This window comes from Pontibacter sp. CAU 1760, from assembly GCF_054482735.1.
In genome coordinates this window covers 401323-458993 of the sequence record NZ_JBTLRL010000001.1, presented here as the reverse complement: position 1 = coordinate 458993, position 57671 = coordinate 401323, and the positions used below count along the sequence as shown (strand labels likewise).

The following is a 57671-nucleotide window of genomic DNA, read 5'->3' as shown; positions in this document are numbered from 1 at the left end:
CCGTTCCTGTTGCCAGCCCTGCTGCTGATCTGGTTCCTGGTAGTGCACCTGCGTTTGTTCTAACAGACAGATTGTTATATAAAACAGAACGGCCAGGCTTCTTAAAGCCTGGCCGTTCTGTTTTATATAACAATTTTTTTTTTTTGCTTACAGCTTGCTTGCCTGCTGGCGCATCATGAAGTCTGCCAGCACCAGGGCGGCCATGGCATCTACGATCGGCACAGCGCGTGGCAGTACACAAGGGTCGTGGCGGCCTTTGCCTTTCAGGGTAATGTCCTCGCCGGCGTCGTTAATGGTTTGCTGCTCCTGCAGGATAGTGGCCACAGGCTTGAAGGCTACGTTAAAGTAAATGTCTTGCCCATTGCTAATGCCGCCCTGAATACCGCCTGAGTAGTTGGTACGGGTGCGGATGTTACCCTCCTCATCAGTGTAAAACTCATCGTTATGCTCAGAGCCGCGCATCCGCACGCCTTCAAAGCCGCTGCCATACTCAAAGCCCTTCACCGCATTGATGCTCAGCATGGCCTTTCCGAGTTCTGCATGCAGCTTGTCGAACACCGGCTCGCCTAAGCCTGCCGGCACTCCCTGCACCACGCAGCTCACCACACCGCCAATCGTATCGAGGCTATCCCGGGCATCTTCAATCAAGCCTATCATACGGGCGGCAGTACCGCCGTCCGGGCAACGCACAATGTTAGCGTCAATCTGGCTCAAGTCCAGCTCGTTATAGGGCTTGTTCAGCTTGATCTTGCCAACCTGCGACACATAGGACTTGATAGTGATCCCGTACTTAGCCAGCATTTTGGCTGCCAGGGCCCCTGCTGCCACCCGTGCCACCGTTTCGCGGGCCGAGCTGCGGCCGCCGCCCCGATAGTCGCGGGTGCCGTATTTGGCGGTATAGGTATAATCCGCGTGCGAGGGACGGAACGCGTGCTGAATGTGGCTGTAATCGTGGCTGTGCTGGTCTTTATTGTTTACAACCATGGCAATGGGCGTGCCCTGGGTTTTATCTTCAAACACACCCGACAGGATGGTTACTTTGTCCTCCTCCTGCCGGGGCGTCGTGATTTTGGACTGTCCCGGGCGGCGGCGATCCAATGCATGCTGAATCTCGGCGACGTCTATTGCTACCCCTGCCGGACAGCCATCTACAATCACGCCTACGGCCGCCCCATGCGACTCCCCAAAAGTTGTAATCCGGAAAAGCTTTCCGTATGTATTGCTCATATGTTATTTCTTTATGAAAACGAACGCCGCCACAGCCAACAGCACCAGCACAATGATATTAGTGCTTCGCTTGATGCCGTCCAGAAAATGCAGGCTGACCAGCGTGTTGTCTTCGTTTTCGATGATATTATAAAAAGAACCCAAATCTTTAGAAAGCACAAGGCCACTCGCCTCGTGTTGCCCGGTTACCTGCACATATAGTGCAGGGCGCAGCGTATCGTAAGCGGCTGTCTTAGGGTTAAAGTAAATCCACTGCAGTGCCTCGCTCATACTATAGCGGCCCGGCTCGCGGGGCAGCACCGCATAGGCAAACGACTTAGCGCCCACTATTCTGCCCGAGCGCTTGGTAATATCCTGGCGCACATCTGGAGGGTAAAACTCCAGGCCTGGCGGTGCTTCAGGCACAGGGGGCGTAATGGCCGCCAGGTTGCCCTCCCCTTCTAACTCGAAAAGATAAGTAAAACTCTTATTCACAGCCACTTTTTTCTTTGATACCCGCTCATTTAACCGGTAATTCCCAACCGGCACCACATCCCGGAGCGGGTGCGGCGGCAGTTCCTTTACCGTTACCACGCGCTCCCTGGAGTAAAATGTTTTATACCCCTCCTGCCGGTCTTGCGCCAATAGGCTGGGGTTTTTAGCCACTTTGTATTTGATCATCTGCAGTTTGAGCTGCGGAAAACGCAGCGGTTCCAGATTGAGCGGGAAAAGCACGGACTCATACAGTTTAAAACGCAGGTATGGCTCGTCTTGCACTGTTACGTTCTCAGGTGTGATCTCCGTGTAATCAAATGCTTCCTCCCAGGTGTGTGGCTGCTTCAGCTCACGCAGTAGACCAATAATCTGGTTATTAAAGTCGTAAAAGTCGAGCAGGGGCTGGTCGGCCTCTGCCAGGTAAAAATAGAGCACTACGTTAACGCCCTCGCCCACAAACACCTCACTTTTGTTGGTATAAACTGTCAGGAAGGCGTTGTCTTCCTTGTCCACAAACTCCTGCGTCTCTTCACCCGCCAGCTCATTCTCGTCAGTAGTGATAAGGTTGGGTTGGTTAGGGCTTTGGGCAACACTGGCCTGCGGGGGCACCACCTCTATCTCCATCCCCGGCGATTGCACTGTTTGTCCGTTCACCTTCATCGAGAAAGGCCGAAGCGTAAACTCGCCTTCCTCAAGCGGAGCGTAGTTTTGTGTGATGGTGAGAATGGTGGTGGTATTGCCCCCCGTGATAATAGTTTTGGTGGAGGAATACTTATTGCTCTTTTTGAAACCCTCTATCTCGGGAAATGGGGTATAATCTTTCAGCTGCTGGTTTTGCAGCTTGATCGATACGGTATAGTACTGGTTAAGCGGCACTGGCCCCTTGCGCAACTCTAGGCTTATCTGCTGCGCCCATGCAGGTACCGCTACAGCAAAGCATATAAACAGGAGGAGTAAAAACCGCATAATTACTTGTCGCTAAATGCAAAGGGTGCGCTTTGTGCAAAAACAAATATAAGAAATAAAATAGCCTTTGCCGACCTCACGGCTCAACCCCCGGCGCATACTGCGCGCTTCTGGCCACAGTATATCCAAATCAGTACAATTTAACGCATCGAAAAAGGCCTTACCCGACTATATTATTACCTGTAGCAACATTTATTTTTCAGGCGCATGACCTTTTCTGATATCAATCTGCTGCCTGTAAAAACACACGCCATCAGCTAAAAACACGCTATATATAAAATATAAGTTTTAATAGTAAATGGAAATCGCTGCTCTGATTGAGCCTTAAATAATTTTTTTTGAGTAGACCGGTAAATCCAAGTTTCAGCCTGCACCGTACTTCAAATACAATTTAACAGGTAACGGCACCTTGGATGATTTTCGCTGAGGGAAAGCCAACCTTGAAGCTTATAACTATCTAAAAAGTAAAATTATGACTAAACCGACCAAGCCTGAAGAGAAAGAAGGAGGGCTAATGAAATCCTTCACTAATCCCATGCAGCGCCGTACGTTCTTCCGATATGCTGGTGCTACTGCAGCCGCAACCACACTTATCCTGACTACTTCTTGCGATGATGACGATGACATCACACCGCCATCCAACGAAGAAGTGGACCTTGGCTCCGAAGATGTTGGTATCCTGAATTATGCTTATGCCCTGGAGCAGTTAGAAGCTGCGTTTTATACCGCAGTGGTAGCCAACTCGGCATCTGTACTGTCTTCCAGTGAAATGACCATCATGCAAGACCTGAAAGCACACGAAATAGCGCACCGCGAACTGTTCAAGACGGCACTCGGAAGCAACGCCATCCCTAGCCTTGAGGTAGATTTCAGCTCCATTAACTTCAACAGCAAGACCAGCGTGCTTGAGACAGCCAAAACGTTTGAAGATTTGGGCGTAGCAGCTTACAACGGCGCTGGTAAATTATTATCAGACACTGGCGTGGGTTTAGATTACCTGTTACTTGCGGGTAAGATTGTTTCGGTGGAGGCACGCCATGCTGCAGCTATTCATGATATGATCAGCAATAATGCCAGAGCATATGGCAAAGCGCTAATAGACAGTAATGGCCTGGATAGAGCCATGTCGCCTACTGAAGTGTTAACCGCAGCATCTGGCTTTATCGCAACAAAAATCAATTTCAGCAACCTTCCCAAATAAGAAATAAGACATGAATATATTTAAGATTATAAAAGATATAGAGAAAGTTGACAGCGAAGTGTATGATCGGCTTTCATCCCGACGTCAGGCTTTCAGCAGCTTCGGAAGCTTTGGTAAGAAAGTAGCACTCTCAGCTGTGCCGATTGCCATGGGTACCATGTTCAAGAAAGCCTACGGACAGTCTACTACCGGCATTGTGGATGTGCTAAATTATGCTTTGACACTAGAGTACCTGGAGTCGGAGTTTTATCAGCAGGGTTTGGATGCTAACGGCGCCATTGCAGCCGAGAACAGAGCCTTCTTTACCGATGTGCGCGACCATGAAGTGGCACACGTAAACCTGCTAAAAGGTGTGATTGAAAGCCTTAATGCAACGCCAGTGAGCAAGCCTACCTTCGACTTCTCTGCAGGTGGCGCCTTCCCTACCTGGAACTCAGACCCGGCAACTTTCCTGACGCTTGCCCAGGCTTTTGAGGATACAGGTGTAAGAGCCTATAAAGGACAAGCCGCTAATTTGGTAAGCAATAACAATGTTCTGACAGCAGCCTTGCAGATTCACGCCGTTGAAGCACGCCATGCAGCCATCGTGCGCAGAATCAGAGGCCTGAAAGGCTGGATTACAGGCGGGCCAGAAGGGCAGCAGGTTCCGACAGCAGCGGCAGGAGTTTATGAGGGAGAAAACCAGACGACACAGGCAGGTGTGGATGTACCGGCTATATCCAGCATCTCAGCGGCTAATGTATCGGAGGCCTTTGATGAGCCGCTTTCTATGAGCCAGGTACTTAATATTGCTTCGCTCTTTATCGCTTAGCACCAAGTATCAACATTCCTGATGATCCCTTCCTGAAAGCAGCTTTTAAGCCGCTTTCAGGAAGGGATTTTTTTGTGATAAATAAGCACAAAGACAATAGCTCTGATGAAGTAATACTTAGCCTGAATTGATTAGGCAATTATCAATCAGGCACTTACAGACATATAAAAAGGCTAATATTATCGCTAACCGCTTACTTTACAATAGGTTACAATACAGTATCGTAAATATCCAAAAAAAACTTGTAAGTGACTACTTACTTCAATAACTTTGTGACGTATATGTGATATACCATTAACCTTTAAACCTGTATCATAAAAAGATGCTAGAGTACATTAAGACAATTTTATTGAAAGTAAGCTTCGATAAAATGCTGTTTGAGAAAGAGTTACGTAAAGCCTTCAAAGTATTGGCTTCAGAAGAATTAAAACTACTAAAACAATGGTGCTACGACCAGTTTTCTGGCGTATACCTTGCCATCCTTAACAAAGTGTTTTTAAGAGCACGAGCATAGAACAATCGGTTACGCTGGCTTCCGCTCCACAAATTGGATATTGCGCACCAAGCCAGCGTAACCGGTTCTTTTTACAGCAGACTTTTTAAACAGCTGCGAAAACACCTCTTGTGTGAGTTCCCGCCAATCGTTCGGTTTCATATCCAGTAGATGCGGATGAGGCGCAAAGGCAGGCTCGCGGTGAGGTTTGCTGAACCGGTTCCAAGGGCACACGTCCTGGCATATGTCGCAACCAAACACCCAGTTCCCGAATTTCCCTTCCATCTCCTGCGGCAACTGGTCTTTCAATTCTATTGTGAAATAAGAAATACATTTGCTGCCATCCACCACGTATGGCGCTGTAATGGCATTTGTCGGGCAGGCATCCAAACAACGGGTACACGAACCGCAATAATCCTTTATAGGGCCATCCGGTTCCAGTTCCAGGTCAATGATTAACTCAGCGATGAAGTAGAAACTACCTACTTGCGGCGTGATCAGGTTACTGTTTTTGCCTATCCAGCCCAAACCACTTTTCTTGGCCCAAGCCTTGTCGAGCACCGGGGCAGAATCCACGAAACAGCGCCCACCTACCTCTCCTATTTCCTCGTTGATATGGTGAAGCAGTTCCTTCAGCTTGTCTTTAATTACAAAGTGGTAATCCGTGCCGTAGGCGTATTTCGAGATTTTATACGTTCCCTCTTCCGGCTGTGTCTCCTCTGGAAAGTAGTTGAGCAGTAGCGACACGACCGACTTTGCCCCGTCCACTAGCAGGCGCGGGTCCAGGCGCTTGTCAAAGTGGTTCTCCATGTAATGCATCTGCCCGTGCATATTCTGGTTTAGCCAGCGTTCCAGGCGCGGGGCCTCCTCCTCCAGAAAATCTGCTTTCGAGACGCCGCAATACATGAAACCCAGGTCTTTGGCTTTTTGCTTAATCAGGAATGTATACTTCTCTTTGTTCAATGCTGTACTCAATGCCGTTGTTTATACTATAACAGAAACAAAAGTAAGTCAAAATAAATCCAGGCGCAGGTTCTAATGGTTTTATGTGATGCCGAACCAGGCAAAAGCACTTCTCCTGAAAGCTATAGCACTTAAAGCAAAAGCCCATAGTCCATAAAGAACAGGCGTATCTTAAAACTGAAAAGCATTTAAAAGGCAAACTCACTTAAGTGATAGATTCGGACACTTGCGACAGATAGGTTTGTCATAATGCCTCTATCATAAAACAAGAGAGCAGGCGGTTAGGCCTGCTCTCTTGTAAACGTCATCACAAACAATTATTGACTCCCAGTCTGGTCGAAAAGGCTGCCGGGTGAAACCTGCTGCGGTGGCACTTTGCCTAAGTGCCTGTAAGCTGCTTCCGTTGCCTCGCGGCCGCGGGCTGTGCGCTTTATATACCCCTCCTGTATCAGGAAAGGCTCGTATACTTCCTCTATCGTTTCTGCTTCCTCACCGCAGGCAGTTGCAATGGTGGACAGGCCTACCGGTCCGCCTTTATACTTGTCGATGATGGTCAGCAGGATACGCTTGTCCATATCGTCGAGGCCGTTATGGTCTACATCCAAGGCATGCAGGGCAAACTTGGCAATATCTACCGTGATGGTGCCGTCTCCCTTTACCTGGGCAAAATCGCGGGTGCGGCGCAGCAGGTTGTTGGCGATACGGGGTGTACCCCGGCTACGGCGGGCAATCTCAAAAGCAGCATCCGCGTGAATAGGCGCTCCTAACAGCATAGAAGATCGCTTTACAATAGAGGTTAGCAATTCAGAATCATAGTACTCCAGGCGGCTGTTGATGCTAAAGCGTGCCCGCAAGGGTGCTGTCAGCAAACCAGAGCGCGTAGTTGCCCCAATCAACGTGAACGGGTTCAGGCTGATTTGCACAGAACGCGCATTCGGCCCTGAATCCAGCATGATGTCGATCTTGTAATCCTCCATGGCCGAGTACAGGTACTCTTCCACAATTGGGTTAAGACGGTGGATCTCATCAATGAATAACACATCGTTGGGCTCCAAATTCGTTAACAAACCTGCCAGGTCGCTCGGTTTATCCAATACCGGCCCGGAGGTCATTTTTATACCGGCATCCAGTTCCGCGGCAATAATATGCGACAGCGTGGTTTTACCCAATCCCGGAGGGCCATGCAACAGCACGTGGTCCAGTGCCTCGCCTCTGCGCCGGGCTGCCAGCACAAAAATCTTCAGGTTCTCTACCACCTTCGCCTGACCTGTGAAGTCACTAAAGCTTAGGGGGCGAAGTGCCTTGTCTATATCACGTTCCGCTGGCGTAAGGTGCTCCTTTTCGCCAGTGAGATAATCTTCTCTCATAACATTAAACCTTCTTCAAAAAAACGAGCTTCCGCTGCTCCTAAAGGTAACAGTTTCGGCTTTTGTTTCGCTCCATATCTACCCACGAAGTTAACGAATTTTGCTAATTATTTTACACAAATCACCATTAAATCTAATATAATTAGCAACCCCTGGCAATGACTTTTAGAACCCCTGCGGAAGGCACAGCTCCTGTAAGCGGCTGTGGGGAACATAAAAAAGGCAGCTACTCGCGCAGCTGCCTCTCTAAGTTTTTACGCCACCTAATTAAAAAGCAACGCATCACGGTCAACTATTACTTAAACGCCTGTATGCCTGTAATGTCCGCACCTGTGATAAGCAGGTGGATGTCGTGGGTGCCCTCGTAGGTGATGACAGACTCCAGATTCATCATGTGGCGCATGATCGGGTACTCGCCCGTGATGCCCATACCCCCATGGATCTGGCGTGCCTCGCGCGCGATGTGCAGGGCCATGTCCACGTTGTTGCGTTTCGCCATCGAGATTTGCTGCGTAGTGGCCTTGCCTTCGTTCATCAGGGTGCCGAGCCGCCAGGTCAACAACTGCGCTTTCGTAATTTCTGTCAGCATCTCGGCCAGCTTCTTTTGGGTGAGCTGAAAGCCGCCAATGGGTTTGTCGAACTGGACGCGCTCCAGGCTATACTTTAAAGCTGACTCGTAGCAGTCGATGGCGGCACCGACCACACCCCAGGAAATGCCATAACGGGCAGAGTCGAGGCAGCCTAGCGGGCCTTTCAAGCCATCAATGTTTGGCAGCAGGTTCTCCTTTGGCACTTTCACGTTGTCAAACACCAGTTCGCCGGTGCAGCTGGCCCGCAGGCTCCACTTGTTGTGTATCTCAGGTGTGGTAAATCCTTCCATCCCACGCTCTACGATCAACCCTTTGATACGGCCTTCCTCATTCTTAGCCCATACCACCGCCACCTGGCATTCCGGGGAGTTGGAGATCCACATTTTGGCGCCGTTCAGCAGGTAGTGGTCGCCCATGTCCTTGATGTTGGTCACCATGCCGCCTGGGTTCGAGCCGAAGTCAGGCTCTGTCAGTCCGAAGCAGCCCAGCCACTCGCCACTGGCTAATTTGGGCAGGTATTTCTTGCGCTGCTCCTCCGAGCCATACTTATAGATAGGGTACATAACCAGTGAGCCTTGCACCGATGCTGTAGAGCGCATGCCTGAGTCGCCGCGCTCGATTTCCTGCATGATGATACCATAACTGATATAATCCAGGCCGCCGCCGCCATACTCCGTCGGGATGGTCGGGCCGAATGCGCCTACCTCACCAAACTTTTTCACAATCTCTGAGGGGAAGTGCGCCTCTTGCGCCCATTGCTCGATGTTTGGCGAGATTTCCCGCTTCACGAAATCGCGCATCGTCTGCCGGATCAGCAGGTGCTCCTCGGTCAGCAGCTCATCAATGTTAAAGTAGTCAGGGGCTCCGGTGGATTCGTAGGTCATCGTTTTATGCTTGTGTGTTAGTAGTAGTAGTTAGAGTAGTTTATACGTGCCGCACGGCAGTGTTTCAGTTCTATTAAAGCAATTTAGCAAATTCGCCGGCAATCCATAAAAAAAGCCCCACCGGTTGATGGGGCTTTGATCATCTGTCAGCTGACAGCTTACTTAGAACTTCAGGCCAACAGACAACAGGTAGTTGCGTGTTGCCTGCGGATAGTAAAAGTTCTCGGTGATTTGCTCGCCGTAGATGTAGCTGAAAGTATAGCCGTTGGCCGCATACTGCTCGTTGAACACGTTGTTCAATAGTAGCCCCAGTTCCAGTTCTTTCAGCAGGTTTTTGAAGCCCAGGTTATAGCGGAAGCGTAGGTCGCCTACCTGGTAGGCAGGGATAATGCGGCTTTCATTCTCGGTGTTATCAAGGTATTGCTTGCTCACGGTCTTGTAGATAAAGGCCGCTTTCAACCCTTTCAGCAGCTGCACCTCCAGTTGGTTGGTCGTTACCCAGTCCGGGGAGAAGGCGATTCTGGTATCAGCATAGCGGTTGAGCACTTGGTCACCATTTCCATAATCGTCGATGTATTCATTCAACGCGCCAATTCTGCTGTTGCTGTAGGCCAGGTTAGCGTTCAGGGTAGCAAAATCACCCAACTGCAATGCTCCGGCAAGTTCTATCCCCTGGCGGTAGCTGTTGTCGATGTTCGTACGGGTATACGCGCCCACGTCGTTGATCTGGCCGGTCAGCACCAGTTGGTTTGTGTAGTCCATCAGGTACAGGTTCGCCTCTACGTTCGCCGTCAGGGGCATACCTGCCATCTGTGCCGGCCCAAACTGACCGCGGTAACCGGCCTCTACGTTGTGCAACGTCTCGTGCTTCGGGCGGCTACTGGGGGTAGACTCCGTGAAGTCGTCGCGCACCGGCTCGCGGTTACCCACGGCGTAAGAGGCGTACAGCTGGTGTGTTGGCTGCAGGCTGTAGGTTATACCTGCCTTCGGGTTCCAGAAGGTATAAGCTGCCTCCTGCGTAATGTTATCGCCATCATTGTCAAAGCCCAAGAACTCATAGCCCACCTTCCGAAGCTGCAAATCGCCGAACACGCTTAGCTTGTCCGTGAGGCTATAGGTTGCCTTGGCGAAGATGTTGAAGTCGGTCTTGTCGGCGTCGTTGTCATAATAGCGGTCGCGGATGTCGGAGTCAGAGGCATAGCGTGCCCAGATGATCTCCCCGAAATGACTGCCCGTATAGCGGTTCCAGGCACCACCCAACGTGGCATTCAGGCGGCTGCCCGGTGCATACTGCAAGGCATAAGTGGCCCCGTAAAAATCGTTATCGAGCCAGCGGCGTCGGATCAAATCTGTGCTTGACACCGTTTCATCGCCGATCACTACGTCAGCCAGGCCGTAGTCCGCCAGGTCATCATCCGCCCGGAATTGCTCGTAATAGCCACGGCCATAGGTATAGTGCAACGCACCTGAAAAGCTCAGTCCCGGCATAAAGTCGTGCGCCAGGTGCAACTGGTAGTGGTCCTGCTGGTAATTATCGGTTTCGTTATCGTAGGTATAATAGTTGTAGCGGCGACCGGAAGACAGCAGGTTCTCTTTGTCGGCCCCATCAATGTAATTCCGGTCGATGTAGGCTTGCAGATCGGCCGCATTGCCGTATACCAGCGCTTCAGGGGTGCCATACCATGCCTGGTAGGTCTGCTCTTTGCCCGAGAAAGTGATGAACTTCACGGAAGTTTTATCGCCATAGTACCCTCCCGAGAAATAGAAGGACTTCAGGTCTGAGGAAGCCCGGTCCACGTAGCCATCGGAGGTAATGCGCGACAAGCGACCATCAAAGGCAAATTTCCCGTTGAGCAGGCCCGTGCCGAAGCGCACGTTGTTGCGCCAAGTGTCAAAAGAGCCGTAGGTATGATCGGTTTCGGCATAAGCCTCACGGCGCACCTGCTCCGTCTGGATGTTGAGGCTCGCCCCAAAGGCACCCGCCCCGTTGGTAGAAGTACCTACCCCACGCTGCACCTGTATGTCCTGCACCGAAGAGGCAAAGTCCGGCATATTCACAAAGAACACGCCATGGCTCTCCGAATCGTTGATCGGGATGCCGTTTACCGTTACGTTAATGCGGGTAATATCAGAGCCCCGTATCCGGATACCGGTATAGCCCACGCCTGCGCCGGCATCGGAGTTTACGACCACCGACGGCACCTGCTCGAGCAGGTAAGGCAGGTCCTGCCCGAAATTGCGGGACTCGATTTCCTCCTGGCTAACGTTGGTGAAAGTGGTACCGGTACGCTCGTCGGCACGGGTGGCCTGCACCACCACCTCACTGGTTTGAAGCGCCTGTTGCTGCAGCGCCACCGTTACCGGGTTTTGCTGTGGCAGGGCCACTTTTATGCGTTTCTGCTCATACCCCAGGTAGCTAATTTTAAGGCTATACGTGCCTGCGGGTAAGCTCTGAAAGGCAAACTCTCCGTTCGCGGCTGCGGCAACACCTGTGCCTGTGCGCTCCAACACAACGGTGGCCCCGGCCAGTGCCTCGCCTTTGGCCGCACTGGTTACGCGCCCGCTCAGCTGGTACTGGGCTACTAGCTGCAAAGGCAGCAAAAAGGCAGCGATTGCAGTAAATAACTTAAACATGGTAATGGAATAAAAATTGGTGAAACAGACAGGAAGCCAGGGGTTAGCCGCCTGTATTTAATGTTTACCGTTATTCCCTTCGCCGGCATTACCCGGATCAGGTTCAATGGGTATAATCTCAGCCCGTAGTATTCAGGCACCCCTTAACTGCCACAAAGGTACGAGCCTTTTTTTGCTTAACAAAGAAACTGCCGGCAAGCGCTGTTATACGTTAAGCCTTAAGGGCCCTCCACCTACTCAAAATTTGCATTTACAGATAACCCCTAAGGCCAAAAGTACGTTGTAAAAAAATAGGAAGACGGCTTAAGCCCCTGCTATTCAGGGTGGCAAAATTGCCTCCGCAGACACCGACAAAATTGCATTTAACTTATATCGCGATGATGATCAGCATTATATATACAGTAGCCCTGCTAACCATACTGGCCTACTATGCTTTCGCCCCACGCAAGAGATTTAACCGACCACCCTCTACCGATAACGACGATGACGGAGGAGAGCCGCTAGGAGATGATTTACCGGATCTGGATCTTCCGCCTGGCATCTCACTGCCGATTAATGATTTTGAGCCAAAGTATGATTTCAGGAACATTACAGTGCCAAAGTTCCCGGAGCCATCCCTGCATTGATTTACTAGCAGTATACCTGCAAAAACAGCAGCGGCCCCCTGGTATGGATCCATACCAGGGGGCCGCTGCTGTTTTTGGCGAACCTGTTTACTTAGTACACCGCAATCGAGAAGGTGCGATCAAACACCTGCCCTGGGCTAAGTTCGTTTATACCTTCCTTGTCCTTCAATTCATCAGACGTACCGACACTGCTGGCAAGGCCACACCAAGGCTCTATGCACACAAAAGGCGACGGGCCTGGTTTAGACCAAATGCCCAGGTATGGAAAGCCTTCGTAACTGATCTCCAGTTTGCGCGGGTTGGTATGGCTAGCCAGCGTTACCTTCTCAGAATTCAGGCGCTTTAGCACAATGGCATCATGGTCGAAGTAGTGGTGCTGCAGGGACAGGGTATCACTATTTTCCAGCACCCGCTCCGTTTCGCCATTCAGCAACCCCTGCTCGTTTAGCAGGTATCGGCTTGTGGTCTCTTGTTTCTCAAACACCAAATAATAGTCTTCGTAACGCTCGTTGGGGTATAGCGGCACGTTGAAGCCGGGGTGTGCACCAACCGAGAAATACATCCTATCGTGATCGGTATTAGTCACCTGGTATGTGATTTCCAATTTGTTAGCAAGCAGCCGGTAGGCGATCAGAAACCTGAACTTGAAAGGGTATTGCGCCAGCGACTCCTCCGACTCTGTGAGCTCAAACACCAGCTTCTCGCGGTGTTCGTCCACTAGCTTAAACTCCTGCCGACGGGCAAAGCCATGCCGCAGCATTTTATACCTCTTGCCGTCATGGGTGTACTGCTGCTCCGGCAATTCACCTACAATCGGGAAAAGGTTTGGCGCGTGGCCCGTCCAGATGGAAGGGTCAGCTTGCCAGATCAGCTCCAGCTCCTCATCCTTCTTCACGAAGTGTTGAAGCTCAGCTCCCAGGCTTTCCACGCCCACTTTATACTGATCGTTTTCTAAGAAATGTAGCATTGGTTTATTTTTCAGATGATTGATGAGTTTGGAGCAGAGCAGCCACATGCTGTTGGGCCAGGCGAAAACGCTCCTCCTGCTGCCCGTGTATCTCAACAAATGGCACCGACAGCGCCTCCAGTTCCCGCTTATACCAGTCATAAAAGAACTGGCGCAAATACGGATGCTCCCGCTGCGGGTCCGGCTCCCAGGGCAAATCAACGCCCATCAACAGGCAAAGGTTGTAGTTCTGCTGCTTTAGTTTGTCTACGATCCAGGCAGGGCAATGGCCAAACGCATGCTCGCTCCAGATCTTGAGCACCAGCAGGTCGGTATCCGAAAAAAGGATGCCCCTTGCCTGTTGCTGCTTTTCCTGCTCCAGCGCCAGTTGGCCCCGCGCAATGGCTTCAATATCCATGAGGGTATACGGCCTGCCCAAGTTACCCACATAGGCGCGGGCAAACTCCGGCACCCACACGGTTTGGTGGTGGCGGGCCAGTTGTTCGGCCAACGTAGATTTACCCGTAGACTCCGGCCCTGTAATCGCGATTTTCAACATAGGGCAAAGGTCGTGATTTCAGCTATAGGAAACATTGAAATATTCGGGCAACAAAAAGCACGGGGTACCGGAAGCAGACCTCCGGCACCCCGTGCTCATACTAGCAGCCTCCTTGCTGCTTATTCTTTTTTGAGTAACAGTTTAACAGTCTTTCCTCCGGAATCGCTTACCATACGGGCAATGTAAAGGCCCTCAGGCAAGCCAGCTCCGTCTACCTCCACTTGGTTCAGCTCGCCCGCTTTGGCCACACCGGCTTTCAGCTGCCGCACGATGCTGCCTTTCGTGTCGTAGAGGCTGATTGAATAAGCCTCATCTTTTGCTAGCTTGAATGCAATGGTCGCCTTGTCTGAGAATGGTGTTGGATAAGCGGTCAGTTGGTTACCCTCTAAGGCTTTGAGTAGATTAGAGGTTTGACTTACGCCATTTAACTCAGCCCTTCCAAGCGGGCAATTCTGCTCATTTGCATTAGCCAGCCGGTCTTTTACAGAGGAATTGTTGGAAGCGAATGCACGTTTAACCATCCGTTTTATTGTGCGGGTACTATATTCATAGTTTATATCCCTATCCGTGCACGCATTCAGCAGGGCTGCCACCGCATGGCGAGCAAGTGCACCCCACTCACCTTTTGCGATTTTCATCTCTGGAGACAGCGCCTGAAGCAGCGTAAGACTACTAGGCAGACCTTTGTAGGTACTTCCATCTGCCACATAAATATTGAAAACCTCAAAGAATTTATCATCACGGTCGTACCCGCAGCCCCAGTTGCCAAAATGGTGCTCCTGCTTCCAGTAGCCGGGTGTGCAACCCTCCAGCGGCAGGCAAGGCCTCGTGCCGCCTAACTTAGTACTGATAATGCGATCGCCGTAGAGGTTGGTTGGGCTCAGCTGCTCTATCACGCAACCATAAACCAACTCCACCTGGAAGTAGCAATCCGGAATCTCTATTTCCAGGCAAATTCTTTCATTACCGGTCGAGTACACTGTTTGATAATCAAACAGGACTTGCTGCGACACGGTATTGATATCGAAAACGGGGCCTGGTGCTTTGTAACTCACCAGCGTGTAAGTGCCAGCGCCTGCTGGAGTCTTAAAGCATATCTTTACTTTGTCCCCCTGCTGCACGCCGTTTAAAATATTACCGATTGCTCCGTTGTAGCTCGTCCCATTTAACTTAACATACCTTAAGTCGCCCCTATTCTCAACGCACGGGTTGCCCCCGGTTGCGCTGGAAGTACCATGCAGGAAGAGGAGCAGTAAACCGGAGACAATGATGAAGCGCCATAGCGCAAAGCTTCGCTTGTGAAGCAGCATAGCTGCCTCACTTACATACATAGATGTTGTTCTCATAGATGTTGTGTTAAACTAAGTGTAAAAAAGATGATACATGGGTTTTATAGCATTTTAGCTAAGAAACATTAATATGTTCACAAGGCTGGGGTGGCAATTTGTGAGCTGAACAGCTGCACCGGAAGAGGATAGCATTTTACAAGCTTTTTATTAAGATGATACTTGAAGAGTGCAGATTAATATAATCCTATGCTATTACTAATCTTGAACCAGATCGACAGGGGCTAAGGAGTTATTTTATAAGTCTATTGCAACTAATAAAAACTTCACGAATTGAGGCAAAAACTGATTATTTATCTTTCGATTAATTAATTTTGGAATCTATAATACATTAAAAATCAGAAATGATGCTCCCTCCACGCATTTATATATACATTATATAATCCAAAAGGATTCGCAAATTTGTCAACTCTAATTTAATCCTTGCTAAACCACGGAATATTTAGGTAAACGCAAACAAGCACGATGAAATATAAATATTTAAAAATCAAATATAACTAACTACTGTTTTGAATTTTTAACCCACATGATAATATTTAAACACACTTAAAAAAAACACAAAAGATGCATTTAGATAATTATCTTAGAAAAAATGAGAGAAGAACAGATCGAGCACAAAATATCTCTCCTATCAAAGAGAAAGACAAGAAAGGAGTACCAGAAATATTTCCGGCACTCCCTAGGATTGGATTGGATTGATACCTTAAAAGGCTACTGCTTCTTAAGCAGCTTAATGGTTTTGGAGCCAGCCCCATTTACAAAACGAACCAGGTACATGCCTTCCGGAAGGTTGTTTCCGTTAACTTCGATCTTGTTCATCTCCCCTTCTTTTGCTGTGCCAGCTTTTAATTGGCGTATCAGGGTGCCTTTCAAGTCATACAGGTTTACCACGTAATCGCCTGTTTTCTCAGCAGTAAACTCAACGGTTGCCCTGTCATAGAAAGGAACAGGGTAGGCGGTCATCGTCTTGGTTTCTATCGCGCGAGTGCCTTGCAGTGACTGGACAGAGGATTGGGTTCCTAAAGCGGCTTTTGCTGCATCGCCACAAGCTCTAGCATCTGAAGTACATTCTCCAATACTGGCTACTATGCTGTAACCCGAACCAGCTTCCAAATTTTCGAAAATTGCAGTACCGCTTGTGTAGTTGATTACACGGTTTGCATAACCTACCCTACTAAGAGTATATGTAGTGCCAGCAACTGGATTAGTAATTTGTACTTTAAAGTAAATCTCGTCACATTTTGGCGCAATGTAGTCAACCTCGGGACCTACTACCTGCTCATTCACCACCAGTTGTACTTCATCACCAACGCTTTCGCAACCTGTTGTGGTATTCTTCACATAGATGGTGCCGTTGTAAGTACCCGCAGCAAGCGAACCTGTGCCGCTGATGGTGATAGAAGGCGTAGGCGGCAGGTCAGTTAAACCAATATCCGCAAGACCAGCTGTATTAGCAGCTGCGTCCCAGTCGATGCGATACTGATTGGCACCTCCGGTTATTCCATCATGGGTAAGGGAAGCACTGGGGGCACCAAAGCAAATAGCACCAATACTAGGAAATGCGATGGTTGGTTTGGCATTAACAGTCACCAGCAGAGATGCTCTTGGACCTTCGCAATTGTTAGTAGTTGAGCTCACATAGTAAGTGGTAGAACTGGCAGTAGCTGTGCTTGGAGTTGGCGCTGTAGCAGAACCTGTTCCACCTGTTGCGTCAGTATACCATTTTAAGTTAGAACCAGTGGCTGTTAGTGCGGAGGCAACATCGCCCACACAGTATACAACAGGCGCAGTTGTAGGGGCAGCGGGGCGATCATTAACTGTTATCGTCACAACACTATGCATGCTTTCGCATCCTCTGATTGACTGGGTTACATAGAAATTATGCACACCAGCCACTGCATTGTTTATTGTGGGGGTGTAGGTTGCTCCTTCGGTAGGAGTACCAGTGGGTTTACCTTCAGAATTTAAAGCAGTATACCATTTGAAAGTAGCGCCAGGCTGTCCTGTAGCTGTTAAGGAACTTATTGCGTCACCAGTGCAATAAGTAGCTCCACTTGCCGTAGGCCTGCCGACATTGATATCAAGGTTAATCTGAATAGGGTCTACAAAGTCAGTTAAGTTGGCTGATTCAGCTTGTGAAGACTTAGTCATCACAAAGGCTGAAGCAATACTACCTACACAGGGAGTAGAGGTTTCCCTATAGATTTGGGAGATATTGAATGTTACTTCGATAAAAGCATTAACAGGATAGGATGATCCTCCGAATGCGTCATATGGCACTCCGCTCAGCACACTCCCATTTGTAGACCCATAAGCTGAATTGGCTGGCAAATTAATAGGGTTCCATTTGTAAACACCCCCCACTAACTTCCATTCTTCCAGATATAAGTTAGGGTTGCTACCACCTCCGGTAAACTCTGCTGATACCTGTACATCACCGGGAGTGCGTCCCCCAGTTCCCGCAGGGGCTTCACTTAGAAACTTTCCGGTGTTTACTGGGTCCAGTGATAGTTTCGCCTGATGCAAGGCAATTGAAATAAAACTATTTCCATTCGTCGACTCCCGATCACCCGATACAGTAATCCATATATCTCCATCTGTCTGCCTGCCAATATGCATCAAGAGGTTGTTTATATCATTCTTGGCCGGACTTGGATTGCCATTGATCCAACTCATCAGATTGGGATTATCGTTTTTCTTTTGTCCCCCGGCAAAAACATTATCTCCTGAATTATATAAGTCCACTCTATGAAATGTAGCATCATCATCCAGAGGTGCTCCGCTAGCATTTAGGACCGCTTCTCCTGTTCCTGCTGCGGTAGGGTTTGGAAGCCAGTCTCCAGTACTTGAGGAAAAGGGTGCCGTTATGGGCGTTCTAGCTCTTAGATCTCCATCGATAGCAAAACCGTTTTGGGGAATAACAACTGGAGCAATTCCTTTCTGAACTGCCTGCCCGCTGGCCGTATTGCAAAAAGCAAGTAAAATAGTTAACATTCCCATGACATATCGCCATAGCCCCTGTAACTGCATCTGATGAACTTGCCCTGTCTGGCACGTGTAAAGTTTAAAATCTTTCATAAATGAAACATGTTAAATAATTTGTTAAATGGTTGGTTGGTCAGTAAACAATAGGCAAAACAGGGGCTGTCTCATGCTTTAAAGTACCATGAGATGTAGCCTGCAGGGCGCTATGCAGGGAGGCGAAAAGCAGCGTTTAAGCCACTCTAGCTATATGTAATTTCTGAAAATGGCCGTGGCCGGAGGAGGTGCCAGCGCATGGAGTAAAGTTTGTTGTGCATACTGTACAAATCTAACTATGAGCACTTACTTGCATAAGCAATCGACTATCCAAGCGTTATGCTTCCTGGATATCTTCTTCAAAACCTGAGTTTGGCCAAGCTGCGGTAAGAATGGTATGCTCAAAGGGTATTAGCACAACCGGACTAAGCGATAGTATAGGGATAATAGCGAATCATAAAACAAAACACCGATTTCATAACTTTGTAAATCAATCAGACACATATATCCCCTATAATTACAATTAATTATATAATAAAATCATCAAACAAACAGTCAAAATTTCCTAGTGCAATACAAGCCTATTGCTGTGCAGAGAAATCTACCTAGAGGAGCCAGCTAATATTTTAATTTTAATGCGATATTATGATATATATCTAATACACTTTAAGTTAATAATAGATATTCATGAAAATAAGATCTTATACAGTGTTATACTCTAACTTAGAAAAAATACACATTTTTTATGTTAAAACACTGTGTAAGAAGAAGTTCAGGCGGTAAATCGCTGAATTATAGAGGTTAGAATCAGATGCAAATAATTACTGTTCAAACACAAAGCGGCAGGTAGAATGCCTACCTGCCGCTTTGTGTTTGAACAGTAAGATTACGCTTAGTTACTTGAGAAACTGTAATCGTAAAAATTATATACTTCCACTACTTTTGGCCCTTGCTCGCCATGTTGCATCAATTGCACTTGCTTAGGGCTTTCATCCGGCGACTCATATCCCCACTTTAGCCGGTTTTCGAATTTTAACTCTTCGGGTAACTCTAGTTTGCGTTGTCTCATAAGCTATCTGGTATGGGTGCAACAATCAACTTCCAATCCGGAAGCATGGTAACGGTGTTAGTTCCCTTTGTACGTGAAGCATCCGACTTGGTATTTCACAATAAGACGAAAGAGTAGAATTATACCCCAGCCTGTGCTGCAACCTCGTGCCGCACCTCCAAATCTCTCTTCCAGTCGCGGTATCCTTTTATGCAGAGCAGCAAAAATATAAAGTACAGCACGCTAGTCAGGTAGAGCTCCTTGTAAAAGTACACTCCCACGTAGGCCACATCCACCACCAGCCATACCAGCCAGTTCTCGAGTTGCTTTTTGGCCATCATCCAATACCCGATCAGGCTAACAGCCGTGGTGGCCGCATCGGTGTAAGAGAGGTCAGCGTCTGTATAGTTGTCCAGGAAGTAACCCAGTCCCAGCGATAGCCCCAGGCCCAAGGCCAATAGTATGGCAAACTCTTTCCGGGACACGTGCCCTACTTTGCGCGTGGTGTGCCCCTTGCCCCCATACAGCCAGATATACCAGCCATAGATACTCGTGATGAAATAAAAAGCATTCAGCCCCATGTCGGCGTAAAGACGGGCATCGTAAAACACCAGCACGTACATCGACACGCTTATGATACCCACAGGCCAGGCCCAGATATTTTGCCTTGCGGCCAGCCACACGTTTACCACGCCGGTCAGCACCCCGACAATCTCGAACAGGTTCATAGCCCGTAAACTTTCCGATATGCTCTGCAGTATGTCCATTGCCGCAAGTTACACGCCCACTGCACAGCATGTAAACAAAAAGCTGCTTAAATTTGCCGCAAAGCGCAACAAGAAGGCCTCCGCCGCGCTACACCTATACCTTACCCATACCCTGCCATGGACGAGATTACTGCCATAGAACTAAAAGAGCGCCTGTCGCGCAGCACCCATATCCAACTGGTGGATGTGCGGGAACCCGAAGAGTTTGAACTTTGCAACCTCGGCGGCGAGCTTATTCCGCTTGGGGAGCTGGGCAAACAAGCCAGCCGCATCCGCCGCGATGTGCCCGTGGTGATGATCTGCCACCATGGTTTCCGGAGTGCGCAGGCCATCCATTACCTATCGCAGCGGCTCGGCTACGACAACCTGCTCAACCTGAAAGGCGGCATCCATGCCTGGGCCACCCAGGTAGACCCAGGTATGGCCACCTACTAAAGGCAGCTGGCTGCCAACTAAACTTTTTGTGCATGCTGGTGGTTAAAAAATAATTACTGAGGCACTTGCTGCGTATTGCAAAGTTTTTTTCGTAGTTTTACGCGGCAAATAACAACCCCTAAATTATTTGCCATGATCTCTGATCAGTCTAAGATTTTATTCGAGGCGCTCACCTATGATGACGTGCTTCTCCTTCCGGCTTACTCCGAGGTACTCCCTCACCAAACCGATACTTCTTCGCAGTTAACGCGCAACATCCGCATCAATATTCCGCTTGTTTCGGCAGCCATGGATACTGTTACGGAGGCTGACCTGGCCATTGCCATGGCGCAGGAAGGGGGGCTTGGCATTATTCATAAGAATATGTCTATCAAGAAGCAGGCCCAGCAGGTGCGCAAAGTAAAGCGCTCCGAAAGCGGCATGATCCTGGACCCGATCACGCTGAACGAGAGAGCTACCTTGGGCGACGCCGTGCAGATCATGACCGACAATAAGATCGGCGGTATCCCGATCGTAAACGACCTGGGCGTGCTGACGGGCATCATCACCAACCGCGACCTGCGCTTTGAGAAAGACCTGACCCAGGGCGTATCTTCCGTGATGACGACCCAGAACCTGATCACGGCTGCCAAAGGCACCGATATGGCGAAGGCAGAGGATATCCTGCAGGAGTACAAAATCGAGAAGCTACCGGTAGTGGACGAGGAAGGCAAACTGGTCGGGCTGATCACTTACAAAGACATTCTGAAGAAAAAAGACCGCCCATACGCCTGCAAGGATGAGTATGGCCGACTGCGCGTGGGGGCAGCCGTGGGTGTTACGCCTGATGTGCTGGACCGCGTGAAGGCGCTTGTTGATGCCGGTGTGGACGTAATCAGCGTAGACACGGCGCATGGCCACTCAAAAGGTGTGCTGGAAGCCGTTAGAAAGATTAAGGACGCTTTCCCGCAGGTAGATTTGATAGCCGGTAACATTGCCACGGCAGAGGGAGCCAAAGCACTGGCCGATGCCGGCGCCGATGCCGTAAAAGTGGGCGTTGGGCCAGGCTCTATTTGCACTACCCGCGTAATCGCCGGTATAGGCGTGCCGCAGCTTTCTGCCGTCATGGAGGCTGTCAGAGGTTTGGAAGGCACGGGCGTTCCGGTAGTGGCCGACGGTGGTATAAAGTTCTCTGGCGATGTGGTAAAGGCATTGGCCGGTGGTGCCAGCACCGTGATGATCGGTTCGTTGCTGGCGGGCACCGAAGAGGCGCCGGGCGAGATGATCATCTACGAAGGGCGTAAGTTCAAGACGTACCGCGGCATGGGGTCTGTGGAGGCGATGGAGGAAGGATCGAAAGACCGTTATTTCCAGAGCAACGAGAAAGACGCCAAGAAACTGGTGCCGGAGGGTATTGTAGGGCGTGTGCCTTATAAAGGACTCGTGCAGGAGGTGATCTACCAACTGGCAGGCGGTATCCGTGCCGGAATGGGGTACTGCGGCACTGCCCGCATCGAGGACTTGCAATACGCCAAAATGGTGAAGATAACAGGTGCAGGCCTCCGCGAAAGCCATCCGCACGATGTGCAGATTGTGCGCGAGGCGCCAAACTATAGCCGCTAAGGCAAACAAATAAGCCTCTGGGAGTGCAGGCATTCACAGCCAGGGCTTTCCGGAAGTGCAATGCTGCAGCAATGCAGCTAGGGATACGGGAACGGAAGAAGCGGCGTGCTGAAAAGCTAACATACTTCTTCCGTTTTACGTTATGCAGGTTGTTTTTTCAACTGCCAGAAGCAATTTGACCAAAGAGAAAAAAAATTATTACCTTTCACCAAAGTTTAAGTAGCTAAAAGCCATATCCTGTTGCAGGAAAACAAATCAGCGGAGTTCCGTTCTATGCTCTACAAGACGAATGCAAAATCTTTACTGGTTACTACTGCTGCCGTCAGCTGGGCTCTGCTGCTAGCAAACGTCCTGCTTTCTACCAAGAGCTTCCGGAAAGAGGGTGTCGCTCACCTTAACATGCCTTTTGTCAGCAACCTGCTGATTGTGGTGTTCATTGTTTCGGTATTCCTTTTCCAGCGCTTGAGCACCGAGACCCTGAAGGGGATGGATTTCATCGGTTACCTGTGGAACCTGTTCTCGAAGGCGGCCGTGGCGGCTTACCTGAGTGTGGCGCTGTTCCTGGCTTACCGCGTGCTCACGAATTATGCAGAGGTAGAGTCGCCCTTCTTCCTGCACCTGGTGTATCAGGTCAACTTTGGCTTGCTGGTTATTTTCCTGGCCAAGGCTTTTTATATATGGCGGCAACTGCTGCTTTACCATAAAAACAAGTTCCTGCAGATTGCCTGGGACTGGTTTGAGGTGCTGCTGGGCGCTACCCTGCTGCTCACCATCTTCAACTTCAATTATACCAGCTACATCTTTTTGCCGCTGCTGGCCCTGATGGGCTTCTACATCCTGTTTCTGTGCACCAACCTGAAGTGGGTTGCTTACCTCACCTTCAACAACAAAAGCCGCTCGCTGGTGTTGCTGGGGGCCATCCTGCTCAGCTGTTATATCTTCCTGCGCTTTTTCAGGGGTATGGCCGGCAGCACGGAACTGGTGATAGACTACTCCAAAGTAGGGTTCCTGCTGTTGGCGATGATGTTTGTGGGGTTCTATACCCTGGCGGCCTTCCTGGTGTCGCTGTTCAGCCTGCCTACCTCCAGTGTGTTCGAGCAGAAAAGCGAGGACCTGCTGAACTTCCAGCGCCTGAGCCAATCCATACAGCAGGGCCAGAGCGAGTCGCAGGTATACGACATGCTGTTTGAGAGCACCATCAAAGCGGCTGACGCGAGCGCGGCCTGGTTTGAGCGCGTGCGCAACGGCGAACCCCAGGTCTCGCACATGCTCAACGTGAAGCCTGAGCAGACGGAGCGCATCCGGCACCTGCTGCTGGCCTACAACATCCACAACATTGACTACATCAACAACAACCTGAACCGCAACCCTGGCTTCCGGGACCTGATGTTGCCCTGGAAGTCGCTCATTATCCTGCCTATCAAATCCAAAATGCACCTGCACGGCGTGCTTTACCTGCTAAAAGACATTGAGCAGGGTTTTGACCGGGAAACGGTGAACGTGCTACGCACCTTCACCAGCCAGACCATCCTCACCATCGAGAACCTGCGCCTCGTTTCGGAGTCGTTGCAGACGGAGCGTTACAAGGAGGAGCTGAAGATTGCCACGCAGGTGCAGGAAAGCCTGATCCCGAAAAACTTTCCGACCGACAGCTGGTTTGAGATTAGTACGCATGCGGTAGCCGCCAAAGAGGTAGGCGGGGATTTCTACGACTTTCTGCAGCTCAGCGAGTCGCGCATTGCCATCATCATCGGCGACGTGTCGGGCAAGGGTATCTCGGCGGCTTTCCACATGGCCCAGATGAAGGGCATTTTCCACGGCCTGATGCAGCAGGACATGGCCCCGAGCGAGTTCATGAAGCAGGCCAACAGCGCCCTGAGCCGCTGCCTTGAGCGGACATCCTTTATCACGTCGGCTTTGTATATTATAGATTATCGCATGAAAGGCTTCATGTTTGCACGAGCCGGCCACTGCCATACGTTGTATTACAACGCGATGATGGATGACGTGTTCTACTTCCAGACCGATGGTATGGGACTGGGCATTATCCGCGACAAAAGCTACGCCAACCACGTGCGGGAGATGTACTACGACTACAACCCGAGCGATGTGATGGTAATTTATACCGACGGCATTGTGGAGGCCCGCAACGCCGCCAACGACGAGTATGGAGAGGCGCGGTTGAAATATATGCTCCAGCAAACGTATCACCTGGAGGCAGAGGATATAAAGTACGCGATCATCAACGACCTGCAGGATTTTACAGGCCCCGACAACCTTTATGACGACCAGACCCTGCTCGTTATAAAATTCAAGCCTGTTGAACCTAACAAAAGTTAACCCGTAAAGTATGCCGATGAAAATAACACGTGAAATTAAAGACAGCGCCATCATCATCACGCTTGATGGCGAGCTCGATGCCAGCTCTTCGGTGCTGCTCGACGAAGAATTATCTGACCCTGAGATAATGGAGTTCAGCAAGATATTGGTAGACTGCGAGAACCTGCACTACATTTCCTCTGCCGGCCTTGGCGTTTTCATTTCGCATTTGCAGCGCTTCGAGGATGCCCATATCAAGCTCATCTTTTATAACATGCAAGACAAGGTGCGCAACGTATTTGAGATTTTGGGCCTTGACCTGCTCATGACGATTGTGTCGGATTACGAAGAAGCCAGCAGCATTGCAAATGAGTAACTCGATTCGGGTAAGTTGTTCAAAAAAAAACCTGAAGACCATACGTGACTTTGTCACGGAGTACCTGCATGCCCTTTCCTTAACAGATGTTCTTATGAACCAGATCGTGCTGGCCGTGGATGAGATATGCGCCAACCTCATCATCCACGCCAACCACGAGGATCCCCAGAAGCACATTACCCTGCGCATTACCAAGCAAAGGCAAAACATGCTTAAGTTCGAGATCTCGGACGAAGGAGTAGCGTTTAAGCGCGATAATTACAAAGAGCCGGATATCGAGGAGTATATCCGGCTTGGCAAGAAAGGCGGGGTGGGCATTGCGCTCGTCAACCGCATCATGGACAAAGTAGAGTTCATCAGCAACGGCTCCCAAAACACCTGCCTGCTTTACAAGAAAATCAAATAGAGCCGCTAACACACTTTGGCTGCACCTCGGCCGTTATCCGGAACGAAACCATTTGTTATCGGATCATGGTTATGCATTTTGACTTATCTGTCGAAAAAAATAACTAAAATTGCATTATCTGATTCTGATCAGCAACAGAAAGAGTTTGTCTCAAAAATAACCTATGCGCAGCAATCACCTACTTGTTGCGGCCGCAGCCCTGCTAATGGCCGCCTGCACCGCAACGAAGAAGAACGACCGTAACGAACCCGCCATCGCCACGCTGGGCACTCAGCCTGTATCCACTTCTGAGTTCCGGTACGTGTATGAGAAAAACAACAGCGGTAACGAGGACGCCTACACCCGCGAGAGCATTAACGACTACCTGAACCTGTATACCAACTTTAAGTTGAAGGTGATGGAGGCCGAAAACCGCGGACTGGACACCACCTCCGCGTTCAAGCGCGAACTGGACGGTTACAAGGAGCAGCTGGCGCAACCATACCTCACTGAGAAGAGCGTAACAGACCAACTGGTAAAGGAAGCGTATGAGCGCCTGAAGCAGGAGGTAAACGCATCTCACATTCTGATCAGCATGGCACCGGACGCCGCGCCTGAGGACACCCTGGCTGCCTACAACCGCATCTTGGACCTGCGCAAGCGCGCCCTGGCCGGAGAGGATTTCGGGAAGCTGGCGAAAGAGAACTCACAAGACCCGTCGGCCGCAGAAAATGGAGGCGAACTAGGCTATTTCACTGCCCTCCAGATGGTATACCCTTTCGAAGACGCTGCCTACAAAACGCCTGTTGGTGATGTATCCATGCCTGTGCGTACCCGCTTTGGCTACCACCTGCTAAAGGTGAATGACAGGCGCAACGCTTTAGGAGAGGTACAGGTGGCGCACATCATGGTGCGGGCAACTCCGGGCATGCCGCAAGCCGACTCGCTGGCAGCCAAGCAGCGGGTAGATGCGATTTACAAACGCGTGCAGCGCAATGAGGACTGGAACAAGCTAACCACAGAATTTTCAGAAGACGCTAACACAGCCAACAACGGCGGAGAGTTACCTTGGTTTGGCACCGGGCGCATGATCCCTGCCTTTGAGGAGGCTGCTTTTGGCCTGCAAAAATCCGGCGACGTATCTAAGCCCGTGCTCACGCCCTACGGGTGGCATATCATCAAACTGATTGACAAGCGCGGCCTGCCGGACTTCGAGGAAATGGAGCCGACACTCCGCAGCAAAATTTCCAAAGACTCCCGCTCTGAACTGAATAAGACGGCTTTCATCAAGCGCATCAGAACTGAGAACCAGTTTACGGAAAACACAGAGGCCAAAGACGCCGCCATCGCCAAAGCCACTGACGAACTGCTGCAGGGCAAATGGACAAACGACGAAAACGATAAAACAGCCCAGAAAACCTTGTTCACCATACAGGGCAAACCTTATACCGTAGGGAGCTTCTGGGAATACGCCGCCAAGAACCAGCAGCCACGCGCCACAGGCACTGCTACGCATGCCATGCGCCTGCTCTACGATGCCTATACCGAAAAGAGCCTGATGGAATTTGAGAAGGCCAACCTCGAGAACAAGCACCAGGACTACCGCATGCTGGTGAAAGAATACCACGACGGCATCCTGCTGTTCCAGTTGATGGACGAGAAGGTATGGTCGAAAGCGATTGAGGACTCTGTTGGGTTGAAGAACTACTTTGAGCAGAACCGGGAGAAGTACAAGTGGGGACCGCGTGTACAGGCCACCGTTATCAGCGCGGCCAACAAGCAGTTGCTGCAACAAGCGAGAGAGCAACTGGACACGCGCCGTTACCCGGTATCTTTTGCGCGCCTGACCGATATTTTGTTTGACCAGAACAAAGCCACGCTTACACAGGAGGGCACCGCCAAACTGAACGAGCTGGCGGAGCTACTGAAAGGCAACGAGAACCTGACACTGGATATTAACGGCCATACAGACACCCGCGAAGCCGCGGCTAACAAAAACCTCGCAGCCGAGCGCGCCGACAAGGCAAGTGCTTACCTCCAGGCGCAGGGCGTGCCCGCCAGGCAACTTGCTAAGCAAGGCATTGGCACGAAGCGCCAGGCAGGCCCTGACAACACCGAGACAGGCCGACGCCGCAACCGCCGCGTTTCCTTTACGCTGTATACCACCGAACTGAGTGCGCTGGCAGACAAGCTGAACAGCCAAAGCAACAACCCCCTGGGCGTGCAGATCACGGAGAAGAAGTTCCAGAAAGGCGAGAACAAAGCCCTGGATACCGTAGCTTGGGAGAAGGGCACTTATAACGTGCAGCAGAACGGCCGTGAGTACCTCATCCTTATCGAAGACGTGCTGGAGCCAGGGTATAAAGAACTAAACGAAGTGCGCGGACAGGCTATCTCGGACTATCAGAACTACCTGGAGCAGCAGTGGGTGAATGAGCTGCGGGAGAAATACCCGGTAAAGCTGCGGCAGGAAGAAGTAGAGAAACTGGTGCGGCAGTAAGGCCTAGCTTCCCTTTTTGAGGCGCCGGATAAAGCTGAAGTCAGAATAAAAGGGTAAATTGTGCGTTTTACCTGAGCGCAAGTATTCATACCAATTGCTAACACATTGAAAAACATATTTCATTACACCAAATTAGCCCTCGCGGCGATCATCATCCTTACTGTATGTAACACCGCCGCCTATGCCCAGGCCCCTGCGTTGCGCAAAGTGGATGGTATTGTGGCAAAGGTAGACAATCATGTCGTGCTACGCTCTGACGTGGAGTTTGGCTACCTGCAGTACCTGCAACAATCAAAGCAGCAGCCAAACGAAGACCTGAAATGCGAGATTTTCCGCTCCCTGCTGCAGGACAAGCTCCTGCTGGCCCGCGCCGAGATAGACTCTGTAGTGGTGGATGAGGCGCTGGTGGGCGACCAGCTAAACCGCCGCATCCAATACCTGGCGGGCCAGGTGGGTGGCGTAGAACGGCTGGAGCAGTACTACAACAAAAGCATCAACCAACTCAAAGATGATCTGCGCAAAACAGTGCGCGAGCAGATGATAATGGAAAAGATGCAACAGGAGATTTCGGGTAAGGTGTCCGTTACTCCCCGCGAGATCCGAAAGTACTTCAACAGCATCCCGGCCGACAGCCTTCCTTATTTCTCGAGTGAGGTAGAACTAGGCCAGATCGTGAAGTATGCCACCGTAAGCAAGACGCAGAAGCAGGCAGCCCGCGAGAAGCTGGAGGCGCTCCGGCAGCGTATTTTGGCAGGAGAGGATTTTGCGAAGTTGGCGACACAATACTCCCAGGACCCTGGCTCTGCGCAGGCAGGCGGCGAACTGGGTTTTTTCAAGAAGAAAGAGCTTGTTCCTGAGTACGAGGCAACAGCATTGCGCCTGGAGCCGGGTGGCATTTCCACTGTGATCGAGTCGCAGTTCGGTTTTCACCTGATTCAGCTGATCGAGCGCCGGGGGCAGGAGTTTAACACCCGCCACATCCTGATAAAGCCCGCCACAGCCACTGTGGATGTGGAAGAGTCAATCACGGCGCTAGACAGCATCCGAACCTTGATCCAGAACGACAGCCTAACGTTTGCCAAAGCTGCCAAGGAGTTCTCGGACGATAAGGCCACCAAAGACAATGGGGGTATGATGCTAAGCCCTGGCTCCGGCGATACATACATTGCCATGGACCAGGTAGATCCTTCTATTTTCTTTGTGATTGACACCATGGCCGTTGGTGAGATTTCCAGACCGATTCCGTATACCACGCCTGATGGCAAGGAAGCCGTGCGCATCATTTACCTGAAAGGGAAATCAAAGCCACACCTAGCGAACCTGAAAGACGATTATCAACGTATCTCGAATGCCGCCCTGGCTGAAAAGCGCAGCAAAGCCGTAGATAAATGGTTCCGCAAAAACATCGGCACCGTATTCATCGAAGTCGACCCGGAGTACAAGCAATGTGGGGGACTCGAACAACTAGTGCAATAATTCTTATATGAAGCAGTTCACCTCCGACAAAGAAGCAGCCGACGCGCTACACCACGTATACCAAGAGCTTACCTCCGAGATATCGAAAGTGATTGTAGGGCAGGAAGAAGTAGTGAGACTGGTTCTTACCGCTGTTTTTTGTCAGGGGCACTGTTTGCTGGTGGGCGTGCCTGGCCTGGCCAAGACGCTCCTCATCCATACCATCGCCTCTTCCCTGGACATGAGCTTCAACCGGGTGCAGTTTACGCCCGACCTGATGCCCTCTGACATTGTAGGCGCCGAGACGATGGACAATGACCGGAACTTCAAGTTCGTGACCGGCCCTGTGTTTGCCAACATCGTGCTGGCCGACGAGATTAACCGGACACCGCCGAAAACGCAGGCCGCCCTGCTGGAAGCCATGCAGGAACACTCCGTTACCGTTGCCGGGCACAAGTACAACCTGCCCCGCCCCTTCTTTGTGCTGGCCACCCAAAACCCGATTGAGCAGGAAGGCACCTACCCGTTGCCAGAGGCCCAGCTCGACCGCTTCATGTTTAACATCACCCTGGACTACCCGAGTTATGAGTCGGAGTTGCAGATTGTGAAGAACACGACAGGGGCAGCCAGTAGCACCTTGAATAAGATCCTGCATGCCGATGACATTATTGCCTTTCAGCAACTGGTGCGCCGCGTGCCGGTAGTAGACAACGTGGTGGAGTATGCCGTGAAACTGGTGCACAAAACGCGCCCGAACATGCCCATGGCATCGGCACAGGCTAACCAATACCTCGAGTGGGGCGCTGGCCCCCGCGCATCGCAGCACCTGATTGTGGGCGCTAAGTGCAACGCCATCCTGAACGGGAAGTACAGCCCCGACATCGAGGATGTGCAGGCCGTCGCCCTTCCGATACTGCGCCATCGCATCGTCCGTAACTTCAAAGCCGAGGCAGAAGGCGTTACCGTAGAGCAGATCATCCGCGAGCTGCTTTAATCTGTTGGCTGTTCCATACCCTCGGCTTGGTTAACCATTCCGGGGCAGCAATTGCATATCACTTAAATCAGTGTAATTTTGCAGCGCAACACATTCCTTACCATACCCAGTTGACATATGGAAGCGGCAGCTTTATTCTTGCGTTTTAAAGAAAACCTGGCCACCGTGGTGGGCGCGATCAACAGCCCACTGCAAATCGGCACTTTACCTTATAACACCTCTATCCCGCTCGAGATAAACCTACTGGCAGACGTACTGCGCCTGCACGGGCTGGATTTCAACTCTGATGCCGTGGGCACAAACCGGGCAGCGGCATTCCAGCAGTGGTACCTGCAGCACGAGGAGCAGGTAAACGAGGTGATGCACCGCATCCTGGAAGAAAAGAGGGCCTACATGAAAACAGCCACCGGGGTGGTGCTGCAGAAAGAAATGCTATACCGCAGGCTTGAGTTCTTTAAAGAGTCTGCCCATACCCTGGAGGTGATGATGATTCAGCAGCAACTGCATAGCCCAAAGCACTTTAACTACCCCTACCTGAACGCATAGCGGCCTTAAGGTTTAAATTATAGCAGAAGCCAGCATTACGCATCCCGTAGTGCTGGCTTTTTTTGTGGCTTGCCCGCTATTCTCCTATACTAAAACTAACATATACCTGCCCCGATTACGTATTAAAGAATAGACATTTATCGATAATTCACGCAACGCATGTCCCATGAACTTCCTATACACCCCGACCGCCCCTTACCAAGACCAGCTCGATACGGAGCACCTGCTTCTCCGGCCTTACCAGGAGGGCGATGAAAACGACTTTATGCGTCTGCTGCAGGAAAGCACCGATTACCTGACGCCGGCTTTTGCAGGCCGCCTTTCCCGTGTGCGGGTACCGGACGATGCCCGCACCCAAGTGCTGCAACTGCAGACAGACTGGGATAACCGCCGCGCGTTTGATTTTGGGGTATGGCACAAGAGAGACCAAGCCTACATCGGCAACATTGCCCTCAAGAACCTCGACCGCAGCATCCCGAAGGCTGAACTGGCCCTGTACTTCAGCAATTGGCCCCAAAGCAAAGCACTGGCTCAGGAAGGCTTGGTAGCCGCACTGCATTTTGCCTTCGAACAGCTGCAACTGAACAAGGTATACATGCGCTGCACCCTGGCAACCGAGCAAATGGGAGCACTGGCTACCGAGAACGGTTTTACCAGAGAAGGTTTGCTGCGTAGCGATTATCGCCAAGTGGGTTCCAACAAGCTACACGACATCAGCTACTACGGCATAACGCGCCCCGATTTCGAGAAGGAGCAGCGCCGCATCCATGCGGACGCCGAAGCAGCGGTATACGATGGCATTCGCAGCTAACAGGAAGGCAACGCTAATTTCCCGGCTTCGCTAGAAAAAACTCTGTATTGAAGGCCAGGTAAAAGCCGCTCGAGAACTCTACTTTCGCATCTTTCAGGTCCATTACCGGCTCTAAGCGCAGCAGCAAGTTGACATGCTCCATCAGTTCAAAGCTCCGGGATGCGCGCACTAAGAGCAGGCGGCGCTCGCGCTGCAGGTAATCTGGGTTTTTAACCGTAGTAGAGGCAGACTGATACAGTCTCCCGCCGAGTTCACTGATGTAGCCCTGGCCTTGCCAATAACTCAGCATGGCGTCCAGGTATTTGATGTCGGCACCTGCATTCAGGTACACGCCATACCCCTGCTGATAGGGCAACTGCGACTCACCGGAGAAATCCCTGAAGCCGACCAGGTAGTTTTTGGTATAAATCCGGTGCACCGCTCCCCTGCCTAATGTCTTTTCCAGGTCCAGGCCAACAGCGGCATGGGCTACCGTAGTTAGCGGCAAGGGGGAGGTATCTATCTGCCCGCCTTTGTGCTGCGCCGTGAACTGCAGCGGCAAGGTCAGGCGCAGGCTATCGCCGCCATACCTCCCTGGCCGCTCCAGCAGTAAAAGGCCCAGGGCAGCTCCCCCGTTAATTTTCTCCTGCTCGTTTTCACCGGCATACAGCATCGTGCGCCAGTCCAGCCAGGCATCCAGTTTTACGGCGTGCGTGTTCAGCTTGTACTGCAGGCCGTTCTCGAGGCGGTGGGTGATGATGCGCTCAAAGTCATAGAGCGGTTCGATGTAGCCGTGGTTGAGGTTGCCCTCCAGGGTGCCAAAAAGCAAGGCCCACCTATCGCGTTGCAGTTTGATGGTAAAAGTGGGTGCGATGTCCCGGTACCGTGAGCTGTCGAAGTCCTTCCACACCAGCGCACCTGCTTCTACCCGGAGAAAGGAGGAAGGATAATAGATGAGCTTTGGCTGCAGGTGATAGCCGAACAGGGTATAGCCATCCGCAATTTTGTTGAAATACTCGTTATTCTTGAAAAACCCAAAGGTATAGACACCCAGTTTCACTTCCCCAGCATCCTCCGCTCTAACAGGTATGGGCTGTAGCAGGGCTGCGTTATTTACCTGCGCCTGGGATCTGAGGCAGGCAAAGAATAAAGCAAGTAGCAGGTATAGCTTAGAGAGGCTCATGGAGCGGTATACTATTAATATGGAGGAACTCACCTGCAGGTACGGCGATCCTTTTCTTTAGGCGTAAAATCGGTTTTGAAGAATGGAGACATACTAGATACCCCCATGTGAGGTTGTAGGCAAATCAGCTATACTGCCAGGGTGATTACGCTAATATAATTAGCAATTAGCGTTTACACTTTAATTATACTGCTGCCTTGCCCCCATAACTACTTCCTGTACTAGTATGCTGTTTAACAGCATCAAGCAAAATAAACAATTAAGAAATACCTGATAAATAAGTGGTAACTATGGCACAAAAGCAGTTCCTGTTTTGTTAAGAACAGACCGCAGCACACAACTAAATAAATTAGCAAAAATCACCACTTGTTTGTTGGAAGTTGGCTGCTAAAGTAGTAATTTCACCTTCAATATAAAGCTAAATAAACTAAACACATGAGTGTAAGCAACGAAAAACTTAAGGCGCTACAGCTAACCATGGATAAGCTTGACAAGACTTACGGCAAAGGCACCGTAATGCGTTTGAGCGACAACAAGGTAGAAGACATACCTGCCATATCCACTGGCTCGCTAGGGCTTGATATAGCGTTGGGAATTGGTGGTTTGCCACGTGGCCGTGTGGTAGAGATCTATGGTCCGGAATCATCAGGTAAAACGACCCTGACCATGCACTGTATAGCCGAAGCACAACGCAAAGGCGGCTTGGCAGCGTTTATTGATGCAGAGCACGCATTTGACAAGACATACGCCCAGAAGCTTGGCATTGATATAGACAACTTGTTAATCTCACAGCCGGACAACGGTGAGCAGGCACTGGAAATCGCAGATCACCTGATTCGCTCAGGCGCTATAGATATTATCGTGATTGACTCTGTGGCTGCCCTGGTGCCGAAAGGCGAACTGGAAGGCGACATGGGTGACAGCAAAATGGGTCTGCAGGCACGTTTGATGTCGCAGGCACTCCGTAAGCTAACGGGTACGATCAACAAAACAGGCTGTACGTGTATCTTCATTAACCAGCTGCGCGAGAAGATCGGTGTGATGTTTGGTAACCCGGAGACAACTACTGGTGGTAACGCCCTTAAATTCTACGCTTCTGTGCGCCTGGACATCCGCCGTATTGGCCAGATTAAGGAAAGCGCGGACAACATTACGGGTAACCGTACCCGTGTGAAGGTGGTGAAGAACAAGGTGGCGCCTCCATTTAAAGTAGTAGAGTTCGACATTATGTATGGCGAGGGTATCTCTAAAGTAGGCGAGATCCTTGACCTTGGTGTAGACCTGGGCATTGTGCAGAAGTCTGGTTCATGGTTCTCTTACGATGGCAACAAGCTTGGCCAGGGACGAGATGGCGTGAAGCAGATCCTGCTGGACAATCCGGAACTAATGGAAGAGATCGAAGGAAAGATCAGAGCCATCGTGAAAGGCGAGCCTGAGAAAGTAGCCGCTGCGCTGGATGATTCGGCTGCCGCTGCTGCAGAAACCGAATGAACATTATTCCCAAAACTTAATTAACTTGAAAGGCGCTATAAAACTATAGCGCCTTTTTATTTTATATTGGAATTGATCTGCCACACAAATATGTTTAACTAAATGCCAAACACTTGGTAATTGGTACAAAAGTTGAACATAGCAAAACAGAAATCAATTGACACCGACATAGCACCATGAAGAAGTTTTTCCCCGGACTCCTTGTACTCACGCTCATTATTGCTGGCTTTGCCATAAAAGACAGTATGCGCACTGTTTCCAACGAAAGCTTTTCCACAGGGGAAACTTTGAAATATAAGGTACACTATGGCCCTGTAACTGCTGCAGAAGCTGTGATTGACATTGCCCCTTCCTTGCATAAGGTAAATGACAGAGCATGCTACCGCGCTACCGTCACGGGCAAGACCAACAGCTCGTTCGATTTTTTTATCCGGATCCGTGACACGTGGCAATCTTACATCGATACCGCTGCCATTGTGCCGCAACGCTCTTTCCGCAGCATCGAGGAGGGCAGTTACCGCAAGCGCGAAACAGTAGATTTCGACCATTACCGAAACACGGCCTATGTAGAGAAGAAAAAGAAGAACAGGTCGAAGGAGTCAGAGAAGTACAAAGTGCCGGACAATGTGCAGGATATCGTGAGTGGCTTTTACTACCTCCGCACCCTGAATTATAATAACATGCGTGTCGGCGATAAAATAAACGTGATCGGTTTCTTCGACGAGGAGAACTTTAACATGCAGGTAACTTACAAGGGCCGCGAAGTGGTAAGCACCAAAGCCGGGGACATCAAAGCCATCAAGCTGGTGCCTAAAATGCCGGACAACAAAATGTTCCGCGGGGAAAACGCCATTACGGTATACCTTTCAGACGACAAAAACAAGATACCGGTACTGATTCAGGCCGAGATGTTTGTGGGTACCGTCAAAGTGAATCTCTACGAGTATAGTAACCTCAAACACAAATCAACTGTTTTAGCGCAGAATTAAGAAAGCCGGCCACTGTGCCGGCTTTCTTGGCTTTAGGGCGATTTTCAAACTGCTTATGTTAACAAAACATTATGAATTCGATAACTAATGTTAAATGCAGCAAGGAATAATATCTTTACACAGGCATACAGGAAATCGTGAGGCGCACGCAGCGCTAGACCCGTGCTACCTGCTGCCTTATCTGCAACTTAAACGTAGCGTATCGTGCAAATAGCGACTAAGTACAAAGTGTTAGTAGTGGACGATGACCCGGACATCGTGGAGATGCTGCTATATAACCTGACACGCGAAGGGTATGAAGTAGCGCAGGCCAGCAATGGCAAGCAATCCATTGAAACGGCGCAAGCCTTTAAGCCGGACATTATCCTGATGGATGTGATGATGCCAGTGTTGGATGGCATTGCCGCCTGTCGCCAACTGCGCGAGTCGGACGACTTCCGGAACACGCACATCATCTTCCTGACGGCCCGTTCGGAGGAGTTCTCGGAAATAGCGGCCTTCGATGCCGGAGCCGACGACTTTATCACCAAGCCCATCAAACCCCGCGCCCTGCTGAGCCGCCTGGCCGCCTTTACCCGCCGCGACGCCCTGCAGGAAGAGGGAAGCAACGTAATTGAGATTGGCGACCTGCGCATCGACCGCACCAGTTTTGCCGTGTTCAAAGGCGATACCAAAATCACGCTTCCTAAAAAAGAGTTCGAGCTCCTCTCATTTCTGGCAGCCACCCCCAACAAAGTATATACCCGCGAAGAGCTCCTGAACAACGTATGGGGCAACGATGTATATGTAGTCGCCCGGACGGTAGACGTGCACGTACGGAAGGTACGGGAGAAGATCGGCGAAGAGAACATTAAGACCATCAAAGGCGTTGGCTATAAGTTCAACAACGATTAGTACATGCATTTCAACTCGCGCACGCTTGCTTTCCTGATTTCATTGGCGGTAGCCCTGGTGCTTACCGCCTTTCTTTATCTGGCTAGTTACTTCACGTCGCTGGGCCTGCTGGTAGCGCTCCTCATTGTGTTTGTCAGCTGCTTTCTGCTGGTGCACTACTCCTACGAAGCGCTGGTGTTCCGGGAAGTGAAGAATGTCTACTCCAGCCTGGAAAGGCTGAAGCGCCATGATTTCAGAAAGGCCGAGAGCAGCTCCTCCTTCACCTCTGACCCGCTCCGGAAAATAAAGGAGGATATTTACCAGATTGCCGAACGCAAGCAGCAGGAGATTGACGAATTAAAGCAGTTGCAGCACATGCGGCGTGAGTTTCTGGCCGATGTGTCGCATGAGCTGAAGACGCCTATTTTTGCGGCGCAGGGCTTTATCCATACCCTGCTGGACGGCGCCATGGACGACCCTAACGTGCGCGACAAGTTCCTGCAGAAAGCTGCCAAGAGCCTGGATGGCTTGGATGCCCTGGTGCAGGACCTGATCCGCATCTCGCAGTTTGAGAAAGGTGTCGTGAAGATGCAGAAGCGCAACTTCGACGTGATGCCGCTCGTGCAGGAAGTGTTCGAGCAACTGGAACTGAAAGCGGCCCAGCACCAGGTTACCTTACACATGGAGGTTGCTCCTACCGAACAGGTGATGCTCTATGCCGACGCTAATCGCATCCGCCAGGTGTTCATCAACCTGCTGGACAATGCCATTAAATATGGGCACAAGGGCGGCAACATTTGGGTGTCGTTCACAGAAGGCCGTAAGAAGTATACCATTACCGTTAAGGACGACGGAAAGGGCATTGCGCAGGAGCATATCAACCGCATCTTCGAGCGTTTCTACCGCATCGACAAGAGCCGCGCCCGCGACACCACCAGCACTGGCTTGGGCCTGGCTATTTGCAAGCACATTGTAGAGGCGCACCGCTCCGTTATTGATGTGAAGAGTGAGCTAGACAAAGGCACCACCATCCGGTTTAAGTTGCAGAAAGCGAAAAGCTAAACCCATGGTTTGCAAGCAGCTGCCCCCTGGCTGACGCTAGTAGTCCCGCAAACGCTTCTGTTGGCATGCAGCTTTATGCGTGGCCTTAATTGGAAAGAGAGCACAGCCAAAAACTCGGTTGGCTTATCCAAGATTCCCCCGACAGTTAACAATTAAACAATCAAACAATTATATTAAGTATCTTTGCAGCCTGCACAGCTTGAGAACTGTAGCTAGTGAACAAAGACGACAACACATGAAGTACCCGGTTTTTGAAGACCTGATCATATTTGAGAACGAGGATTATATAGTGGTGAACAAGCCGCCTTTCCTGGCTACGCTGGAAGACCGGACCCCGAACACCACGAACCTGCTCAAGATAGCCCGCCAGTATAACCCCGACCTGCAAGCCTGCCACCGACTGGATAAGGATACCTCTGGCTGCCTTGCCTTCGCAAAGCATGCGGAAGCATACCGCCACCTGGCGATGCAGTTTGAAGCCCGTGAAGTGTATAAAGTATACCATGCTGTGGTATGGGGAACGCACAAGTTCGAGGAGCAACTAGTAAACCGCGCGATCGCTGCCAGCGCAAAGGGCGTTGCCAAGCTGTCGCCACAGGGCAAGCCCGCGGAGACATATTTTAACACGTTGGAGAACTACGGCCGCCACACCCTGGTTGAGTGCCTGCCGGTAACGGGCCGTTTGCACCAGATACGCGTGCACCTCTCCTTCCTGAAAGCCCCCATCGTGAACGACGAGCTGTATGGCGGAGAGAAGCTATACCTCAGCAGCCTGAAGCGCAAAAAGGGGTATAACCTGAAGCAGGACACGGAAGAACTGCCGCTTATCAAGCGGTTTGCACTGCATTCTTTTAACCTGGGCTTTTTACTGCTGAGCGGCGAGCCTGTCAAGGTTGAAGCCCCCTACCCGAAAGATTTCGCGGTTCTGGTAAAGCAGCTTAGAACACACTAGGCAGCAGCAAGATACATGGCTTTGTTAATGCCGCAAGTTTTCAACTTGTGGTTTCAGAAAGCGTTGCGTTTTTAACTCAACTGGGCCAAAGGCCCAACTATAGCCAATGACACGAGCCGTAAATCCCGGATTAGATTCGGGATTTACGGCTCGCGTCATTACAATGTAATTTGTAGAATGAAACAATCATGCTCCCGCAAGGGAAATATTCTACAAATACACATTTTCTGCCCCGCAGAAAACAAGTTGAAAACTTGTGTCACGAACCACCACAAGTTGTGCTGTCGCTAAACCTACGGCATCTAGAAAGTACTGTGCCTTTAGTCTGAAATCCTGTGTCTTAGCTAACCCGAAGCACGATCTTGCCGATATTCCGGTTTTGCTCCATGTACCGGTGCGCATCCGCCACCTCGTGCCAAGGATACACAGAATCGATCACAGGCTTGATTTTTCCGCTTTCAAAATACGGTTTGGCAAAAGCCCACATTTCCGCTGACAGCTGCATCTGATAGCCGGGTGTGCGGGAGCGCAAGGTGGAACCTATTATGTGCAGGCGCTTCATTAAGATCTTGCGCAGGTCAAATTCGTCTACTTTCCCGCCGCCTAAACTGGCAAGCAACACCAACCGACCATCCAGGCGCAGGCACTCCATGTTTGCCTTGAAGTAGGGCGCGGCAATAAAGTCCACAATGACATCCACTCCTTCGCTGTTGGTATGCGCCAGTACCTCATCTTCAAAAGCGGCTTCTTTGTAGTTGATGGCTTTGTGAGCACCCAGGTCCAAACAGGCTTGCAGCTTTCCCTCTGAGGCTGTGACCAACACCTCTGCCTGCATTGCCCGCGCGAGCTGTATGGCTGCTGTGCCTACACCACTTGCACCGGCATGCAGCAGCAGCCGTTCCCCGGCCTGCAGTTTGCCCAGCCATACCAATGCCTGGTAAGCAGTTAAAAACACTTCGGGTATGGCAGCCGCTTCTTCAAAGCTCAGGTTGGCAGGTATGGCCATGGCCATCTCCTCATGCAGCACGGCATATTCGGCATAGCCTCCGCCAGGCAGTAAGCCAAACACCTTGTCGCCTTTTTTATACTTCGTGCACTTAATACCGGCCTCTTCCACTACACCGGATACCTCCAGCCCCAACAGCGGGCTGGCCCCTTTGGGTGATGGGTACTTTCCCTCGCGCTGTAACGTGTCGGCGCGGTTGAGGGCAGTGGCGTGCACCCGCACCAGTAATTCGTTTGGGCCAGGCAAGGGCTTCTCATATTCTCCTACTTCCAATTGCTCCGGACCGCCGGGTTTTTTCACAAGTATTGCTTTCATCGTTTTGAGGTTAAAAGTGCTTTCATTTTAGACGCCGTATGCAGCAGGATGTTGCCGATCGACACTCCTTTTCGGGTCGCCTGATTAGCTTTAAATCCAATATCCAGAAAAAATAATTAAATAAGTAAGCGATGCTATTGACCTTTCTACGAAATATTCGTAACTATACGAAAACATCGTAGACTATGGAAAAGCTTACACAACAGGAAGAAGATGCCATGCAGGTCGTTTGGGATACCGATGGCGGCTTCATTAAGGATTTTCTGGAGAAGCTGCCTGACCCGAAGCCGCCCTATACCACCTTGGCGTCCACGGTGAAAAACCTGGAGAGGAAAGGGTTTCTGAAAAGCGAGAAGCTGGGCAACATGTATCGGTATACCCCCCAGATCAAAGCTGAGGATTACAAGAAACGCTTTATGAAAGGTTTTGTAGGCGATTACTTCAAAAACTCCTATAAAGAGCTCGTGGCCTTTTTTGCCAAGGAAAAACAGATAAGCGCGGAGGAGCTGAAGGAGATTATAGACATGATCGAAAACAAAAAATCTGAATAGCGATGCCAGACATACTCCTATACTTACTCAAAGCGAATGTTGCCTTGCTGCTGTTTTACCTGGCTTACCATGTTGTGCTGCGGCGGCTAACCTTTTACCACCTCAATCGCCTTTTCCTGGTGTTTGGCCTTGTGTTCTCAGCAGTCTATCCGCTGCTAGACCTATCGGCATTGTTTTCCCGAGAGGAACAGCTGGCCACCATGTATAGGGTTACCATACCTGCATGGGTTTACGCAGTACCCACTGCTGCCCCCCTCCCTGACACCTTCGATTATTGGCAACTGCCTGTTTACCTGTTTTGGCTTGGAGTAGCCGTTATGCTTGTGCGGCTCATACTGCAGTTTGCATCGTTGTATCGGATACACGTCGCTTCATCTCCAGCCAGTTACAAGGGCGTTCCGTACCGCGAGGTACAAAGCGAAATACAGGCCTTCTCGTTCTGGAGAACCATTTACCTGAACCCTTCGCAACATCAACCCGCAGAGCTGGAATCCATACTATGGCACGAACTGGTACATATCACCGGCTGGCACACCCTGGATGTACTGCTGGGAGAGCTGATGGTGGTGTTCTATTGGTTTAACCCTGGGGCCTGGCTCATGCGAAAGGCCCTGAAAGAAAACCTAGAGTTCATTGCCGACCATAACGTTATCAGCGCTGGTAGCATTGACCGCAAGCAATACCAATACCTTTTACTGAAAGTTGTAGGCGCCGCACAACCTCAGGTTATTAATCAGTTTAACTATCCATCACTAAAAAGACGAATTACTATGATGAATAAAGTCCCGACCCGAAAAGCCAATCAGTTCAGGCTGTTGATTGTGCTGCCGCTTGTCACCATCCTGCTTTTCGCTTTCCAGAGCAATGTGAAGCCCGAAACGGAGGCGCCTGTAGCCCAGGCGCTGCAGGGCGACGACATTATGTACTATATAGATGGCGTAAAAGCCACGAAGCAGGAAGCAGAGCAACTCCCCCCCGACGCCATACACAGCGTGGATGTAGTGAAAGGGGAGCAAGCCAAAAAAGTGCCCGGCAACCGGGCTGGCAAAAATGTGGTTTCGCTCACCACCAAACAAAACAAAGACTCAGCGCAGGTGCTGAAGTTTAAAGAAAGCCTGCCGCAACCCAAAGGTCAGGGGCAAACCGGCATGCTGCCCCCTCCTCCGCCGCCAAAGAAATATGATGGCCCAGCCATACCCAAAGCGGGAGGGCCACGCCTTGTGGAGAATGAGGAATATGTAGTTTATACCCTCTGGCCAGAGGAAATCACCAAGCGGGAGTTGGAGGTAGCGCAGCAAGTGTTCAGAGAAAGTGGTTTTAGCTTTGAGTTTGAGGAAAACTATGAAAACGGTAAGATAAACGGGGTGAGGCTTAACCTTAACTCGAAAGCTGGCCAGTCGAGTGCAGAAGCTTCTTATAACCCTAAAGACATACAGAATTTACTGGCCGCCGATAACATTGTGCTGGTGCAGGCAAACAAGAAAATAGGGAAAGTAGGTATAAGCCACACACTTGCCCAAAGATAAGGCCACAGCCCGTTTACAGTAAAAAGGGAGCGCCACTGGTTTGTGGCGCTCCCTTTTTATACTATTCACCTGTTACACAGCATATTTCTACACCTTCTATTGCATGTAAAATAAAGTCTTTCTATCTTTGTGACCATTTTTCAAAGACCGAAGAATAGAATCAATTAAATAAATAAATCGCTTACAACCACCAAAAATGGACCATTTAAGTTATAAAACCCAGTATGTCAACAAAGCAACAGCCAACAAAGGCTGGGTGATTGTTGATGCCGGGCAAGGAAGCTTGGGTCGTGTGGCATCGGAAGTTGCCAAGATCCTGAAGGGCAAACACAAGCCTTCGTACACTCCTAACGCTGACTGCGGAGATAACGTGATCATCATCAACGCTGATGACACACGCTTCACAGGTCGCAAGTGGGACCAGAAGTACTACCTGACACACACTGGATACCCAGGCGGTCAGAAGAGAACTTCTCCACGCGAGCTGAAAGCGAAGTCATCTACGCTGTTGGTAGAGCGCGCGGTACGCGGCATGTTGCCTAAAAACAGATTGGGCAGCGAGCTGTTCCGCAATCTGCATGTATTTGCTGGAAGCGAGCATCCTTTTGCCGCACAGCAACCAAAAGAACTAACCCTCAATATCTAATTTAATGGAAGTTATCAATACATCTGGTAGAAGAAAAACCTCGGTGGCGCGCATATACCTGACGCCTGGGCAAGGGAATATCACTATTAACGGTAGAGATATCAAGAATTACTTCCCGAGCGAAGTACTTCAAACTATTGTGAATCAGCCGTTCAAAACCTTGGATGCAGTTGGCAAATACGATGTAAAAGCCAATTTAAAAGGTGGTGGTGTAAGCGGCCAGGCTGAAGCACTTAGACTTGCTATCTCTAAAGCACTGGTAGTTGAGAACGCCGAAGTGAAATCAGCTCTGAAATCGGAAGGTTTCATCACACGTGACCCACGTATGGTGGAGCGTAAGAAGTTCGGTAAGCGTAAAGCACGTCGTTCATTCCAGTTCTCTAAACGTTAATTTTAAAGGTGTATCAACAACATGGCAAGTACTAATTATAAAGAATTACTTGAGGCAGGTGTTCATTTTGGCCACCTTACCCGCAAGTGGGATCCGAAGATGGCACCGTACATCTTCATGGAGAAGAATGGTATTCACATCATCGACCTGAACAAGACGCTGGTTGCCCTTGACGAAGCTACGGCTGCCATCAAGAACATCGCCAAGTCTGGTCGTAAGATTTTGTTCGTAGCCACTAAGAAGCAGGCGCAGGAAATCGTAACAGAAGAGGCCAAGCGCCTGAAGATGCCTTACGTGACTGACCGTTGGTTAGGTGGTATGCTGACAAACTTCGCTACAGTGCGCAAGTCACTGAAGAAGATGTCAACGATCGACAAGATGATGAAAGACCCAGAGCAGTCTAAGGCTCTTGCAAAGCGTGAGAAGCTGATGCTTTCTCGTGAGCGTGAGAAGCTTGACCGCGTATTGGGTGGTATCGCTGATTTGTCTCGCCTACCGGCTGCTCTTTTTGTAGTAGACGTGAAGCGTGAGCACATCGCGGTAAAAGAGGCTCAGAAACTGAACCTGCCAGTATTCGCTGTTTGCGACACAAACTCTAACCCAGAGCTGGTAGACTTCCCAATCCCTGCAAACGACGATGCTTCTAAGTCAGTAGCCCTGATCGTATCGTTGGTAGGCAAGGCCATTGAAGAAGGTTTGTCTGAGCGTAAAGTAGACAAAGAAGAGACTGAGCGCAAGCGTTCTGAAGAAGAAGGCATCAAAGAGAAGCAGGAAGCTGACGAGCAATAAGCGCAACGTTTAATATTGCATTACACAAACTGAACATTGGGCAAAGCTGCTTCAATGTTCAGTTTGTTTTAGGGCTTTTTGAAAAGGACACTAGATAGTAGACGTTAGACAATAGATTTTCTAACAACTACTTAGTGCTTTTATGATAAATCCCACAAATACAGAATTTATAATTTTTAATTTCTAATTATAAGAAAGATGGCTATTACAGCACAAGACGTTAATAAACTCCGCCAGGAAACTGGTGCAGGTATGATGGATTGCAAGAAGGCGCTTACAGAAGCAAACGGCGACTTCGAAGCAGCAAAGGACATCCTGCGTAAGCAAGGTCAGAAAATTGCCAGCAAGCGTGCCGACAACGCCACTTCTGAGGGTGCTGTGTTAACACACGTAAGCGAAGACGGTACTACTGGTATCGTGGTAGCGGTAGCTTGCGAAACTGAGCCGGTATCTAAGGTTGAGGATTTCCAGAAATTGGCGAAGACTATCCTGGAAACTGCTGTTTCTACAAAAGCTGCAACGAAAGAAGAGCTGTTGGCCACACCACAGGCTGACGGTCGTTCGCTTCAGGACCACATCACGGACCTGATGGGTAAGATCGGCGAGAAGATCGACGTATCTTCTTACGAGATCGTTACTGCTGAGAAAGTTGTTTCTTATGACCACTCTAACGGCAAGTTAGGTGTGTTGGTAGGCCTGACGAACACTGGCGGAACTGATGTAACGGAAGTTGGCAAAGACGTAGCGATGCAAATTGCTGCCATGAAGCCAATCGCGCTGGACAAAGACGGTGTTGATTCTGCGACAGTAGAGCGTGAGATCGAGGTTGGTAAGGAGCAGGCGCGTGCCGAAGGCAAGCCAGAGGCCATGCTTGAGAAAATTGCACTGGGCAAGCTGAACAAGTTCTACAAAGAGAACACCCTGCTGAACCAGGAGTTTGTGAAAGACTCTTCTATGAACATCGCGCAGCTGCTTGACAAAACAAGCAAAGGCATGACTGTTTCTGAGTTCAAGCGTGTAGCTATCGGTTAATTAACCCCGCTTCCGATAATAACAAAAAAGCCCGCCTAACAGCGGGCTTTTTTGTTACACGTTCTTTGCTGCCACGGTCTTGTATAGCAGAGGCGAAGCGACAGCGAGCCTTACTGCAACATTTTGTTGTGAGGTTTTATTCTTCAAACTGTAACTTAGCTAGGTAATACACCCTGCTATCCTGCTTTTTGTCCTCCTGCTGAAAGCATACTTCAAATTTATCCTCTGAAAGAAATTCTGCATCGCACCGCTACCAGATAGAAGATATACTCAAAAAATAGTCATCAATAGGAAAAGGGCTGATATCTTTCAGAGAATACTGCTTTAACAAATCTCCATTTTCATTGTAGACTACAAATACGTTAGGTCCATAACCAACCTTATACCAGTCATCAAATGTAATTAAGTACTTCCCATCTGATGAGACAAATGCCGTAACAGGAGTATGAGGATTAACTAACTTCTGTTCCCAAACCTTTACAGTATCTCGATTTTCAATCCTGTACATCCTGGCATGTGCGGGAACAACAGTAGTATCTGCTGGTGAATACTTGTGCTTCTTCTTTGGCTTCGCTCCTTTCCACTCCCAGTATTTTTCTGGAATTTTAGTAGGTACTATCTCAACGAAATAAATGCTGTCATTAGAGTAGTACCTTTTTACAGTCGGCTCACTCCAAGAGTCTGCATAGAGCCTTGAGGAAATGAGAGAAAAGAAAACAATGAATATTAACTTCATCATTATAAGAATTCACAACTAGCAGATAAACGGAGTAGAAACTCCTGTTTACCCGTTCCTCCTTACCGTACTCACAAAGGCATCGCGCATATCGGAGAAGCGGTTGAGGGCGGCCTCCAGAAACTTCTCGTCCAGCAGTTCTTTGGCGCCATCGTCGTTCATCACTTCCATCTCACTTATTTTGTAGGTCTGCTCAAAGTCGCCTTTTTCCAACTTAATAATGTATTTGCCGTTCCAGGCCATCAGTGTGACCTTCATATCTGGGTTCGGAATGTCTGCTACTACTCTCATAGGTATAAATGTTTAGGTATAATTTTCCAGATTATTAAGTTGTCATTTCGAGCGCAGGCGAGAAATCTGTAGCAGTAGAATATATTCAGATTTCTCGCCTGCGCTCGAAATGACAGTTCCTTATCGATTCACTTTGGTATTAATACATCACTCGCTTAGCGCTAGTGCATTATGCTTCTTCTTCGATGGCAATGCCCATCAGTTGCATGAGCTTGCTGGCGTTAAAGCTGCGGCACAGCCCTGGGGTTAGTTTATAGTCGAAGATGATCTCGTCGCCAATGATGTCGCTGTTGAAGCTGTAGTTCTGCACGCTGCCCGGCAACTCCTCCTCCATCGCGCCCAGTTCCAGGTCATGGGTTGAGATAAGGCCGGAAGTGTTGCGCTGGTGTAACTGCCGGATTAGCGACATGGCCCCAAGGTGCCGGTCGCGGGAGTTGGTGCCTTTCAGGATCTCATCCAGCAGGTAAAACACCGGTTCGCCCTGCTCTGTCAGTTCGAGCAGCATGCGCAGGCGCTTTAGCTCGGCGTAAAAAGAGGAGGTGTTCTCGGCCAGGTTGTCTACCGTGCGCATGGCCGTGTATACCTGCGCCGGGGCAACCAGGAACTTGTCAGCACATACCGGGGCACCCATCAGCGCCAACACCATGTTGATGCCCACCGTGCGCAGAAACGTCGTCTTGCCCGACATGTTGGAACCGGTGATCACAAGGGTATGGCCGGCTCCCTCCATCGCAAAGTCGTTGGCAACCGGCATCACCGAAAAGATTAGCGGATGCGCCAGGGCTGTTGCCTTCACCTCGAAGGGTTGCTGGCTGAGTTGCGGAATGGCGTAGGCAGGGTGCGCCTGCTGAAAAGCAGCAATGCTTGCCAAGGCCTCTGTTTCTGCCAGTGTATCCAGCGATGCCTCCAATTGGGCAAGGTACTTATCGCGCCATTGCTCTAATCTGTACATCCAGATAAAATCCCAGAGCAAAGTGTTGTTCAGGAAAAAGGCCATCAGCGTACTGAGGCGCCAGGAGAAATAGTCGAGGATGGTGGTGAGTTTGTGCAGACTGGCAGACGCTGTAGTGCCTGCCTGCTCCAAGCCCTGGCGCAGTTGCTGTAGCTTGGCAGTATTGAACTGCTGCTGCTCGATGTGTGCCAGCTGCTGTGGGTAGCTGCGCATGGCCTCGTGTATGCCCATGCTCTGCTCGTAATACTCCTCGCGCTCTACCCGAAAGCGGTATGCCAGTAGCCATTGCACAAACAGGAAACCCACCGCAATATAACCGCTGAAACCATAAAACCACGCCGCAATGGCTGCCAGCGTGAGCGGTGGCAATACCACTAGCAGCATCTTCATCCAGCGATGCTGCTTAAAAAAAGATTTGCGGGCAAACCACGCGATAAATTCATTTGCAGGCTTTTGGTCGTGCTTGTAGTGCATAGGCAGTGCCTGCAAATGCTGCACCCAGTCCAGTAGGTCGGATTGCGCCAGTTCTGCCACGGCTTCCTGCCGCTGCAGTACCTCGGTTGGAGGTGCTGCCACTTGCAGCCAACTTGCCAACCGGGCTTTGCCTATACCGGTAACCGAGCGGTTGAGCAACTGGAACAGCGAGTTTTGCCCGAAAATATCAAGGTCGGAGGTATAGGGGTGCAGGTCGTTCCGGAAAGCGTCGCCGCCATCAAATGCGTTGAGCTTGCCTTGCAGCCGGTCTGCCTCCTGCTCGTTTACCTGCCGCAGCAATAACAGCTGCTGGTAATTGAAATCAAGGCGGCTGTGCCAGCGCAGCACCACCAGGAACAAGAGGTAGAATACCAGAATGGCAGCAAGGCCCGCCGTGATCAGCCCTTGGCTAAAGAAATAGTATGCCAGCGCCACGCCAGCCACAAACACGCCCACGCGTAGCCACGACACCAGCCCTGATTTCGAGGCTGCTTGCTTTTCCTGTTTGCCGAAACCCTCTGCCCGGCTTTTATAAAACGCTATTCTTGATTCGTTCACAGATGATATGGTTTGGTGCGCCCTCCCTAATTGCAACCTAATCGATGGTGGCAATACACTTCAGCTCGATAGCAATAGGAGTGGGCAGCCTGTTTACCTCTACCGTGGTGCGGCAGGGTTGGTTATCTTTAAAGTACGCAGCATACAGCTGGTTGTACACGGCAAAGTCGTCCTGCATGTTCGTCAGGAACACGGTAACATCCACCAGGTTCTCCCACTTGCTACCGGCCTCTTCCAGTATATACCGCACATTCCGGAAAACAGAATGGCACTGCGCCGCGATATCATACTGCACAATGTTGCCCGCTTGGTCCAGTTCCACGCCGGGTATAGCTTGCTTGCCACGCTCGCGGGGCCCAACCCCCGACAGGAACAGCAGGTTACCTACGCGCCGCGCATGGGGGTATAAACCGACCGGTTCCGGTGCCCTGGATTCTGATTGATTCGCCATAGCCAAAGATAAATGATATTGGGGATTATTAGCCCCTGTACGTATAAAAGGGCAGAAGCCGACAATTTGCCAGCTTCTGCCCTTTTATACGTACCGCAGCGCGGTTTATTTTGCAAACTTCACTTCACCGTACCGTGAGTCGATGCTTATCACGCCTTTTGGAGAACTTCCTCCGTAAACGCCTTTGTAGGATGCAGAGGTATGGCTCTTGTCCAGCGAGGTGATGTTAACGGCAGACTTGTCATACCTGAAATCGGCGAACTGCACCTGCACATCGAAGTTGAAGGAGGTATTTGGTTCGAAGCTCAGGCTTACCGGCGTGAACCCACTGGCCAGGGCAATCCTGCGCATCCCCTTGCTGATGTTGTCTACTTTGAAGGAACCGTACTTCACGTCCATTTCTATTTTCTCGCCCAGGCTGCCCACCCTAAAGTCGCTGAACTTAGAGGATCCCTGCAGTGTGTTTGCGCTCGTTATACTCATGTCGCCATAAGCCACATCAACATCGCCGCCGTTTATATAACCGCAGGAGCCAGAGCCATAGGCCAGTTTCACCACATTGCCGCTGTTCGCCAGCTTATCGCATTTCAGGGAACCGTATTTCACGCTAATGTCGGCTTTGCCCTGTAGTTCTGCCAGGTACACATCACCGAAGCTGTTTTTCACGGCCAATGAATTGTTGGCGGGCATACTGATGGTGTAGTTCACTTCAAAGCCTTTGCGGCTGTTACCGGAGATGCGCATCGGGTCTATCTCGGTTTTGAAAGCTATCTTGCCCTGGGTCCGCACTTCCATGATCTTGATGTTGTCGAGTATCTCCTGTGCTTTGCTGTCGGAGCTGGCCCGGGCAATCATCTCTACCTTAAGCTGCACTTCGTTCTTGTCCCAGGTGTTGATGTGCACTTTCCCGAATTTGTTCTCAACACTCAGCAAATCCGACGCATTCACCTTAAAGGACTTATTCAGCACCTTGCGTTTTTCTGCATCAAAGGCACTTCCGGCATCGCGGCGTACGGTGGCTTCTACATCTTCCAAGCCTGCCAGCGCTTCCTGCACTAGCATGGCCAAGCCTTCTGGTGCCTGTGGGGGTATGGGTGCCTGAGGTGCCGCTGGCGCTGCAGGAGCAGGCGGCGGCGTAGGTGGGGTGCTCGGATGAATGGGCTGGGCAATGGCTTGTAGCATGCTGACCGCAAGGGCGCAGACAAGCAGCGCCATGCGTCGGTACAGGTTATATACGTGTGGTGTCATCTTCGTTAGATTTTAAAACAGGTTGTTCGTTCTGATTATTCAGGTTCTGGAGTATCTCCAGTTGACGGTTCAGCACCCCAATCCTTATCTGCAGGTTCTGGATCATGGCGCTCATTATCTCGTCGGTATTTGGGTTGGTGTATAATTGCTTTTTCAGTTGCAGGTAGCTGTTGTCGAGGCGGGCAAGTTCCTGGTCTATTTCCTGCTGCCCGTCCAGGCCCAGCACTTTTTTGTCGTAAGCGCTTAGCTGGCTTTTCTTTTCCCGGATCTGGCTTACATAATAAGCCTCCACCTCGGCCAACTCAGGGGCAATACTGTGCATGGCAGGCTGCATCATAGCCACGGTCGCCTCTTGGGGTGCCTGGTTTTTCATCAGGAGCAGGGTGAGGCCGCAGCCCAGCAACAGCGTGATGGCAGCGGCCACCCGCATAAAGAAGGTACTGGCACTGAAGCTGGCGCTCTCACCGAACTTAATGCTGATCACCTTTGCGCCACCCTGCTTTTTCCCAGGCAGGTCATCGCATATCTGCTGCCACAGTTCAGGCCGAGGCTCAAATACATCGAATTCCTCCCGATGCTCCGCTGCGAACTTCTTTAACTTATCTTCCATGGTATACTTACCTTCTGTTCCTGTTTAGCTATTCTTTTAAAGGGCGAACTGTGGCTCCCGCAGGATCTCCAGCAGTTTCTTCTTCGCCCGGCTGTACTGCGACTTGGAGGTTGACTCTGTTATCCCCAGCACTTCACCGATCTCGGCGTGGTCATACCCCTCCAGGAGGTATAAGCTCAGCACCACCCGGTACCCGTCCGGCAATTGCTGTATCGCGCGCCGGACTTTCTCTATCTGCCACTCGGCGTCATCTTCCTCCACCTCGTCGGCCCGGTCAGCTAGCAGCCTTTCGTCCATCGGCACTAACTCTGAGCGGCGTTTCCGGATGGCATTGATGGCGGCGTTCACCACGATCCGCTTCAGCCAGCTTCCAAACGATGCCTCCGCCTTGTAACTGTGCAGGTTTTTGAAAGCGCTCACAAACGCTTCCTGCAGCACATCCTCGGCCTCGGCATAGTCGTTGGTGATGCGCATGCACACGTTGAACATAGCCTTGGAATAAAGCTTGTACAGCTCGTACTGGGCTCTGTTGTCGCCGCTTTTGCAGCGGTCAATCACGTGATGATTTACGTCCTGATAACGGAGTGTTTCCAATGTGCTCTACTTTAGCTTTTCCGGCAGCCGTGCTGCGCTCATCCTGTTAATCTTGTCTGCGACTCTCCCTCCCAACTTGTGCACTAAAGACATCAGGAAAAACGGAAGGTTGCATGAAATTGCAAAATATTTTCCCAATCTGGTATGCCGCCTCGCTTATCCACAGTTTCCACAGTGCAATGTGCATAACACCACATATCCGTATCTCCCTCAGCTTCTACACTTTACTCCATACCGCTGATGATATTGGCATCCTGTAGCCGGAAAATTGCCCAAACCGTTTGGCCAGAATCAGAAGCTGAGCGCATGTTATCCACATATCCACATATAGTTTATGCACAAATGTGGATAAGCATGGCATTCCCTGTTGACAGCATGATGGGCCTGGAAACAGAAATGGCCAGCTCTGTTCCCAAAGCTGGCCATTTCTGTTTCGATAGTGTTTCGATGTTGCGTAATCTGCAGGCGGCATACCCTGAATCGGGCAATTCATGCGCAATTTCACAGCATCGCTTCACAAACGCATGTTATCCACTTATCCCCATTAGTCCATGATGTTGAACTGTATACCCTGGGCCAACGGTAAGTCGCGGCCATAATTGATGGTGTTGGTCTGGCGGCGCATGTAGATTTTCCAAGCATCAGAGCCAGACTCACGGCCTCCGCCGGTTTCCTTCTCTCCGCCGAATGCTCCTCCGATCTCAGCCCCGGACGTACCAATGTTCACGTTGGCGATACCGCAGTCAGAGCCCCAATGGCTCAGGAATGCCTCTGTCTCCAGCAGATTGGTCGAGAAGATAGCTGAGGAAAGTCCCTGCCGTACGCCGTTCTGCACTTCAATAGCATCTTCTATCCCACCGCTGTACTTCATGAGGTATAAAATGGGCGCAAACGTCTCTTCCTGCACCATCTCGTAATGGTTCTCTGCCTCCACAATGGCTGGCTTCACGTAAGTGCCGGTTTCATACCCCTCACTGCTCAGCACCTCGCCGCCGGTCAGCAGTTGGCCGCCTTGTTCCTGCACTTTCTCCAACGCATGCTGGAAAGCGGTAACGGCATCCTTGTCAATCAGCGGGCCAACAAGCGTGGTGCTGTCCAGTGGGTGACCGATTGGCAATTTCGGATAGACTTTCAGCAGCCGCTCCTTCATTTGCTCGTAGATGTTTTCGTGCACAATCAGGCGGCGGGTGGATGTACAGCGCTGGCCGCAAGTGCCTACGGCTCCAAACACAATGGCCATCAGCGCCATGTCTATATCGGCGTTCTCGGTCATGATGATGGCATTGTTACCGCCCAACTCCAGCAGCGACTTGCCCAGGCGTGCGCCCACTGCCTCGCCTACCTTCTTGCCCATGCGCGTAGAGCCCGTTGCCGACACCAACGGTATCCGCTTGTCGTGGCTCATCAGGCTCCCGATCTCCGCATCGCCTATCACGAGGTTGAAGATGCCTTCCGGCAGTTCGTTTTCGGCCAATACCTCCCGAATGATGTGCTGGCAGGCTACACCCGTCAGCGGTGTTTTCTCCGACGGCTTCCAGATCACCACATCGCCGCACACCGCAGCCAGCATCGTGTTCCAGCTCCATACTGCCACCGGGAAGTTAAAGGCCGAGATCACCCCTACAATGCCCAATGGGTGGTACTGCTCATACATGCGGTGCTGCGGGCGCTCTGAGTGCATCGTAAGGCCGTGCAACTGCCGCGAGAGGCCTACGGCAAAGTCGCAGATATCGATCATCTCCTGCACCTCGCCCAGGCCTTCCTGCAAAATCTTGCCCATCTCGTAGCTCACCAGCTTGCCGAGGGCTTCCTTGTGCTGTCGCAGTCTGTCACCAATTTGCCGCACGATGTCTCCGCGCTTTGGGGCTGTTACTTTGCGCCATACCTTAAAGGCTTCCTGCGCGGTCTGCACTACATGCTCGTAATCTTCCGGGGATGCCATGTTCACCTTTGCAATCAGGTTCCCGTCGGCTGGCGAATGTATAGGGCGCACCGTGCGGCCCTCCTGCCCCCCCCATACCAGCCCAGTGCTGTAGGCTGGGTTAGCTTCTTTGATGCCCAGTGTTTGCAGCACCTCTTGTATTTCTTTGTTCAGTGGTAGTCCTTCTATGGCCTGTTTCATATGCTTTATCTTTAAATGCTCGTTTGGGTCCTATACAAAGCTAAAAAATAAAAAAGCTTCTGCAATTCTGCAGAAGCTTTCTATCATTCAAGTGCACACAGGCGCTTTTATTCTTTCCCGATTGGGTAATATGCCTTCAGGCCATCCGGGTAAACACCCTCGATGTATACAACACCGCTATTGATGTTCTTCAGGTATTTCTCCACATCAGCCGGCTCAGTCACCTGGTATTTATCGATTCTGGTAATAATGAAACCGTCTTTTATACCTGTCTCGCGGAACTTGCTGTTCCGCACACCTTCAATTTTGGCACCACCGCTAATTCCCAGCTTCGCCATCTCCTGTCGGCTTACCGGCTCAAAGGTCGCTCCCTCGAAGGTGATAGCCTTGGCATTGCTGCGCTTCACAAGCTCCGTGCTGTTGTTCAGGTTCTTCAGCGTAACGTTAGCAGTGCGCTCCTTGCCTTCACGCAGGTAAGTCACTTTCACTTTATCGCCAGGGCGGTAACGGGCAATCTGCTCGAGCAACTGCGACGATTTGCCAACGCCCACACCATTAATCGCTGTAATAACGTCTCCGCCTTTCATACCGGCTTCTTTGGCTCCACTGTTCTCGGTTACATCGACAATGTATACCCCGCTCAGCGTTTTCAACTTCTGCTCTTCAGCAAAGGCTGCATCAATCTCACGGATAGAAGCACCCAGCAAGGCGCGCTGTACTTCACCATACTTCAATAGGTCATCCACCACTTTGCTTACAATGGCAGAAGGCACCGCAAAAGAATAGCCCGCAAATGAACCAGTCTGGGAGGCAATGGCTGTGTTGATCCCTACTAAATCTCCATTCAGGTTCACCAAGGCACCACCCGAGTTACCAGGGTTCACGGCGGCATCTGTCTGAATAAAAGACTCAATGCTGAGATCGTTCTGGCTTGTGCGCAGGATGTTGATGTTGCGGCCCTTGGCACTCACAATACCGGCAGTCACTGTAGAGGTCAGGTTCATGGGGTTACCCACGGCCAGCACCCACTCGCCTACCTGCAGGTCGTCGGAGTTGCCGTAACGCACGGTAGGCAATTTGTCTGCATCCACTTTGAGCAGGGCAATGTCTGTGGTCGGGTCTGTGCCAACGAGCGTGGCTGAGAGCTTGCGCTTGTCATCCAGCACCACCTCTATCTTATCTGCTTTGTCGATCACGTGGTTGTTGGTAACAATATACCCGTTAGAGGCGATGATCACGCCGGAACCGGAACCCATCTGCGGACTCCGGGGCACCCGTTCGCCGAAGCCATCCCCAAAGAACTCTCTCAGAAAAGGGTCCATCGGGCTGTTGCCACGTGCTGAGCTGCTATTGCCACTATATTCGGTCATCACGTGCACCACGGCAGGTGTAGATACCTGGGCTGCTTTGATAAAGTTAAGGCCTTCCGGCACTATGGAACTGCTGCTGCGCATATCGCTGGTGTAGCGCACATTCGGGTACTGCTGCTCCTCTGTCGAAATCACCTTCTGGTCTTCCAACAATTTGTAGCTACCCACGGCTACTCCCCCTCCCATTACGGCAGACAATGCAACCCCAAGAAATAACTGCTTCGTCTTCATGTAGTTGAATTTATACTTTATGTTAATATTAGATATTTTCTATACTTTAAAAGAATAACGTCACTTAAGTATACGGTAGTATGGTCAAAGCAGACAGTTACCCGGTCTTGCCTAAATAATAACAAAAAGGAGGCCAAAAATGCTGGCCTCCTTTTCATCTTTGAGCAGTTGCCTCGGTATCAGGCTTCGGCCTTCTTCGACTTGCTGCTTTCCGCCTTTTCGCCTTTCTGGTCATCGGCTTTCAGTTTGCCCTTACTGCCGTTGCCTGCTGAAGAGGTGACGTTGATTTGCCGCTTCATGGTTTTGTGCTCGTCCTTCGGCACATTCACCAATAGCACGCCGTCCTCGAAGTGCGCTGAGATCTTATCCGGGTCTATTTTATCAGGCAGGTAGAAGGAGCGGCTGAAAGCACCATACTGGGTTTCCATCATATGGTAGCGTCGGCCATCTTCCTTGCGCTCCAGCTTTCGCTCCCCGGAAATGGTGAGCTTGCCTTCCTGAAAATCAATTTCAATGTTCTCTGCTTTCACGCCGGGTAAGGCCAGCTGCAACTCATACCCTTTCTCGGTTTCACAGGCATCTACGTGCGGTGTAAAATCCGTCATGCTTCTGCTATTAACAGACTCATTAAAAAATCTGTCTAACATCGAGCTGAATGAGTTTGGCATATTATCCTGCATGCCATTATATCTGATCATTGCCATAGTTATACCTCCTATTCTTGTTGTTGAACATGATTTACAACTACATTTCAGTAAAAACTATACCAATCCTATGATGCTTTTAATTCCTGAAATAATGTCATTTATTGCGTTGCTGATTTGGCCATATAACTGACTACATTACAGTTACCCTCTATGCTAATATGCAATACTGGCAGGCTGCATGGCTTTGTTGAAGGTATATTTCAGTTCCAGACCTACGATAGGCGAGATGCGGTTGCGCTTAGTGGTATAGCCTTCTTCCAGCAGTTGTTCCTGCTCGTCGTACTTCGGCGGGATCAGCACATAGTAATAATCCGTTTGGCGCATAAAGTAAGGCGTAATGCGCAGTTTGTCGTTCAGTTCGCAGGTCAGGTTCAGGCGCAGGCGGGTACGGTCTATGGCACGCTCTTGTGCAGCAGTCCGCTCTCCTTGGTTGAAGTCCGAGAACAAAGTGCCCTCGTAACTAATGGAAGGAGTGATAAACCGGTGCCGCAACGGGAAGCGCTGGCCCACTTCGGCAGAGAGGCTGAAACGCCCCTGTGCATTCCGGTCTTCTTGGCTGAGGTAGGTGGCCATCGCCTGCTTGTTAAAAAACCACTGCCCCACACTGCCGGTGTGCCGCAAAAAAGGCTCTACAAACAGCATTTTGGGATAATTCTCCAGGGCATAGCGCACCAATGCACCACCGCGCCAATGGTCTGTAAGGGCGTGCTCATACCCCACGGCCAGTTCAATGCGCTCAAACTGGCTCAAGATACCAGACTCCTGCAGGTCGTTGTAGCGCGCGTCAGTGTTAATGCGGTACTGGTTCCTGAAAAACAGCAGGCCGTCTTCGCCGGTACCGTAACTTACTTGCAGTTCGGGCCAGATAGCCGTTGAACTGGTAATTTTACTTTGAGCCTGTGCCAGGCAGGGGATAACCAGCAGCAGCAAGAGGCAGAGTTTTTTCATGTACTTTGATTTTTGTTGTGTAGCGGCTCCAGCAATTCCTCGATTAGGCTGAACAGGATATGGCTGCCCCATTCGTCAAAATCGATCATCTTGTTCTGAGCCGGGTCCTGCAGGTTATACAGGGCAAAGTAGGTCTCGTACTCTTTCACGGCGATGTCCTGCCACGGTGTTATCTGGCCGTCGCCGGAGAAGTAGGCCCCGTCAGTTGTCAGCCATACCCCGCACACCGCCACCTCACCTTCCGCTTTATACTCCTGCAGGTAGTCGCTCACAATATCATGCAGGTAATGGTCCCACATGTAATCCGTGATGCGGTCGTAGGCTTTCTGGTAAGAGCTGTTCTGGCTGAAATAACTCACAAACCTGATCTTCAGGGTGCCCTGCTCACGGGTGCGGATGTCGATGCGGAAGTCACAGCCTACATAAAAGCGGTACCAGATGATCCAGCTCATGCTATGCTTGATGTCGAGCATGTCCTCTTTCAGCACCCGGGTATAAGTGGCTGCACCCAGCTCCCCCTGCTCATACTCCAGGTAAGTGGGCGTGAGGCGCAGCCTGCGTTTATGTCCCAGCAGACCCGTAGCCAGGCGGTAGGTTAAGCTTACAGCATCCTTCATCAACGCTACTCTGCCGTTTGCAGCTCTTGCAAAGCGATGTAGGCCATCAGGCCAATGCTTGTTTCCAGGGCTGCCTCGTCAATATCAAACGTAGGGGTATGCACCGACGACACAATGCCGCGGGCCTCGTTGCGGGTGCCCAGGCGGTAGAAACAAGCCGGCACTTCCTGTGAATAGTAGGCAAAATCCTCTGCCCCCATCCACAGGTCCAGATCTACTACGTTGTCGGCACCCAGGTAAGCCTCGGCTGCAGCGCGGGCGCGTTCGGTTAATTCGGGATCGTTCTGTAGGTATGGGTAGCCGTTCTTGATGTCGATCTCGCAGCTGCCGCCCATACTCTCGCACAGGCCCTCCGCCAGCTTCTTGATGCGCTTGTGCGCCTCTTTGCGCCACACCTCGTTCATTGTCCGAAAAGTCCCCTCTATCTTTACCTCGTTCGGAATAACATTGGTCGCGCCCTTCGCCTCAACCTTGCCAAACGACAGCACCGACGGCACCTTAGGGCTTGCGTGTCGGCTCACGATCTGCTGCAGGGCTACAATCAGGTGAGAAGCGATCAGCACGGTATCGATGTTTTGCTCCGGCATGGCCGCGTGTCCGCCCTTGCCTTTCACGGTGATGTAAATCTCGTCGGCACTGGCCATATACATACCCGGTCGGAAACCAACCTTTCCTGCCGGCAGCATCGGGAACACGTGCTGGCCCACAATACCCTGCGGAGTCGGGTTCTGCAGCACGCCCTCTTTGATCATGATAGAGGCCCCACCCGGAAACTTCTCCTCGCCTGGCTGAAAGATCAGCTTCACTGTTCCTTCAAACTCCTCTTTCATCTCCTGCAAAATACGGGCAGCGCCCAACAACGAGGCCGTGTGCACATCGTGCCCGCAGGCATGCATCACTCCCGTGTTGGTAGATTTGTAAGGCACCTCATTTGCCTCCAGTATGGGCAGGGCATCCAGGTCAGCGCGCAGGGCGATTGTTTTCTTCCCGGGGTTGCGGCCCTGTATCAAAGCTACCAAGCCTGTGCCGGCCATGCTTTCCGGTTCCAGGCCATAGCGCTCCAGCACCTCCCGCACGTATGCGGCGGTATGATGCTCCTCAAACGATAGCTCGGGGTTGGCGTGCAGATGGCGGCGCACCTCCACTGTGTCGGGGGTATAAGCGTGGGCGAGTTGTTGTATCTTATTTGCTGTGCTCAAAGTTCTGTGTGTTGGTATAGCCTATTCTTAACGGTTGGGATAGGGCATGAAACATAAGGAAAGGTACTAAAAAATAAAAGACGCTGCAGCCAAATTATGGTCACAGCGTCTTTAAAGCTTTTGCTACAGGGTTGTATCCCTTAGTAGGTCTTGTTGATGTTAATCTGGTCCTGCACGATCTGTGCATTCGGGATAAGGTCAGAGATTCGGTTCAGCACCTGCTGTGCCTCAATACGGCTGAAAAAGTCACCGACCTTAAGCCGGAAGTTCGGTTGCTGGTAGGTCAGGTAATCCCTCTCGTCCGGAACACGCGCAATAATGGATTTACGCAGGTTCATCACAGTCTGCCGCTCTGAGCCGTTGTAAGCGAGAATGCGGTATCCTTGGGCGTACTTGATGTTCTTGTTCACGCTAGCCACGGTATCCATCAGCACG

The 57671-nt window shown here is 50.7% G+C and carries 54 protein-coding genes and 1 riboswitch (2 of these 55 only partly in view); of the genes, 26 read left to right on the top strand and 28 right to left on the bottom strand.

The window, feature by feature from the left end; translation table 11 throughout:
* Nucleotides 1-63, top strand: partial view of a sodium:proton antiporter gene (locus tag ACXYMU_RS02070; protein ID WP_458984680.1) — the 3' portion only. It extends 1323 nt beyond the left edge of the window; the window shows 63 of its 1386 coding nt (coding positions 1324-1386); its start codon lies off the left edge, out of view; it ends in the stop codon at nucleotides 61-63.
* 84 nt (nucleotides 64-147) lie between these two features.
* On the opposite strand, the gene aroC is transcribed toward ACXYMU_RS02070, so the two are convergent.
* Both aroC and ACXYMU_RS02060 read right to left on the bottom strand, forming a co-directional pair.
* Entirely contained in the window at nucleotides 148-1227 is a 1080-nt protein-coding gene (aroC, locus tag ACXYMU_RS02065; protein WP_458984679.1) for a chorismate synthase, read from the bottom strand.
* Nucleotides 1228-1230: 3 nt separating this feature from the next.
* Complete coding sequence (locus ACXYMU_RS02060) at nucleotides 1231-2667, bottom strand: BatD family protein (RefSeq protein ID WP_458984678.1); 1437 nt, start codon at nucleotides 2665-2667, stop codon at nucleotides 1231-1233.
* Between the two features lie 472 nt (nucleotides 2668-3139).
* Here ACXYMU_RS02060 and ACXYMU_RS02055 point away from each other — a divergent pair, with 472 nt between their 5' ends.
* The 3 genes from ACXYMU_RS02055 (at nucleotide 3140) to ACXYMU_RS02045 (ending at nucleotide 5193) form a co-directional block, all read left to right on the top strand.
* The gene (locus ACXYMU_RS02055; protein ID WP_458984677.1) at nucleotides 3140-3868 is read left to right on the top strand and encodes a ferritin-like domain-containing protein; all 729 of its coding nucleotides are present in this window, start codon (nucleotides 3140-3142) and stop codon (nucleotides 3866-3868) included.
* Nucleotides 3869-3878: 10 nt separating this feature from the next.
* Nucleotides 3879-4679 (top strand): ferritin-like domain-containing protein, encoded by an 801-nt coding sequence (locus ACXYMU_RS02050; protein ID WP_458984676.1) that lies wholly within the window; start codon nucleotides 3879-3881, stop codon nucleotides 4677-4679.
* A gap of 322 nt (nucleotides 4680-5001) precedes the next feature.
* On the top strand, nucleotides 5002-5193 hold the full coding sequence (locus ACXYMU_RS02045) for a hypothetical protein (RefSeq protein ID WP_458984675.1): 192 nt from the start codon (nucleotides 5002-5004) through the stop codon (nucleotides 5191-5193).
* A 9-nt stretch (nucleotides 5194-5202) separates the two neighbouring features.
* Here ACXYMU_RS02045 and queG read toward each other — a convergent pair whose 3' ends face one another.
* The 4 genes from queG to ACXYMU_RS02025 form a co-directional block, all read right to left on the bottom strand.
* Complete coding sequence (gene queG, locus ACXYMU_RS02040) at nucleotides 5203-6147, bottom strand: tRNA epoxyqueuosine(34) reductase QueG (protein WP_458984674.1); 945 nt, start codon at nucleotides 6145-6147, stop codon at nucleotides 5203-5205.
* A gap of 305 nt (nucleotides 6148-6452) precedes the next feature.
* Nucleotides 6453-7502, bottom strand: a complete 1050-nt coding sequence (ruvB, locus tag ACXYMU_RS02035; protein WP_458984673.1) for a Holliday junction branch migration DNA helicase RuvB — start codon at nucleotides 7500-7502, stop codon at nucleotides 6453-6455.
* Nucleotides 7503-7797: 295 nt separating this feature from the next.
* Nucleotides 7798-8976 (bottom strand): acyl-CoA dehydrogenase family protein, encoded by a 1179-nt coding sequence (locus ACXYMU_RS02030; protein WP_458984672.1) that lies wholly within the window; start codon nucleotides 8974-8976, stop codon nucleotides 7798-7800.
* Between the two features lie 162 nt (nucleotides 8977-9138).
* Complete coding sequence (locus tag ACXYMU_RS02025; protein ID WP_458984671.1) at nucleotides 9139-11610, bottom strand: TonB-dependent receptor; 2472 nt, start codon at nucleotides 11608-11610, stop codon at nucleotides 9139-9141.
* A gap of 56 nt (nucleotides 11611-11666) precedes the next feature.
* A riboswitch (TPP riboswitch) is annotated at nucleotides 11667-11764 on the bottom strand.
* 223 nt (nucleotides 11765-11987) lie between these two features.
* On the opposite strand from ACXYMU_RS02025, the gene ACXYMU_RS02020 reads away from it, so the two are divergent.
* Complete coding sequence (locus ACXYMU_RS02020; protein ID WP_458984670.1) at nucleotides 11988-12236, top strand: hypothetical protein; 249 nt, start codon at nucleotides 11988-11990, stop codon at nucleotides 12234-12236.
* A gap of 91 nt (nucleotides 12237-12327) precedes the next feature.
* Here ACXYMU_RS02020 and ACXYMU_RS02015 read toward each other — a convergent pair whose 3' ends face one another.
* The 6 genes from ACXYMU_RS02015 to pnuC form a co-directional block, all read right to left on the bottom strand.
* Complete coding sequence (locus tag ACXYMU_RS02015) at nucleotides 12328-13203, bottom strand: aldose 1-epimerase family protein (protein WP_458984669.1); 876 nt, start codon at nucleotides 13201-13203, stop codon at nucleotides 12328-12330.
* A 4-nt stretch (nucleotides 13204-13207) separates the two neighbouring features.
* The gene (locus ACXYMU_RS02010) at nucleotides 13208-13741 is read right to left on the bottom strand and encodes an AAA family ATPase (RefSeq protein WP_458984668.1); all 534 of its coding nucleotides are present in this window, start codon (nucleotides 13739-13741) and stop codon (nucleotides 13208-13210) included.
* A 119-nt stretch (nucleotides 13742-13860) separates the two neighbouring features.
* Nucleotides 13861-15087: a T9SS type A sorting domain-containing protein gene (locus tag ACXYMU_RS02005; protein ID WP_458984667.1), complete on the bottom strand. Its 1227-nt coding sequence runs from the start codon at nucleotides 15085-15087 to the stop codon at nucleotides 13861-13863.
* A 711-nt stretch (nucleotides 15088-15798) separates the two neighbouring features.
* Nucleotides 15799-18165: an Ig-like domain-containing protein gene (locus ACXYMU_RS02000; protein WP_458984666.1), complete on the bottom strand. Its 2367-nt coding sequence runs from the start codon at nucleotides 18163-18165 to the stop codon at nucleotides 15799-15801.
* A gap of 832 nt (nucleotides 18166-18997) precedes the next feature.
* Entirely contained in the window at nucleotides 18998-19174 is a 177-nt protein-coding gene (locus tag ACXYMU_RS01995) for a hypothetical protein (protein ID WP_458984665.1), read from the bottom strand.
* A 119-nt stretch (nucleotides 19175-19293) separates the two neighbouring features.
* Nucleotides 19294-19881, bottom strand: a complete 588-nt coding sequence (gene pnuC / locus ACXYMU_RS01990) for a nicotinamide riboside transporter PnuC (RefSeq protein WP_458984664.1) — start codon at nucleotides 19879-19881, stop codon at nucleotides 19294-19296.
* A gap of 156 nt (nucleotides 19882-20037) precedes the next feature.
* On the opposite strand from pnuC, the gene ACXYMU_RS01985 reads away from it, so the two are divergent.
* From ACXYMU_RS01985 to ACXYMU_RS01940, 10 genes are all read left to right on the top strand, one after another.
* Nucleotides 20038-20355 carry a rhodanese-like domain-containing protein gene (locus ACXYMU_RS01985; protein WP_458984663.1) on the top strand — a complete coding sequence of 106 codons (318 nt, stop codon included), beginning with the start codon at nucleotides 20038-20040 and terminating at the stop codon, nucleotides 20353-20355.
* A 132-nt stretch (nucleotides 20356-20487) separates the two neighbouring features.
* Nucleotides 20488-21957, top strand: coding sequence for an IMP dehydrogenase (gene guaB, locus ACXYMU_RS01980; RefSeq protein ID WP_458984662.1), 1470 nt, complete (start codon nucleotides 20488-20490; stop codon nucleotides 21955-21957).
* Between the two features lie 240 nt (nucleotides 21958-22197).
* Nucleotides 22198-24297: a GAF domain-containing SpoIIE family protein phosphatase gene (locus ACXYMU_RS01975; protein WP_458984661.1), complete on the top strand. Its 2100-nt coding sequence runs from the start codon at nucleotides 22198-22200 to the stop codon at nucleotides 24295-24297.
* Nucleotides 24298-24313: 16 nt separating this feature from the next.
* On the top strand, nucleotides 24314-24652 hold the full coding sequence (locus ACXYMU_RS01970) for an STAS domain-containing protein (RefSeq protein WP_458984660.1): 339 nt from the start codon (nucleotides 24314-24316) through the stop codon (nucleotides 24650-24652).
* Nucleotides 24645-25058: an ATP-binding protein gene (locus ACXYMU_RS01965; protein ID WP_458984659.1), complete on the top strand. Its 414-nt coding sequence runs from the start codon at nucleotides 24645-24647 to the stop codon at nucleotides 25056-25058. Before ACXYMU_RS01970 ends, ACXYMU_RS01965 begins: the two co-directional genes overlap by 8 nt.
* 163 nt (nucleotides 25059-25221) lie before the next feature.
* Complete coding sequence (locus ACXYMU_RS01960) at nucleotides 25222-27537, top strand: peptidylprolyl isomerase (RefSeq protein WP_458984658.1); 2316 nt, start codon at nucleotides 25222-25224, stop codon at nucleotides 27535-27537.
* Nucleotides 27538-27642: 105 nt separating this feature from the next.
* Nucleotides 27643-29013 (top strand): peptidylprolyl isomerase, encoded by a 1371-nt coding sequence (locus ACXYMU_RS01955; RefSeq protein ID WP_458984657.1) that lies wholly within the window; start codon nucleotides 27643-27645, stop codon nucleotides 29011-29013.
* Between the two features lie 7 nt (nucleotides 29014-29020).
* On the top strand, nucleotides 29021-29986 hold the full coding sequence (locus ACXYMU_RS01950) for an AAA family ATPase (RefSeq protein ID WP_458984656.1): 966 nt from the start codon (nucleotides 29021-29023) through the stop codon (nucleotides 29984-29986).
* A 138-nt stretch (nucleotides 29987-30124) separates the two neighbouring features.
* On the top strand, nucleotides 30125-30532 hold the full coding sequence (locus tag ACXYMU_RS01945; protein ID WP_458984655.1) for a hypothetical protein: 408 nt from the start codon (nucleotides 30125-30127) through the stop codon (nucleotides 30530-30532).
* Between the two features lie 166 nt (nucleotides 30533-30698).
* On the top strand, nucleotides 30699-31343 hold the full coding sequence (locus ACXYMU_RS01940) for a GNAT family N-acetyltransferase (RefSeq protein WP_458984654.1): 645 nt from the start codon (nucleotides 30699-30701) through the stop codon (nucleotides 31341-31343).
* 13 nt (nucleotides 31344-31356) lie between these two features.
* Here the strand turns inward: ACXYMU_RS01940 and ACXYMU_RS01935 are convergent, their stop codons facing one another.
* Nucleotides 31357-32505, bottom strand: coding sequence for a hypothetical protein (locus ACXYMU_RS01935; RefSeq protein WP_458984653.1), 1149 nt, complete (start codon nucleotides 32503-32505; stop codon nucleotides 31357-31359).
* Between the two features lie 435 nt (nucleotides 32506-32940).
* Here ACXYMU_RS01935 and recA point away from each other — a divergent pair, with 435 nt between their 5' ends.
* From recA to ACXYMU_RS01910, 5 genes are all read left to right on the top strand, one after another.
* Nucleotides 32941-33996, top strand: a complete 1056-nt coding sequence (recA, locus tag ACXYMU_RS01930) for a recombinase RecA (protein WP_458984652.1) — start codon at nucleotides 32941-32943, stop codon at nucleotides 33994-33996.
* A gap of 176 nt (nucleotides 33997-34172) precedes the next feature.
* Nucleotides 34173-34985 carry a DUF3108 domain-containing protein gene (locus ACXYMU_RS01925; RefSeq protein ID WP_458984651.1) on the top strand — a complete coding sequence of 271 codons (813 nt, stop codon included), beginning with the start codon at nucleotides 34173-34175 and terminating at the stop codon, nucleotides 34983-34985.
* A 204-nt stretch (nucleotides 34986-35189) separates the two neighbouring features.
* Entirely contained in the window at nucleotides 35190-35879 is a 690-nt protein-coding gene (locus ACXYMU_RS01920) for a response regulator transcription factor (protein ID WP_458984650.1), read from the top strand.
* A 3-nt stretch (nucleotides 35880-35882) separates the two neighbouring features.
* A complete protein-coding gene (locus ACXYMU_RS01915) occupies nucleotides 35883-36920 on the top strand; it encodes a sensor histidine kinase (RefSeq protein ID WP_458984649.1) in 1038 nt (345 codons plus the stop codon).
* A 235-nt stretch (nucleotides 36921-37155) separates the two neighbouring features.
* The gene (locus ACXYMU_RS01910) at nucleotides 37156-37872 is read left to right on the top strand and encodes an RluA family pseudouridine synthase (RefSeq protein WP_458984648.1); all 717 of its coding nucleotides are present in this window, start codon (nucleotides 37156-37158) and stop codon (nucleotides 37870-37872) included.
* Between the two features lie 340 nt (nucleotides 37873-38212).
* On the opposite strand, the gene ACXYMU_RS01905 is transcribed toward ACXYMU_RS01910, so the two are convergent.
* The gene (locus ACXYMU_RS01905; RefSeq protein ID WP_458984647.1) at nucleotides 38213-39193 is read right to left on the bottom strand and encodes an NAD(P)H-quinone oxidoreductase; all 981 of its coding nucleotides are present in this window, start codon (nucleotides 39191-39193) and stop codon (nucleotides 38213-38215) included.
* Between the two features lie 185 nt (nucleotides 39194-39378).
* Between ACXYMU_RS01905 and ACXYMU_RS01900 the strand changes: the two genes are divergently transcribed.
* The 6 genes from ACXYMU_RS01900 (at nucleotide 39379) to tsf (ending at nucleotide 44128) form a co-directional block, all read left to right on the top strand.
* The gene (locus ACXYMU_RS01900; protein WP_458984646.1) at nucleotides 39379-39744 is read left to right on the top strand and encodes a BlaI/MecI/CopY family transcriptional regulator; all 366 of its coding nucleotides are present in this window, start codon (nucleotides 39379-39381) and stop codon (nucleotides 39742-39744) included.
* Nucleotides 39745-39746: 2 nt separating this feature from the next.
* Nucleotides 39747-41270, top strand: coding sequence for a M56 family metallopeptidase (locus tag ACXYMU_RS01895; protein ID WP_458984645.1), 1524 nt, complete (start codon nucleotides 39747-39749; stop codon nucleotides 41268-41270).
* Between the two features lie 196 nt (nucleotides 41271-41466).
* On the top strand, nucleotides 41467-41916 hold the full coding sequence (gene rplM / locus ACXYMU_RS01890; protein WP_458984644.1) for a 50S ribosomal protein L13: 450 nt from the start codon (nucleotides 41467-41469) through the stop codon (nucleotides 41914-41916).
* A 4-nt stretch (nucleotides 41917-41920) separates the two neighbouring features.
* Nucleotides 41921-42307: a 30S ribosomal protein S9 gene (gene rpsI / locus ACXYMU_RS01885; protein ID WP_458984643.1), complete on the top strand. Its 387-nt coding sequence runs from the start codon at nucleotides 41921-41923 to the stop codon at nucleotides 42305-42307.
* A gap of 21 nt (nucleotides 42308-42328) precedes the next feature.
* Nucleotides 42329-43096, top strand: coding sequence for a 30S ribosomal protein S2 (gene rpsB, locus ACXYMU_RS01880; RefSeq protein ID WP_458984642.1), 768 nt, complete (start codon nucleotides 42329-42331; stop codon nucleotides 43094-43096).
* 198 nt (nucleotides 43097-43294) lie between these two features.
* Nucleotides 43295-44128, top strand: a complete 834-nt coding sequence (gene tsf, locus ACXYMU_RS01875; protein WP_458984641.1) for a translation elongation factor Ts — start codon at nucleotides 43295-43297, stop codon at nucleotides 44126-44128.
* A gap of 250 nt (nucleotides 44129-44378) precedes the next feature.
* Here the strand turns inward: tsf and ACXYMU_RS01870 are convergent, their stop codons facing one another.
* From ACXYMU_RS01870 to ACXYMU_RS01805, 14 genes are all read right to left on the bottom strand, one after another.
* A complete protein-coding gene (locus ACXYMU_RS01870) occupies nucleotides 44379-44867 on the bottom strand; it encodes a hypothetical protein (protein ID WP_458984640.1) in 489 nt (162 codons plus the stop codon).
* A 45-nt stretch (nucleotides 44868-44912) separates the two neighbouring features.
* The gene (locus ACXYMU_RS01865) at nucleotides 44913-45155 is read right to left on the bottom strand and encodes a hypothetical protein (RefSeq protein ID WP_458984639.1); all 243 of its coding nucleotides are present in this window, start codon (nucleotides 45153-45155) and stop codon (nucleotides 44913-44915) included.
* Between the two features lie 169 nt (nucleotides 45156-45324).
* Nucleotides 45325-47139, bottom strand: a complete 1815-nt coding sequence (locus tag ACXYMU_RS01860) for a MutS-related protein (RefSeq protein WP_458984638.1) — start codon at nucleotides 47137-47139, stop codon at nucleotides 45325-45327.
* A gap of 37 nt (nucleotides 47140-47176) precedes the next feature.
* Nucleotides 47177-47590 carry a RidA family protein gene (locus ACXYMU_RS01855; RefSeq protein WP_458984637.1) on the bottom strand — a complete coding sequence of 138 codons (414 nt, stop codon included), beginning with the start codon at nucleotides 47588-47590 and terminating at the stop codon, nucleotides 47177-47179.
* Nucleotides 47591-47695: 105 nt separating this feature from the next.
* Nucleotides 47696-48838 (bottom strand): DUF4097 family beta strand repeat-containing protein, encoded by a 1143-nt coding sequence (locus ACXYMU_RS01850; protein WP_458984636.1) that lies wholly within the window; start codon nucleotides 48836-48838, stop codon nucleotides 47696-47698.
* Nucleotides 48819-49448: a hypothetical protein gene (locus tag ACXYMU_RS01845; RefSeq protein WP_458984635.1), complete on the bottom strand. Its 630-nt coding sequence runs from the start codon at nucleotides 49446-49448 to the stop codon at nucleotides 48819-48821. Before ACXYMU_RS01845 ends, ACXYMU_RS01850 begins: the two co-directional genes overlap by 20 nt.
* Before the next feature lie 36 nt (nucleotides 49449-49484).
* Entirely contained in the window at nucleotides 49485-50042 is a 558-nt protein-coding gene (locus tag ACXYMU_RS01840) for an RNA polymerase sigma factor (protein ID WP_458984634.1), read from the bottom strand.
* A gap of 544 nt (nucleotides 50043-50586) precedes the next feature.
* Nucleotides 50587-52164: an L-piperidine-6-carboxylate dehydrogenase gene (gene amaB / locus ACXYMU_RS01835; protein WP_458984633.1), complete on the bottom strand. Its 1578-nt coding sequence runs from the start codon at nucleotides 52162-52164 to the stop codon at nucleotides 50587-50589.
* A 107-nt stretch (nucleotides 52165-52271) separates the two neighbouring features.
* A complete protein-coding gene (locus tag ACXYMU_RS01830; RefSeq protein ID WP_458984632.1) occupies nucleotides 52272-53765 on the bottom strand; it encodes a Do family serine endopeptidase in 1494 nt (497 codons plus the stop codon).
* 179 nt (nucleotides 53766-53944) lie between these two features.
* On the bottom strand, nucleotides 53945-54469 hold the full coding sequence (locus ACXYMU_RS01825; protein WP_458984631.1) for an Hsp20/alpha crystallin family protein: 525 nt from the start codon (nucleotides 54467-54469) through the stop codon (nucleotides 53945-53947).
* A gap of 156 nt (nucleotides 54470-54625) precedes the next feature.
* Nucleotides 54626-55420, bottom strand: coding sequence for an autotransporter outer membrane beta-barrel domain-containing protein (locus ACXYMU_RS01820; RefSeq protein WP_458984630.1), 795 nt, complete (start codon nucleotides 55418-55420; stop codon nucleotides 54626-54628).
* On the bottom strand, nucleotides 55417-56037 hold the full coding sequence (locus ACXYMU_RS01815; RefSeq protein WP_458984629.1) for a hypothetical protein: 621 nt from the start codon (nucleotides 56035-56037) through the stop codon (nucleotides 55417-55419). Before ACXYMU_RS01815 ends, ACXYMU_RS01820 begins: the two co-directional genes overlap by 4 nt.
* Nucleotides 56038-56042: 5 nt before the next feature.
* Nucleotides 56043-57236 carry a M20 metallopeptidase family protein gene (locus ACXYMU_RS01810; RefSeq protein WP_458984628.1) on the bottom strand — a complete coding sequence of 398 codons (1194 nt, stop codon included), beginning with the start codon at nucleotides 57234-57236 and terminating at the stop codon, nucleotides 56043-56045.
* A gap of 140 nt (nucleotides 57237-57376) precedes the next feature.
* Nucleotides 57377-57671, bottom strand: partial view of a sporulation protein gene (locus ACXYMU_RS01805; RefSeq protein ID WP_458984627.1) — the 3' portion only. Its footprint extends 221 nt past the window's final position; 295 of the gene's 516 nt are visible here — the last part of the coding sequence; its start codon lies beyond the right edge, outside the window — the gene reads right to left on this strand; the stop codon is at nucleotides 57377-57379.

What these genes read in the sequence shown, in the direction of transcription:
- aroC (WP_458984679.1), bottom strand. Translation starts at nt 1,227, where the DNA reads ATGAGCAATACATACGGAAAGCTTTTCCGGATTACAACTTTTGGGGAG.
- ACXYMU_RS02060 (WP_458984678.1), bottom strand. Translation starts at nt 2,667, where the DNA reads ATGCGGTTTTTACTCCTCCTGTTTATATGCTTTGCTGTAGCGGTACCT.
- ACXYMU_RS02055 (WP_458984677.1), top strand. Translation starts at nt 3,140, where the DNA reads ATGACTAAACCGACCAAGCCTGAAGAGAAAGAAGGAGGGCTAATGAAA.
- ACXYMU_RS02050 (WP_458984676.1), top strand. Translation starts at nt 3,879, where the DNA reads ATGAATATATTTAAGATTATAAAAGATATAGAGAAAGTTGACAGCGAA.
- ACXYMU_RS02045 (WP_458984675.1), top strand. Translation starts at nt 5,002, where the DNA reads ATGCTAGAGTACATTAAGACAATTTTATTGAAAGTAAGCTTCGATAAA.
- ruvB (WP_458984673.1), bottom strand. Translation starts at nt 7,502, where the DNA reads ATGAGAGAAGATTATCTCACTGGCGAAAAGGAGCACCTTACGCCAGCG.
- ACXYMU_RS02030 (WP_458984672.1), bottom strand. Translation starts at nt 8,976, where the DNA reads ATGACCTACGAATCCACCGGAGCCCCTGACTACTTTAACATTGATGAG.
- ACXYMU_RS02025 (WP_458984671.1), bottom strand. Translation starts at nt 11,610, where the DNA reads ATGTTTAAGTTATTTACTGCAATCGCTGCCTTTTTGCTGCCTTTGCAG.
- ACXYMU_RS02020 (WP_458984670.1), top strand. Translation starts at nt 11,988, where the DNA reads ATGATGATCAGCATTATATATACAGTAGCCCTGCTAACCATACTGGCC.
- ACXYMU_RS02015 (WP_458984669.1), bottom strand. Translation starts at nt 13,203, where the DNA reads ATGCTACATTTCTTAGAAAACGATCAGTATAAAGTGGGCGTGGAAAGC.
- ACXYMU_RS02010 (WP_458984668.1), bottom strand. Translation starts at nt 13,741, where the DNA reads ATGTTGAAAATCGCGATTACAGGGCCGGAGTCTACGGGTAAATCTACG.
- ACXYMU_RS02005 (WP_458984667.1), bottom strand. Translation starts at nt 15,087, where the DNA reads ATGAGAACAACATCTATGTATGTAAGTGAGGCAGCTATGCTGCTTCAC.
- ACXYMU_RS02000 (WP_458984666.1), bottom strand. Translation starts at nt 18,165, where the DNA reads ATGAAAGATTTTAAACTTTACACGTGCCAGACAGGGCAAGTTCATCAG.
- ACXYMU_RS01995 (WP_458984665.1), bottom strand. Translation starts at nt 19,174, where the DNA reads ATGAGACAACGCAAACTAGAGTTACCCGAAGAGTTAAAATTCGAAAAC.
- pnuC (WP_458984664.1), bottom strand. Translation starts at nt 19,881, where the DNA reads ATGAACCTGTTCGAGATTGTCGGGGTGCTGACCGGCGTGGTAAACGTG.
- ACXYMU_RS01985 (WP_458984663.1), top strand. Translation starts at nt 20,038, where the DNA reads ATGGACGAGATTACTGCCATAGAACTAAAAGAGCGCCTGTCGCGCAGC.
- guaB (WP_458984662.1), top strand. Translation starts at nt 20,488, where the DNA reads ATGATCTCTGATCAGTCTAAGATTTTATTCGAGGCGCTCACCTATGAT.
- ACXYMU_RS01970 (WP_458984660.1), top strand. Translation starts at nt 24,314, where the DNA reads ATGAAAATAACACGTGAAATTAAAGACAGCGCCATCATCATCACGCTT.
- ACXYMU_RS01965 (WP_458984659.1), top strand. Translation starts at nt 24,645, where the DNA reads ATGAGTAACTCGATTCGGGTAAGTTGTTCAAAAAAAAACCTGAAGACC.
- ACXYMU_RS01960 (WP_458984658.1), top strand. Translation starts at nt 25,222, where the DNA reads ATGCGCAGCAATCACCTACTTGTTGCGGCCGCAGCCCTGCTAATGGCC.
- ACXYMU_RS01950 (WP_458984656.1), top strand. Translation starts at nt 29,021, where the DNA reads ATGAAGCAGTTCACCTCCGACAAAGAAGCAGCCGACGCGCTACACCAC.
- ACXYMU_RS01940 (WP_458984654.1), top strand. Translation starts at nt 30,699, where the DNA reads ATGAACTTCCTATACACCCCGACCGCCCCTTACCAAGACCAGCTCGAT.
- ACXYMU_RS01935 (WP_458984653.1), bottom strand. Translation starts at nt 32,505, where the DNA reads ATGAGCCTCTCTAAGCTATACCTGCTACTTGCTTTATTCTTTGCCTGC.
- recA (WP_458984652.1), top strand. Translation starts at nt 32,941, where the DNA reads ATGAGTGTAAGCAACGAAAAACTTAAGGCGCTACAGCTAACCATGGAT.
- ACXYMU_RS01925 (WP_458984651.1), top strand. Translation starts at nt 34,173, where the DNA reads ATGAAGAAGTTTTTCCCCGGACTCCTTGTACTCACGCTCATTATTGCT.
- ACXYMU_RS01915 (WP_458984649.1), top strand. Translation starts at nt 35,883, where the DNA reads ATGCATTTCAACTCGCGCACGCTTGCTTTCCTGATTTCATTGGCGGTA.
- ACXYMU_RS01910 (WP_458984648.1), top strand. Translation starts at nt 37,156, where the DNA reads ATGAAGTACCCGGTTTTTGAAGACCTGATCATATTTGAGAACGAGGAT.
- ACXYMU_RS01905 (WP_458984647.1), bottom strand. Translation starts at nt 39,193, where the DNA reads ATGAAAGCAATACTTGTGAAAAAACCCGGCGGTCCGGAGCAATTGGAA.
- ACXYMU_RS01900 (WP_458984646.1), top strand. Translation starts at nt 39,379, where the DNA reads ATGGAAAAGCTTACACAACAGGAAGAAGATGCCATGCAGGTCGTTTGG.
- ACXYMU_RS01895 (WP_458984645.1), top strand. Translation starts at nt 39,747, where the DNA reads ATGCCAGACATACTCCTATACTTACTCAAAGCGAATGTTGCCTTGCTG.
- rplM (WP_458984644.1), top strand. Translation starts at nt 41,467, where the DNA reads ATGGACCATTTAAGTTATAAAACCCAGTATGTCAACAAAGCAACAGCC.
- rpsI (WP_458984643.1), top strand. Translation starts at nt 41,921, where the DNA reads ATGGAAGTTATCAATACATCTGGTAGAAGAAAAACCTCGGTGGCGCGC.
- rpsB (WP_458984642.1), top strand. Translation starts at nt 42,329, where the DNA reads ATGGCAAGTACTAATTATAAAGAATTACTTGAGGCAGGTGTTCATTTT.
- tsf (WP_458984641.1), top strand. Translation starts at nt 43,295, where the DNA reads ATGGCTATTACAGCACAAGACGTTAATAAACTCCGCCAGGAAACTGGT.
- ACXYMU_RS01870 (WP_458984640.1), bottom strand. Translation starts at nt 44,867, where the DNA reads ATGATGAAGTTAATATTCATTGTTTTCTTTTCTCTCATTTCCTCAAGG.
- ACXYMU_RS01865 (WP_458984639.1), bottom strand. Translation starts at nt 45,155, where the DNA reads ATGAGAGTAGTAGCAGACATTCCGAACCCAGATATGAAGGTCACACTG.
- ACXYMU_RS01855 (WP_458984637.1), bottom strand. Translation starts at nt 47,590, where the DNA reads ATGGCGAATCAATCAGAATCCAGGGCACCGGAACCGGTCGGTTTATAC.
- ACXYMU_RS01850 (WP_458984636.1), bottom strand. Translation starts at nt 48,838, where the DNA reads ATGACACCACACGTATATAACCTGTACCGACGCATGGCGCTGCTTGTC.
- ACXYMU_RS01845 (WP_458984635.1), bottom strand. Translation starts at nt 49,448, where the DNA reads ATGGAAGATAAGTTAAAGAAGTTCGCAGCGGAGCATCGGGAGGAATTC.
- amaB (WP_458984633.1), bottom strand. Translation starts at nt 52,164, where the DNA reads ATGAAACAGGCCATAGAAGGACTACCACTGAACAAAGAAATACAAGAG.
- ACXYMU_RS01830 (WP_458984632.1), bottom strand. Translation starts at nt 53,765, where the DNA reads ATGAAGACGAAGCAGTTATTTCTTGGGGTTGCATTGTCTGCCGTAATG.
- ACXYMU_RS01825 (WP_458984631.1), bottom strand. Translation starts at nt 54,469, where the DNA reads ATGGCAATGATCAGATATAATGGCATGCAGGATAATATGCCAAACTCA.
- ACXYMU_RS01820 (WP_458984630.1), bottom strand. Translation starts at nt 55,420, where the DNA reads ATGAAAAAACTCTGCCTCTTGCTGCTGCTGGTTATCCCCTGCCTGGCA.
- ACXYMU_RS01815 (WP_458984629.1), bottom strand. Translation starts at nt 56,037, where the DNA reads ATGAAGGATGCTGTAAGCTTAACCTACCGCCTGGCTACGGGTCTGCTG.